The organism is uncultured Dechloromonas sp. (genome assembly GCF_945957265.1).
GTDB lineage: Bacteria > Pseudomonadota > Gammaproteobacteria > Burkholderiales > Rhodocyclaceae > Azonexus.
In genome coordinates this window covers 1-57,671 of record NZ_CAMFKO010000026.1, presented here as the reverse complement: position 1 = coordinate 57,671, position 57,671 = coordinate 1, and the positions used below count along the sequence as shown (strand labels likewise).

Annotated in this window: 50 protein-coding genes (1 of these 50 running past the window's edge); 28 read left to right on the top strand and 22 right to left on the bottom strand. The window is 64.7% G+C overall.

The window, feature by feature from the left end:
* From Q0P59_RS13835 to Q0P59_RS13800, 8 genes are all read right to left on the bottom strand, one after another.
* A protein-coding gene (locus Q0P59_RS13835) for an IlvD/Edd family dehydratase (protein ID WP_295007235.1) crosses the window boundary here: on the bottom strand, positions 1–5 show its beginning. Its footprint begins 1,723 nt before the window's first position; 5 of the gene's 1,728 nt are visible here — the first part of the coding sequence; the start codon lies at positions 3–5; the stop codon falls past the left edge of the window.
* A gap of 50 nt (positions 6–55) precedes the next feature.
* On the bottom strand, positions 56–1,606 hold the full coding sequence (locus Q0P59_RS13830) for an arylsulfatase (RefSeq protein WP_295007233.1): 1,551 nt from the start codon (positions 1,604–1,606) through the stop codon (positions 56–58).
* A gap of 45 nt (positions 1,607–1,651) precedes the next feature.
* On the bottom strand, positions 1,652–3,052 hold the full coding sequence (locus tag Q0P59_RS13825) for a 3-hydroxyacyl-CoA dehydrogenase (RefSeq protein ID WP_295007231.1): 1,401 nt from the start codon (positions 3,050–3,052) through the stop codon (positions 1,652–1,654).
* 96 nt (positions 3,053–3,148) lie between these two features.
* Positions 3,149–4,495, bottom strand: coding sequence for a DUF1329 domain-containing protein (locus Q0P59_RS13820; protein ID WP_295007229.1), 1,347 nt, complete (start codon positions 4,493–4,495; stop codon positions 3,149–3,151).
* A gap of 17 nt (positions 4,496–4,512) precedes the next feature.
* Positions 4,513–6,375, bottom strand: a complete 1,863-nt coding sequence (locus tag Q0P59_RS13815; protein WP_366090814.1) for a DUF1302 domain-containing protein — start codon at positions 6,373–6,375, stop codon at positions 4,513–4,515.
* Positions 6,376–6,451: 76 nt separating this feature from the next.
* Positions 6,452–8,842, bottom strand: a complete 2,391-nt coding sequence (locus Q0P59_RS13810) for an MMPL family transporter (protein ID WP_295007225.1) — start codon at positions 8,840–8,842, stop codon at positions 6,452–6,454.
* A gap of 16 nt (positions 8,843–8,858) precedes the next feature.
* On the bottom strand, positions 8,859–9,857 hold the full coding sequence (locus Q0P59_RS13805) for a YCF48-related protein (RefSeq protein WP_295007224.1): 999 nt from the start codon (positions 9,855–9,857) through the stop codon (positions 8,859–8,861).
* Positions 9,858–10,040: 183 nt separating this feature from the next.
* Complete coding sequence (locus Q0P59_RS13800) at positions 10,041–10,244, bottom strand: hypothetical protein (protein ID WP_295007222.1); 204 nt, start codon at positions 10,242–10,244, stop codon at positions 10,041–10,043.
* 273 nt (positions 10,245–10,517) lie between these two features.
* Between Q0P59_RS13800 and Q0P59_RS13795 the strand changes: the two genes are divergently transcribed.
* Together Q0P59_RS13795 and Q0P59_RS13790 are read left to right on the top strand one after the other, a co-directional pair.
* Positions 10,518–12,068 (top strand): arylsulfatase, encoded by a 1,551-nt coding sequence (locus Q0P59_RS13795; protein ID WP_295007220.1) that lies wholly within the window; start codon positions 10,518–10,520, stop codon positions 12,066–12,068.
* Positions 12,069–12,177: 109 nt separating this feature from the next.
* Positions 12,178–12,417, top strand: coding sequence for a hypothetical protein (locus Q0P59_RS13790; protein ID WP_295007217.1), 240 nt, complete (start codon positions 12,178–12,180; stop codon positions 12,415–12,417).
* A 61-nt stretch (positions 12,418–12,478) separates the two neighbouring features.
* Here the strand turns inward: Q0P59_RS13790 and Q0P59_RS13785 are convergent, their stop codons facing one another.
* The 10 genes from Q0P59_RS13785 to Q0P59_RS13740 form a co-directional block, all read right to left on the bottom strand.
* On the bottom strand, positions 12,479–12,733 hold the full coding sequence (locus tag Q0P59_RS13785; protein ID WP_295007215.1) for a DUF6489 family protein: 255 nt from the start codon (positions 12,731–12,733) through the stop codon (positions 12,479–12,481).
* 124 nt (positions 12,734–12,857) lie between these two features.
* Positions 12,858–13,505 carry a TetR/AcrR family transcriptional regulator gene (locus Q0P59_RS13780; protein WP_295007213.1) on the bottom strand — a complete coding sequence of 216 codons (648 nt, stop codon included), beginning with the start codon at positions 13,503–13,505 and terminating at the stop codon, positions 12,858–12,860.
* Between the two features lie 11 nt (positions 13,506–13,516).
* On the bottom strand, positions 13,517–14,020 hold the full coding sequence (locus tag Q0P59_RS13775) for a phasin family protein (protein ID WP_295007211.1): 504 nt from the start codon (positions 14,018–14,020) through the stop codon (positions 13,517–13,519).
* Positions 14,021–14,045: 25 nt separating this feature from the next.
* Positions 14,046–14,945: an alpha/beta hydrolase fold domain-containing protein gene (locus Q0P59_RS13770; protein ID WP_295007209.1), complete on the bottom strand. Its 900-nt coding sequence runs from the start codon at positions 14,943–14,945 to the stop codon at positions 14,046–14,048.
* Positions 14,946–15,072: 127 nt separating this feature from the next.
* Positions 15,073–15,594, bottom strand: a complete 522-nt coding sequence (locus Q0P59_RS13765) for a hypothetical protein (protein WP_295007207.1) — start codon at positions 15,592–15,594, stop codon at positions 15,073–15,075.
* Between the two features lie 113 nt (positions 15,595–15,707).
* Positions 15,708–17,222 carry a wax ester/triacylglycerol synthase family O-acyltransferase gene (locus tag Q0P59_RS13760; RefSeq protein WP_295007205.1) on the bottom strand — a complete coding sequence of 505 codons (1,515 nt, stop codon included), beginning with the start codon at positions 17,220–17,222 and terminating at the stop codon, positions 15,708–15,710.
* Positions 17,223–17,255: 33 nt separating this feature from the next.
* The gene (locus tag Q0P59_RS13755) at positions 17,256–18,182 is read right to left on the bottom strand and encodes an alpha/beta hydrolase (protein ID WP_295007203.1); all 927 of its coding nucleotides are present in this window, start codon (positions 18,180–18,182) and stop codon (positions 17,256–17,258) included.
* 111 nt (positions 18,183–18,293) lie between these two features.
* A complete protein-coding gene (locus Q0P59_RS13750; RefSeq protein WP_295007201.1) occupies positions 18,294–19,670 on the bottom strand; it encodes a DUF3336 domain-containing protein in 1,377 nt (458 codons plus the stop codon).
* A gap of 623 nt (positions 19,671–20,293) precedes the next feature.
* Positions 20,294–22,981, bottom strand: a complete 2,688-nt coding sequence (locus tag Q0P59_RS13745) for a LuxR C-terminal-related transcriptional regulator (RefSeq protein ID WP_295007199.1) — start codon at positions 22,979–22,981, stop codon at positions 20,294–20,296.
* A gap of 262 nt (positions 22,982–23,243) precedes the next feature.
* Positions 23,244–25,538, bottom strand: a complete 2,295-nt coding sequence (locus tag Q0P59_RS13740; RefSeq protein WP_295007197.1) for a multiheme c-type cytochrome — start codon at positions 25,536–25,538, stop codon at positions 23,244–23,246.
* Positions 25,539–25,738: 200 nt separating this feature from the next.
* Here Q0P59_RS13740 and Q0P59_RS13735 point away from each other — a divergent pair, with 200 nt between their 5' ends.
* The 14 genes from Q0P59_RS13735 to Q0P59_RS13670 all read left to right on the top strand — a co-directional run bounded on the left by Q0P59_RS13735 (position 25,739) and on the right by Q0P59_RS13670 (position 40,795).
* Positions 25,739–26,698 carry a MoxR family ATPase gene (locus Q0P59_RS13735; RefSeq protein WP_366090817.1) on the top strand — a complete coding sequence of 320 codons (960 nt, stop codon included), beginning with the start codon at positions 25,739–25,741 and terminating at the stop codon, positions 26,696–26,698.
* 2 nt (positions 26,699–26,700) lie between these two features.
* Positions 26,701–27,639: a DUF58 domain-containing protein gene (locus Q0P59_RS13730; protein ID WP_295007194.1), complete on the top strand. Its 939-nt coding sequence runs from the start codon at positions 26,701–26,703 to the stop codon at positions 27,637–27,639.
* A complete protein-coding gene (locus Q0P59_RS13725) occupies positions 27,636–28,136 on the top strand; it encodes a DUF4381 family protein (RefSeq protein ID WP_295007192.1) in 501 nt (166 codons plus the stop codon). The genes Q0P59_RS13730 and Q0P59_RS13725 overlap by 4 nt, the downstream gene beginning before the upstream one ends.
* Positions 28,133–29,173, top strand: coding sequence for a VWA domain-containing protein (locus Q0P59_RS13720; protein WP_295007190.1), 1,041 nt, complete (start codon positions 28,133–28,135; stop codon positions 29,171–29,173). Before Q0P59_RS13725 ends, Q0P59_RS13720 begins: the two co-directional genes overlap by 4 nt.
* A complete protein-coding gene (locus Q0P59_RS13715) occupies positions 29,166–30,074 on the top strand; it encodes a VWA domain-containing protein (protein ID WP_295007188.1) in 909 nt (302 codons plus the stop codon). Before Q0P59_RS13720 ends, Q0P59_RS13715 begins: the two co-directional genes overlap by 8 nt.
* Positions 30,068–30,730: a hypothetical protein gene (locus tag Q0P59_RS13710; protein ID WP_295007186.1), complete on the top strand. Its 663-nt coding sequence runs from the start codon at positions 30,068–30,070 to the stop codon at positions 30,728–30,730. Before Q0P59_RS13715 ends, Q0P59_RS13710 begins: the two co-directional genes overlap by 7 nt.
* Positions 30,727–31,812, top strand: coding sequence for a hypothetical protein (locus Q0P59_RS13705; RefSeq protein ID WP_295007184.1), 1,086 nt, complete (start codon positions 30,727–30,729; stop codon positions 31,810–31,812). Before Q0P59_RS13710 ends, Q0P59_RS13705 begins: the two co-directional genes overlap by 4 nt.
* A 23-nt stretch (positions 31,813–31,835) precedes the next feature.
* On the top strand, positions 31,836–33,476 hold the full coding sequence (gene ilvD, locus Q0P59_RS13700; RefSeq protein WP_295007182.1) for a dihydroxy-acid dehydratase: 1,641 nt from the start codon (positions 31,836–31,838) through the stop codon (positions 33,474–33,476).
* A 184-nt stretch (positions 33,477–33,660) separates the two neighbouring features.
* Positions 33,661–35,769, top strand: coding sequence for a PQQ-dependent dehydrogenase, methanol/ethanol family (locus tag Q0P59_RS13695; RefSeq protein WP_295007180.1), 2,109 nt, complete (start codon positions 33,661–33,663; stop codon positions 35,767–35,769).
* Positions 35,770–35,930: 161 nt separating this feature from the next.
* Complete coding sequence (locus tag Q0P59_RS13690; RefSeq protein ID WP_295007178.1) at positions 35,931–37,052, top strand: AraC family transcriptional regulator; 1,122 nt, start codon at positions 35,931–35,933, stop codon at positions 37,050–37,052.
* A 94-nt stretch (positions 37,053–37,146) separates the two neighbouring features.
* Positions 37,147–37,710, top strand: coding sequence for a gluconate 2-dehydrogenase subunit 3 family protein (locus Q0P59_RS13685; protein WP_295007176.1), 564 nt, complete (start codon positions 37,147–37,149; stop codon positions 37,708–37,710).
* A gap of 1 nt (position 37,711) precedes the next feature.
* Positions 37,712–39,253, top strand: coding sequence for a GMC family oxidoreductase N-terminal domain-containing protein (locus tag Q0P59_RS13680; protein ID WP_295007174.1), 1,542 nt, complete (start codon positions 37,712–37,714; stop codon positions 39,251–39,253).
* A 31-nt stretch (positions 39,254–39,284) separates the two neighbouring features.
* Positions 39,285–40,076, top strand: a complete 792-nt coding sequence (locus tag Q0P59_RS13675; RefSeq protein ID WP_295007172.1) for a fumarylacetoacetate hydrolase family protein — start codon at positions 39,285–39,287, stop codon at positions 40,074–40,076.
* 458 nt (positions 40,077–40,534) lie between these two features.
* Complete coding sequence (locus Q0P59_RS13670; protein ID WP_295007170.1) at positions 40,535–40,795, top strand: hypothetical protein; 261 nt, start codon at positions 40,535–40,537, stop codon at positions 40,793–40,795.
* Positions 40,796–40,819: 24 nt separating this feature from the next.
* Here the strand turns inward: Q0P59_RS13670 and Q0P59_RS13665 are convergent, their stop codons facing one another.
* From Q0P59_RS13665 to Q0P59_RS13655, 3 genes are all read right to left on the bottom strand, one after another.
* Entirely contained in the window at positions 40,820–41,503 is a 684-nt protein-coding gene (locus tag Q0P59_RS13665; protein ID WP_295007168.1) for a hypothetical protein, read from the bottom strand.
* Between the two features lie 92 nt (positions 41,504–41,595).
* Positions 41,596–42,732, bottom strand: coding sequence for a glycerol dehydrogenase (locus tag Q0P59_RS13660; RefSeq protein WP_295007166.1), 1,137 nt, complete (start codon positions 42,730–42,732; stop codon positions 41,596–41,598).
* A gap of 24 nt (positions 42,733–42,756) precedes the next feature.
* Positions 42,757–44,187: a coniferyl aldehyde dehydrogenase gene (locus tag Q0P59_RS13655; RefSeq protein WP_295007164.1), complete on the bottom strand. Its 1,431-nt coding sequence runs from the start codon at positions 44,185–44,187 to the stop codon at positions 42,757–42,759.
* A 343-nt stretch (positions 44,188–44,530) separates the two neighbouring features.
* Here Q0P59_RS13655 and Q0P59_RS13650 point away from each other — a divergent pair, with 343 nt between their 5' ends.
* The 9 genes from Q0P59_RS13650 to Q0P59_RS13610 all read left to right on the top strand — a co-directional run bounded on the left by Q0P59_RS13650 (position 44,531) and on the right by Q0P59_RS13610 (position 54,038).
* Positions 44,531–45,322 (top strand): acetoacetate decarboxylase family protein, encoded by a 792-nt coding sequence (locus tag Q0P59_RS13650; protein ID WP_295007162.1) that lies wholly within the window; start codon positions 44,531–44,533, stop codon positions 45,320–45,322.
* Between the two features lie 27 nt (positions 45,323–45,349).
* Positions 45,350–46,987 carry a fatty acid--CoA ligase gene (locus Q0P59_RS13645; protein ID WP_295007160.1) on the top strand — a complete coding sequence of 546 codons (1,638 nt, stop codon included), beginning with the start codon at positions 45,350–45,352 and terminating at the stop codon, positions 46,985–46,987.
* A gap of 86 nt (positions 46,988–47,073) precedes the next feature.
* Positions 47,074–48,006 (top strand): D-glycerate dehydrogenase, encoded by a 933-nt coding sequence (locus Q0P59_RS13640; protein ID WP_295007158.1) that lies wholly within the window; start codon positions 47,074–47,076, stop codon positions 48,004–48,006.
* Between the two features lie 21 nt (positions 48,007–48,027).
* The gene (locus tag Q0P59_RS13635; RefSeq protein WP_295007156.1) at positions 48,028–49,203 is read left to right on the top strand and encodes an L-lactate dehydrogenase; all 1,176 of its coding nucleotides are present in this window, start codon (positions 48,028–48,030) and stop codon (positions 49,201–49,203) included.
* 99 nt (positions 49,204–49,302) lie between these two features.
* Positions 49,303–49,590 carry a DUF1330 domain-containing protein gene (locus Q0P59_RS13630; protein ID WP_295007154.1) on the top strand — a complete coding sequence of 96 codons (288 nt, stop codon included), beginning with the start codon at positions 49,303–49,305 and terminating at the stop codon, positions 49,588–49,590.
* A gap of 52 nt (positions 49,591–49,642) precedes the next feature.
* Entirely contained in the window at positions 49,643–50,422 is a 780-nt protein-coding gene (locus tag Q0P59_RS13625) for an SDR family oxidoreductase (protein WP_295007152.1), read from the top strand.
* A gap of 117 nt (positions 50,423–50,539) precedes the next feature.
* Entirely contained in the window at positions 50,540–51,289 is a 750-nt protein-coding gene (locus Q0P59_RS13620) for an electron transfer flavoprotein subunit beta/FixA family protein (protein ID WP_295007150.1), read from the top strand.
* A gap of 2 nt (positions 51,290–51,291) precedes the next feature.
* On the top strand, positions 51,292–52,221 hold the full coding sequence (locus Q0P59_RS13615) for an FAD-binding protein (protein WP_295007148.1): 930 nt from the start codon (positions 51,292–51,294) through the stop codon (positions 52,219–52,221).
* 173 nt (positions 52,222–52,394) lie between these two features.
* Positions 52,395–54,038 (top strand): electron transfer flavoprotein-ubiquinone oxidoreductase, encoded by a 1,644-nt coding sequence (locus tag Q0P59_RS13610; RefSeq protein ID WP_295007146.1) that lies wholly within the window; start codon positions 52,395–52,397, stop codon positions 54,036–54,038.
* 584 nt (positions 54,039–54,622) lie between these two features.
* Here Q0P59_RS13610 and Q0P59_RS13605 read toward each other — a convergent pair.
* Complete coding sequence (locus tag Q0P59_RS13605; protein ID WP_295007144.1) at positions 54,623–55,219, bottom strand: hypothetical protein; 597 nt, start codon at positions 55,217–55,219, stop codon at positions 54,623–54,625.
* Positions 55,220–55,559: 340 nt separating this feature from the next.
* Here Q0P59_RS13605 and Q0P59_RS13600 point away from each other — a divergent pair, with 340 nt between their 5' ends.
* From Q0P59_RS13600 to Q0P59_RS13595, 3 genes are all read left to right on the top strand, one after another.
* Positions 55,560–55,694, top strand: coding sequence for a hypothetical protein (locus Q0P59_RS13600; RefSeq protein ID WP_295007142.1), 135 nt, complete (start codon positions 55,560–55,562; stop codon positions 55,692–55,694).
* 6 nt (positions 55,695–55,700) lie between these two features.
* Positions 55,701–56,183, top strand: a complete 483-nt coding sequence (locus Q0P59_RS19685; protein WP_366090801.1) for a DUF6710 family protein — start codon at positions 55,701–55,703, stop codon at positions 56,181–56,183.
* 190 nt (positions 56,184–56,373) lie between these two features.
* On the top strand, positions 56,374–57,671 hold a 1,298-nt coding region (locus Q0P59_RS13595; RefSeq protein WP_295007140.1), incomplete at its 3' end, for a radical SAM protein.

Here is a 57,671-nt window from a genome sequence, read left to right as displayed (position 1 = left end):
GGCATTGCTGTTCACCTTTATCTCTTGTCTGGCTGGCACCGTGCCCGCCAAGGCCTCATTGCACGGGCTTGATTAACCCGAGGTCTTTCATCGGATACTTGCGATAGGTCTCCATGTGCTTGCCGACCAGGCCAACAACACGCGGCAGACCCCACTCGAAAGTCCGGTGGCCGACGCTCTTCTGTTCCTTGGGATCGAGATACAGGTTGTACACCCAGGGCGATAGACCGGCCGAGACCAGCACGGATTCGTCGATATTCGAACCCGGGATCGGCGTCTGGAAGACCTTGAAGTGAATCTTGAACTCTTCCCAGCGCATCGCCGTCAGGTTGCGCTCGCTGTACATGAAGACCGCCTCGCGGTTGCTCTGGCCATTGTCGGCCAGCAGGAAGGAGGTCTGGTCGACGCCGTCGATATAGCGGTCGTCCGGCAGTTTGCCGCCGCCCAGGCGAATGCTGGTATTGAAGATATCCAGGAGGTCGAACAGGCCGTCGCTCTCGCGGCCGCCCTTGATCATCCCCGGCCAGTAGGCGATGCCCGGCACGCGGACGCCGCCTTCCCAGGTCGTCCCCTTGCCGCCGCGCCAGGGATGGAAACCGCCATCCGACCCCGCATCCTCGTTGGCCCCGTTGTCGGAGGTAAAGAAGACCAGGGTGTTGTCGGCAATGCCTTCATCCTTCAACTTCTTCATCAGACGCTCGACGATCGCGTCGACCTCGATGACGGCATCCTTGTAGGGATTGGCAGCCGGACTCTTGCCCTTGAAATCCTTGGCCGGGAAGTTGTCGTTATGCACGCGGGAGAAGGAATGCACCAGGTAGAACGGCTTCTTGGCCTGGGCGGCACGGTGGATGAAGTCTTCCGAATACGCGGCAAATTGCTGGTCGATCTCGGCAACCTTGTCCAGAGAATCAAGGCGCGTTACCACCCTGCTCTTCTCGCCCTTGCGCGCGGCCATCACCGCCGGATTGCTCAGCTTGCGCAGCGCCGCCATACGTTCGGCGTTATGCACGAGTTCCGGATAACGACGCTCATCCAGGCCCTGGGTGTATTCGCTGAGCACGCCGAGAATACCGAGATATTCGTCATACCCCACCTGCTGCGGATGGTCGGTCTCGGCCTCGCCGAGATGCCACTTGCCGGACAGCGCGGTCATGTAACCGCTTTCGTTGAGCAGCGCGGCGGCCGATTTTTCGTTAGCCCAGGGGCTGACCAGAACCCGTTCGCCGGTCAGCGTCGGGCGGGTCAGGCCGGTGCGGGCCGGCAGACGCCCGGTCATCATCGCTGCGCGGGTCGGCGTGCAGGTCGGCTGAGCATAGGTTGACGTCAGCTTCAGACCCTCGCGGGCGATGCGGTCGATGGCCGGGGTCGGGGCACCGATGGCCGTCCCGCCGCCGAAGGCGCCGGGGTCGCCCCAGCCCATGTCGTCGACCAGCAGGATCAAAATATTGGGCTTGCGGCCGGTTTTCGCCTCCAGCGCCTTCAGGCGTTTCGCTACGCTGGCCTCCTGGTCGGCGTGCTGGCGGGCCGGTTGCAGGGTTTCGGACACCTGCCGAGCCGCAATGAACGGGTCCTGCGCATGCGCGGCAGCACAGCAGAGACTCAAAGCCAATCCAAAAACCGCGCTCCAGCAGCGCAATAGCATTTTTGTTTACCCTTGAAATTTTGATGAAATCAGACGCTCATGTTTTTCCGCGACGTCAACAAGTCGCGCTGCCGGCCTCCAGAAACCCGAATCCATTCCGGCCCGCCCGGCAAACTGCGCCATCGTGTCAAGCACGCCATCAATGCCTACGCTGTCGGCGTAATACATCGGCCCACCCCGGAAACGCGGGAAGCCGTAGCCGGCGACATACACCGTGTCGATGTCCTGCGGAGCAAGGGCGGAGTCGCGGTCGAGAATGCGCGCACCCTCGTTGACCAGCGCTAAGACCAGCCGGTTGACGATCTCTTCGTCGCTCACCTCGCGCTGGACGGCAGCCGTCTGCAAGCGGTGTTTCCTGATCAGCGCATCGACGGCGCCGTCCGGATAGGGCGCGCTCTCGCGCCCTTCGTAGCGGTACCATCCGGCGCCCGACTTGCGGCCGAAACGGCCCAGTTCGCACAGCTGGTCGGCAATGCGCGAATAGCGCAGATGCGGCTCCTCGATGTAGTGGCGACGACGGATGGCCCAGTGCAGGTCGTTGCCGACCATATCCATCATGCGGAACGGCCCCATGGCCATGCCCCAGGCTTCCATGACCGAGTCGATGCGCACGACGGAGCAGCCTTCGTCGACCAGGAACAGGGCCTGGCGCCAGTACTGGTCGAGCAGGTGGTTGCCGATCAGGCCGCTGGCGGCATGTGAAACGACGACCAGCTTGTTGAGCACCTGGCCCAGGCGCACCACGGAATTCAGCGCATCGTCCGCCGTCTGTTGCCCGCGCACGACCTGGAGCAAGGGCATCTTGTGGGCCGGGCTGACGAAGTGCAGCCCGATCACCGCTGCCGGACGGTCGGTGAAGGCGGCGATGGCCTCGACATCGAGCGTCGAGGTACTGGTGGCCAGGATGGCCCCCGGCTTCAGCACCTGGTCGAGTTGCCTGAAAACCTCTTCCTTGGTGCCGATTTCCTCGTATACCGCCTCGATGACCAGGTCGGCATCGCGAATATCGTCGTAATCGAGTGTGGAGCTGACCAGGCCCATTCTGCGCAGGCCCTCCTCCTCGGCGATTTTTCCCTTGCGCACGCTGTTCTCGTAGCGCTCGCCGATCAGGGAAAGCGCGCCGTCGAGGGCCGATTGCTGCCGATCGAGCAGGGTGACGGGAATCCCCTGGTCGGCAAAGGCCATGGCGATGCCGGTCCCGATGATCCCGGCGCCGACGATGGCGATTTCGCACAACGCGCTGGCCGGTGCGGCCGCCAGAAGTTTCGGCAGATACGCTGCCCTCGCCTCGCAGTCCTGGGCATAGCGCAGTGCTTCCGCGGAGCCGGACGCGTCGTCCAACGCCGCCGTTAGGCAATACAACAAAGGGGCCACCTCTCCGCACACGTCATGCCGAAGCTCGTTCATCCAAAACTCCCAGCCATGCCGGCATTCCCGGCTGGCATCCTCATGTCAGGAAAAAGCATTGGACGCCCCGGCCGGATGGCCGGGGCGTCCCCTGGCTTACTGCCCTTCGCGACGCAAGGCGTCCGGCATGAAGTCGGCCATCTTGCCCTTCTGGTTGAACTGCAAGGTGCCCTTGCGGTCGTTGTCCAGCCCCATCATCAGGTAGGTGCCGTTATTGAGATCGTGATACGAGTTGTAGCGTGCCGAAGTAGTCAGGGCATCGTAGAACTGGACGACACCGTGCATCTGCACCCGCCACAGGTCGCCACGACCGTCGTAGGCATCCTCCCAGACGACGTTCCAGCTATCCTCGTCCAACAGGAAGACGCGCTTGCTGAAATTGTGGCGCTGGCCCGCCTTGAGCGTCGCCTCGACGACCCAGACGCGGTGCAGCTCGTAACGCATCAGGTCCGGATTGGCGTGGTTCTTGGTCAGGATCTCGTCGAACTTGTGGCTCTTCTCGCCGACCTTGTAGGCGTTGTAGGGAATGTACATTTCCTTCTTGCCGACGAGTTTCCAGTCGTAGCGATCCGGCGCGCCATTGTAGGCATCGTACTGATCGTGGAAGCGCAGGCCTTCGGTGCCGTCGGCGACACCGTCGTAGGCGACGTCCGGGGCCCGCTTCACACGACGCTGGCCGGTGTTGTAAACCCAGGCGGAACGGGCTTCCTTGGCCTGCTCGACCGGCTCATGAACGAGCAGAACGGTACCGGCCAGGCTGGCCGGCTCCAGGATCCGCTGCTTGAAGTTGAGCAGACGGTTCTCCTGCGGCTTGTCCATGTTCTGGTTGAAGATCCGCTGCTCTTCGGTAATGGTCAGGTAGTACTGGCCGTTGGCACGCACGGGAACGGCAACCTGCGAACGGACCAAGCCGCCGCCCATGTAACGCAGGATGTGGTTCCAGATCGCTTCCAGGCCGTTCTTGGGAATCGGGAAAGGCGTCGTCGAATTGACGCGCTTGGTCAGGCCGAAGCCATCGAGCTCGATCTGCGTCGCTTCCTTCTTCACCGTTTCGGCAATGTCGCGGGGAACGGCTGCGGTGCGGCGCGTTTCGTACACCGGCATCTTGAAGGTCGAATACTTCTGGAACATGGCCAGGGCGCCGGCCGGCAGCTGGTCCTTGTACTGCCCGACGTTGGCCGGCGTAATGGTGAACTTGGGCTTGTCGCCGGAGAACGGGTCGCAGTATTCGACGCCCGGCTTGAAGCAGGCCGGCGGGGTCGTCAGGCCGCCCGTGTATTTCGGGATGGTCCCTTCCTTGTTGCCGGCCATTTCGCCGCCCAGCGGCGTCAGGTCCTTGCCCAGCCGCGCCGCCTCTTCGCTGGTCAGCTTGGCATGGGCGGGAATCGCCACCAGGCCGGCCAGCAGGGCCACGGCAACAGGAGTTTTATGCAGTTTGATCATGGTTTTCGTCTCCAGAATCAGAATTTGTAGGAATAGGCCACGCTCAGGTTGTCGTGGTCCCTGGTCAGGTTCCACTTCCCGGTGTAAGTCGTGTAATTGGTGTAGATGGTGTGCTTCTTGTCGAGGTTGAATTCGACGCCAAGGCCGAGGGTCTTGCGGTCTTCCTGGAACTGCCCGTCGAGCGAAACGCCCTGCACGTCATGCGCGAAGAAGAGCGTCGGCTTGGCTTCCCAGCCGGAACCGAAAATACCCGAATAGGTCAGCTGGCCGCGCAGGCGATAGCCCCAGGAGAAGGGGGTGACGAAGCCGTCGTTCTTGCACCACTGGGCGGCTCCAGTATCGTTGCAGGCAGTCGTTATGTTGCCGCCGGCATCGTTCGCCAGCGGACCGCCGCGACCGAAACGTGCGCTGCCCGCCGACTTGTAGTCGGGGACGTTGTTCCACTCGAAACCGACTTCGCCCAGCACATTCAGCTGGTTCGCGCCGACATAGCTGGCCAGGCTATCGAAGGTCTTCAAGCCGTTCAGGGTGAACTGGGTCTTGTTGAAGCGCTCGTAGAAGTCGAAGGAGACAATCTGGCCGGTCTTGCCGGCGAACTGTTGCCGGAACTTGGCCTGCAGCGGACCCGCCGTACCCAGCGAGTTCTTCATGTCCTCTTCGTAATAATTGACAGGAATGCCCTGGTGGTAGCTCAACTCGGCACCGACCGACCAGCCGAACAGATTGGTGGCTGCCGAGGCACCGTAGACCTTGATGTTGTCGAGATAATCGAATTGCATCGTTGCGGTCGTCACGTTGATGAAGCCGCTACCCGCTACCGTGCCCCGCGCACTCACCGCCGGCAAGGCGGCCGACATGTTCATCGCATACAGGCCGAATTCGGTGTCGATCGCGTCGATCGGGAAGCGGGTCGCCAGACCCCACGCACCGGCCTTGTTCGGCTCCTTGCCGTCGGCCTGGGGAACCGTGATGATCCCGCCCTGCATCGTCGCCAGGTTGCCGCCAGCTGCCACTGCCTCCATCACGTTGCAACGTCCGGCCTTGGGTCCGATCGTCGAATGCGACATGTTCCAGAAGGTGCCGCAGTAATCCACGGCGCTCGGCTCCCAGCGCAACTGGTAGAAACCTTCGAGCGAAACCCCGATCGGCAAGGTGGTGCTGGCCTGCAGCGCGAGGGTCGGCAGCAGCGCTTCCTTGATTTCCGAACCGGCGCGCCGGGCGGCCGGCACGTCGATGGCGTTATGCAGGTTCAGGCCGCGGATAAACAGGCCCTCGCCCCAGTTGACGACCTGGCGGCCGACGCGCACCTGCGACGGCGCATCGCCGACATCGAAGCCTTGCGAAACGTAGGCATCGAGCAGGGCAACCCCGGCGAAACGCGACAGGACCGGTGCGCCGGCATCCGACAGCGGTTCATTCGTTGGCTGCGCCGGGTTGGATGCCGAACGGGTTCCTCCCCACGCCGCCATGTTGCCCCAGGGAACGCTGCCATCCTTCTGCGCTTGGTCGTACCAACCCTTGGCGCTGACGACGACCGCCGTCCTGTCCCGCTTCACGTTAAATTCGCTCAGGAACTTGTAAACCAGGGAGTACATGTCTCCCTTGTCGTAGTTCAGGTTGCCGATCTTCTTGCCGTTACCGGTATTCGGATAACTGCTCGGGCTGCCGTTGACCATGCCAAAAGAGGCCGCGTTGCGCGGAACCAGGTCGTTGTCCTGACCCTCCGCGCGCCACGAGGCACCGACGGAAAGGGTGTTCGTCCAGCTCCCCTGCCAACCGTTTTCTGTCTCAAACTGAACGGCAGCCGCTCCGCCAGCGAAGCACGCCATGACAGCTGCTGCGGCTGTCTTCCGGTGCCATGTCCTTTCTACCTTCCTCATTCCAACCTCCTTTGGTGGTTTATGTACGTCTATCAATTGTTGATTCCCCTGGCCGGGCTCGTCGGCCCGGCTTTTTTCAATGCTTGTGCCCGCTCGCCGCCGGGCGCACCAGCCACGCCGCCAGTGCCGGCAGCAGGAAGATGGCGCCGATCATGTTCACCAGGAACATGAAGGCCAGCAGGATGCCCATGTCCGCCTGGAACTTCAGTGCAGAGAAGGTCCAGGTGATGACCGAAATGGTCATCGTCACCGCCGTGAACACCGATGCCGTGCCGCGCTGCTTGAGGGCAATCACATAGGCGTCCTTCAGCGAATGACCGCGCCCCTGCATCTCGTGCTTCATGCGCTCGAAAAGATAGATGCCGTAGTCGACGCCGACACCGACACCCAGGGCGACAACCGGCAGCGTATTGACCTTGACCCCGATGCCGAGCGTCGCCATGACGGCATTGCACAACACGGTGACGATGCCGAGCGGGATGACGATGCACAGCGTGATGGCCAGCGAGCGGAAGGTCAGCAGGCACAGACCGGCCACCGACACGAACAGCGCCAGGTTGACCCACTTGTCGGCGGCGGCGACGGCCTCGTTGGTGGCCGCCATGACCCCGACGTTGCCCAGCGCGAGCTTGAACTTGACCTCGTCGGCCGCGTTGGCCGCCTGGAAATCCTTGACCTGGTCGACGATGCCGGCAATGGTCGTCGCCTGGTGATCCCGCGTGTAGATGGAAATCGGCATCAGCTGGCAGCCCGGCGTCATGAACTCGTTGCCGTAGCGGTTGGCCACCGTCACACCCTGCGCGATCTGCGCCTTGTCTTCCGGGATGGCGCGCCACTTGACGAAGTTCTCGCCATACTGCTGGGTGCCGACCTTGATGATACTGGGCATGCCGACGACACTCTGCACACCCGGGTTCTGGCGCATCAGGAATTCGAACTCGTCCATCTTGTCGAGCACGTTGCGGTCGGTACAGGGAGCGGTCATGCCCTTGGCCTCGACCAGCACCTGCATCAGGTCGATGCCGATGTTGAACTTGCTGGTGATGACCTCGACGTCCTGGTTGTAGCGGGAGTCCGGGCGCAACTCGGGAACGCCCTTGCCCAGGTCGCCGATCTTCAGATCCGTGGCGATCATGCCGCCGGCGACCAGCAGGACCAGACCGACGAGCAGCGCCGGAATGCTGCCGCGCCGCGTGGCCAGCGGGCCGATGCGCTCCCACAGCGCATCGCCGGCGGTTTCCTTGCCGGCCAGCTTCTGTGCCGATTTCGCCGAGATCTTCATGTAGGAGAGCAGGATCGGCAACAGCATCTTGTTGGTGACGATCATCACCGTGACGCCGAGCGTGGCGGTCAGGGCGAGCTCGCGCACCATTTCGATATCGACAAAAGCGATCACCAGGAAACCGAGGGCGTTGGCAACCAGGGCCATGGCACCGGGAACAAACAGCTTCAGCACACAGATGCGCGATGCAGTCACCCCGTCCGCTCCCTTCAGGGTTTCCAGCTTCCACGCGTTGGTCATCTGCACCGCGTGCGACACCCCGATCGAGAAGATCAGGAAGGGAACCAGGATGGACATCGGGTCGAGCGCCAGGCCGAGCAGCGGCAGCAGGCCGAGCAGCCAGATCACGGGGACCACCGCGCAGATCAGCGCCCAGGCGGTCAGCATGGTCGAACCGGAGTACCAGCGGAGAACGGCGGCGGTGATCAGGAAGGCGACGGCGAAGAACGCGATGACGCCGTTGGCGCCGCTGGCGATGTCGCCCACCGACTTGGCGAAGCCGATGATGTGCAGCGACACGGCGTCGTTCTCGTATTTGCCGCGGATTTCCTCCAGGCGCTTGGCCACCTCCTGCAGGTCGAGCCGGGCGCCGGTCTGCGGGTCCTGCTCCTGCAGGGTTGCCACCACCATGGCCGAGCTGTGGTCGTTGGCGACGATGCGCCCGACCCACGACGACTTCAGCACGTTCTCGCGAACGGCGGCCAGTTGCTGCGGCGTTCCGGCGAAATCGGAGTCGACGATGTTGCCGCCGCGGAAGCCGTCCTCGACCACCTCGTGGTAGCGGACATTCGGCGAAAACAGCGAGGTCACCGAACTGCGCTCGACGCCGCGGACGAAGAACACGTCGTCGGTCACCTTGCGCAGGGTATCCATGAACTCCTTGTTGTAGATATCGCCGTTCTTGCTCTTGATGGCGATCAGGACCTTGTTGGCCCCGCCAAAGGTGTTCTCGTTCTCCAGGAAGGTCTGCATGTACTCGTGCTTGAGCGGCAGCATCTTCGAGAAGCCCGCCTCGACCTTGAGTTGCGTGGCGAAATAGCCAAGCACGATGGTGATCAGGATGAAGAGCAGCAGCAGCGGCTGCCGCAGGCGGAAGATCCACAATGCTGCCCGGCCGATGAAGTTGGAGGAGAAGTCCTTCTCGCTCAACCCCGGTTCGTCTTCGATATGTACGTGAATGCTCATGGAAGGCTCGCTTTGCTTAATTCTTCAAGGAGTCCAGATCGAACTGGCGGATACCGGAAGCGCCGGCGACCAGCAGGGAGCCGGCTTTCGCCTCGACCGCCTGGGAGATATCGCCGCCGCCCCGGGTGGCGCCCGTCTTGAAGCTGGCGCCGTCGTCGGCACTGACGGCGACCAGGCCGTTGTTGCCGACCAGGACGATGCGGCCGTCGGCGAGCACCGTGCCGCCATTCACCGCGCTGACGGTATTGAGGGGAATGCGCGTCCAGCTGGCGCCGCCGTCGGTGGAGCGGAAAACATTGCCGCGCATGCCGTGCAGCACGACGGCACCCCGCTGGCTGACGACGGCCCCGAAGAAGGAGCCCTCGTAGGGCACCGCCAGGCGCCGCCAGGACTTCCCTTCGTCCGCCGATTCGGCGAGGGTTCCGGACTCGCCGATGAGCAGCAGCTTCTTGTCGAGGCGGACGATCTTCATGATGTGCCGGTCGAACTCGCCTTCACCATCCGCCGGCGACGATGCGCCGGCGCTTTCCTGAATCTTGATCGACTCGCGGCTCCAGGTCTTGCCGCCGTCGGTGCTTTCCAGATAAAGGCCGAAGGTGCCGTAGGCGACGAAACGCTCGCCACCCAGGCAGGTGACGCCCAGCAGCGCGTCGCTCGGCCCGGCATCGACCTTGACCGGCACCCAGTTCTTGCCGCCATCCTCGGTCCTGAACAGCGATGCGGCATGCCCGACGGCGACGCCGCTCGCCCCGTCGCCAAAAGCGATGGCGGTCAGGGTGCGGCTGGTCGAGGTCCTCTGGGCCGACCAATCCTTGCCGGACTCGGCGCTCCAGACCAAACCCCGCTCGCCGACCGCAAAAACGGTCTCGCCATGCTTGCCGATGTCCAGCGCGAGAACGCGCTCGGGATTGATGCGCACCGGCGCCGATGCGCCGGCCGTCAGCGCCTCGCTGCTCAGCCCGAAGCCGAGTGCCAGGGCCGAAACCACTGCCAGCAACTGCTTTGTTTTTTCCATTTCAGTCTCCTCGCGACACCTTGTTCGACAATCGATTGCGATTGTGGCGATCCGCTTCTTATCTGCGATCCGCGCCGTGGATTCACGTGCCCGGTTTCGTTGATGCCATGTTTGCCGCTGCAACAGCCTGGAAGAATCCCCCAACGGGGGGGGGCATCGCGCAGCCGTCGGGGGTGGCCCCGACTACATGAACATGTCCGACCAGCCCTTGCCGCCGGAACCGGTGGACCAGGCCACGCCCAGCTCTCCGGCCTGGTGCGTGAAGACCTGCGCGGTGTCGCCCTGCGCCTGCAATATCGGCGACGATGCCGTGCGGATTTCATTGCCCGAACCGAAGCCCAGGGTCAGCGCCACGACGGCGAGCTGCAATTGCCTAGCCTTTTTCATTTCAGTCTCCTCGCGACCGCCTCGAGACGATCTGCTTTTTATTCACGATCCGCGCCGCCCATCCCCACCGGATTTCCATGCGCGATTTCGTTGATGCAATAGTTACCCCCGGCAACCCCCTGAAGAATCCCCCAACAAGGGGGGGGGCGGCATTTTTTTCGGGACTACCCCTTTCAGGGGATATTTCCACCGGATGGCGACGGTATATTGGCCCAATGGACCGTTGCCCCCGACGGGTGGCGGTCTCCCGGAACCAAAACACGAGGAGACAAAATGAGATTCCGACTACTGCTCAGCCTGATCCTGTTCGCCGCCGCTGCGCTAAGCAACGGCGCGTGGGCGGCGCCAGCGAAACAACCGAACATCGTCGTCATCTTCGGCGACGACATCGGCTACATGAACATCTCGTCCTTCGGCGGCGACATCATGGGGGTCCAGACGCCCAACATCGACCGGCTGGCCAAGGAAGGCATGCGCCTGACCTCGTTCTACGGCCACCCGAGCTGCACGGCCGGACGCGCCGCCTTCATCACCGGGCAGTTGCCGGTGCGCACCGGACTGACCCTGGTCGGCCTGCCGGGTTCGCCCACCGGGCTGAAAAAGGAAGACGTGACCCTCGCCGAAGTGCTCAAGACCAAGGGCTACGCCACCGGGCAATTCGGCAAGAACCACCTCGGCGACACCGAAGCCAGCCTGCCGCATCGCCGCGGCTTCGACGAGTTCTGGGGCAACCTCTACCACCTGAACGCCCAGGAAGAACCCTACGACCCCGACCGTGCCCGCATCATGGGCAACAGCACGGCTTTCCTGCCGCGCGGCATCATTTCCGGCACCGCCGACGGCCCGACCCAGGACGAAGGGCCGCTGACGCCGAAGCGGATGGAAACCGTGGACGACGAACTCCTCGCCAAGTCGAAGGACTTCATCGCCCGCCAGGCCAAGCAGGGCAAGCCCTTCTTCCTGTGGCACAACACCACCCGCATGCACGTCTTCACCCACCTGAAGGATGGCGTCAAGGGCACTTCGCGGGCCTCGGCCAGCGACAACTACGGAGCCGGCCTGGCCGAGCACGACGGCCATGTCGGCGAAATCCTCAAGCAGCTCGACCAGCTGGGCATCGCCGACAACACCCTGGTGATCTACACGACCGACAACGGCGCCTACCAGTACATGTGGCCGGAAGGCGGCACCTCGCCGTTCCGCGGCGACAAGGGCACGACCTGGGAAGGCGGCGTGCGCGTTCCGGCGCTCGTGCGCTGGCCGGGCAAGGTCAAGCCGGGTAGCGTGTCGGCCGACATCGTGGCGATGGAAGACTGGTTCCCGACCCTGGCCAGCATCGCCGGCGAGCCGGACACTGTCGCCAAGCTCAAGAAGGGCCAGCAATACGGCGCGACGACCTTCAAGGTGCACCTCGACGGTTTCGACCAGAGCGACTTCCTGACCGGCAAGAGCCCGAAATCGGCCCGCAACCATCTGTTCTACTACGATGAGCGCGACCTGACCGCCATCCGCCTCGGCCCCTGGAAAATCAGCTTCGCCTCGAAGCGCAACGGCAAGTGGGAGGACGCCCTGCAGCCCTATGGCCGGCCGAACATCACCAACCTGCTGATGGACCCCTTCGAGCGCCAGGACGGCGACGTAAACCGGGCCTGGGTCGAAGGCAAGGGCTGGGTCTATCTACCGGCCCTGCGCCTGATGCAGGAACACCTGGAGAGCTTCAAGGAATTCCCGCCGCGCGCGGGCGCACTCCAGGGCGACATGACGCGCATGATCCGGGAAACCATGAGCCGGGTCGAAGCCGGCCGGCGCAGCGGAACGAACTGACGAGCAGCGGCCACCAGGCAAGAGGTTTGAACATGGAAAACACCTTCCCTACCCATGCCGTACCGACACCGGCATGCTGCGTGGTGGCCACGCGCACCGGGTCCAGATCGTGCCTCAGGGCGGCCTGACCTGCCTCGTTCATGGTGTCGACGCGGAATCGCACCAGATGATCCCCTCGCTGGAGCGCATGCGCTCCAGCGAGGACATCGACCCGCTGACAGTGCAGGCCGGCGTCACCCTGCAGGGAGCCGAGGATCGGCACGACCGCCCCCTTCCGCTCGACCTCGGGGCGCGCGGCATGGCAACACTGGATCCGGCAAGCCTGCTGAACCCGGGGAAGATACTTTAGACCGGCCACGCGCCCCCCGGACCGGGGGGCGCACCAGGGGGCCGCCTCGTGGCGGCGCCGCTTACTTCTCCTTGCGCGTGGCGTTGAGCACGGCCCCCGTGCCGACCTGCATGAGTTGCTGGACCAGATTCAGGCCGGCGTTACCCAGCGGCGAAATCAACTGGCCCAGTTGCGAGAGTTGTTCGATGCTCGCCCCGCCCTGGACGAGTTTGGTCAGGTTGTCGACATAGGCTTCATTGACTTTCGTCACATCAGGAAGGCCAGCCAGACGGCGTGCTTCTTCCGGGGTGCAATCGATCTCGATGGTGGTTTTCATGCTGCGCTCTCCGTTCAAGGGTTGGAACTCGGGTCAAACGGTCAGATGGTCTGACGGGGTCATGCTATGGCCTGCTGCGGGCCGCTTGAGTCCCCCGAACAGGGAGGGCGGACAAGGGCCCCGCCTAGACCACGGCGTGCGGGGCTCCCGCCGGCAGGTATTTGTTCCGCAGGAAGCGCAGATAAGCGCGCTGGTTTGGATCGAGATAAGGTGCCAGCGGGGCGAGTGCCCTGAGTGCGGTGGTCTCGAGTGCGCTGCCGGCGTTGCTTCCCTCACGGGCAAGGAGTTCGAAATTCGGCCAGCAGCAGACGATGAAGCTGAGGTGAACTGCGAGTTCGACGATCACTTCGTCATCGACCTCGATCAGTCCGGCTTCCTGCATGCCCTTGCACGCTCTGGTCATCGCATGCTCGATGGCGCCGCGAATCCGCTGCAGGCTGGCCTGTGCATCCGGTGTTTCGGCCAGCACCTGATCGAGGTCGCGCAAGGCGAAGCGATAGCGCAGGCAGACCTCAAGCAGCAGGTGCAGATACATCCAGAAGTCATCGATTCCGCCGTAATGGTCCGGGGCGGCCGATGAAATTTCGCCGACCGCACGCTCGAAGCGTGCGATCAGCGCGGAAATCAGCTTGGCGCGGGTGTTGAAGTGGTAATGCAGGTTGCCGGCGCTCATCTCAAGGTCGAGCGCGATCTGGTTGAGCGCGACGCGCCCAACCCCCTGATCGTTGAAGAGCACGCGCGCCTGCTCGAGAATCCGGTCGCGGGTTCTCATCGATGCCTTGCTCAGGAGTTCGCAGAGCCTCGCCGGGCCGGCTGCTTCGTGGCCCGGAGTTCGCGAACCTCGGTCTCGAGTGCTTCGATGCGCATGAGCAGCGCGCTTAGTTCTGCCCGGTGGGGAATTCCGAGGCGGGCCAGAGCGTCGCATACACGCCGGTCGAAAACGCCTTCGAATTGCCCGAGCTGTTCGTCGACCCGCAAGGCCAGCGTCTTGACCGAGCGCTGCGCGGCCTCGGTCGAATCGTCCACCAGGGAGCGCGAACGCTCTTCGAGCGATCGTCCGGCGCTTACCAGGTTCTCGAAGGACGGCAGGCCGGGGGCTGCCGTGGCTGTGGTGCTGCGGCCGATCGAGCCGAGCGCCCCCAGACCGGCAAGCCAGAGCTCGCGGTTCTTTTCAAGCAGCAGATTGGCGATGTTCTCGCTGGTATCGATGGCGCTACGCGCAATGCCCTTCCGGGTCCGAGCCGTCCCGGTTGCCGCCGGTTCGGTGGATATCGTCTTCTTGGTCATGATTTGTCTCGCTTGGGCCTGATGTTCAGCCGATCTCGTTCAAGATGAATTTGGCGGCGGCACGAAGCGCGGATTGGGCTTCGGGAAGTTTCCACCAGAACACGTGCCAGCCCGGGGGAACGCCCTTCCACACTTCCAGTCTTGCCGATCCGCCTTGCGCATCGAGCGCTTCGGCCATTCGCACGCCGTCATCGCGCAGCATGTCCAGATCGGAACATTGCAGCAGCACCGGGGGCAAGCCCTCGAGATTCGCTTCGAGCAGCGAATGTGCCGGATCCCGCTGCGCCAAGGGGCCGAATACCATATCGAGTGCGCCCTCAATCACGTTCCGGGACGTGATCGGGTCCGCCTCGTGATTGCGGTCGAGCGATTCCGCGCGCATCAGCGGATCGAAGAATGGGCAGAGCATGACCAGCGCCGCCGGTTGCGGTTTGCCCTGGTCGCGCAGCCGGATCGCCAGCCGCATGGCAAGCCACGCGCCCGCCTGGTCGCCTGCCAGGATGACGGATCCTGGATCGCCGGCGTGATCCAGGACATATTCGAAGGCGGCGTCTACGCTGGCCTCGATTTCGCTGAGGGCGTGTTCCGGGGCAAGCGGATAGTCGAGCGCCCATACCGTGCCGACGCGCTCCATGGCGAGTCCACAGGTGGTACCGCGGTGGGTTTGCACCGAGCCCGACATCAATGCGCCACCGTGCAGGTAGAGGATGGAGGCGGTGCCGCACGGCTGCCGGTGCGCGATCCGTTCGCCGCGAAATCCGGCCTCATCGATCGCTTCGACGTCCAGTTCGCGCGGCGGCGGCGGCATGTAGCGATCGAGATAGCCATCGATGGCTTCCCGCGATGAGGCCAGGGAAGCCTCCTTCAAGCGCGACTTCACGCCGACACGCAGGTAGGTCTTGAGCAGGGAGTTTTGCCAACTCATGGATTCAGTCACTCCGTTCCAAGACATCCGGACGACATGAACTTCTTCCGGGGGTGATTCTGAAATGCAAAAAACACGATCGAAGGAAACACCGGTTCCCGCGATCGTGTTCGATCGGGCGAAAGGCTTACTCTGCCTTGGCGGCAGCAGCCGTGGCCTTGCGGGTCGACGGCTTGACCGACGTTTCAGCGCGTGCTGCGGATTCGATCACTTCGACAGGACACGGCGCCACTTCGACCACGCGCGCCACTTCACCCGCCACCCGGGCGATTTGATCGGTGAGCTTTTCGAGCACGTTGAAACCCGGTGCAATGAAACGATCGAGGTCCACATTGCCGATCGACAGCTTGCCGGTCAGCTTCGTCGCCTGCTCTTCGGCGAAATCGGCTGCCCAGCCGACGGTACGGCGTGCCTGGTCGCCGTAGATCCTGATCAGGGACTCGGCCTGGACTTCGATGGTCTCGCCGGCCCGGTTGGCGAGCGACTGAATTTGCGACTCCTGCTCGCGGCTGACCGCCTTGACGACGCCGACCGGGAAGCTCCCGAGGCGGCCAAGGCCGCCGCACTGGGCGTCGATCAGGGCGAGCGCGGCGCGGCGCTGGTTGGCAATGATGCTCTGGGTGCTGGCGACGATGGCGTCTATGCTCATATTGATTCCTTTGTGTGCGAGTGGGTGATGTTCATGTTGCAGGACGAAGTTTCGCCGCGGTTGCGTAGTCGGCGAAACCTAATCAGGTCGGGTACTTAGGGTGTTCGCCCTAATCAACTCGCGATAACCTTCTTGGCGCCGCCCTTCGTCGTGCGCGTCGCCGCCGCCCGCTTGCGTGCGGGGGCCTTCGCGGCCGCCTCGATGGGCGCGTCGGCGCTGGCTTTGCCGTCGGTTTCGACGGACTTGGCGGCCGCATTTTTGCCGGCCAAGGCCAGCAACTCGTCGAATGCCTCCTGGCAGCAGGCGACCAGCCTTTCGGGGTCGGGCACGATATCGTGGCTGGAGATGATGCCGAGTTCGAGCACAGGGCCCACACCCAGCACAGTGAAACTGACGCCGACACCTGTGCCGATGATGTTCATGGGATGGAACGACTCAAGGCGCACCCCGCCCAGATACATCTGATCCCGTGTTCCCGGGACGTTGGACACCGTGAACGTGGCAGCCGGCATAGCCAGTTGGGTCGCGTTCAAACCTTGGGCGATCAAGAAGAGCGTTGTCGAATAACTCGCCGCAGCGGCTTTGGAGAGCTTGCGGATTTCGCGCTTGGCGCTGTCCATGTTGGCGATGATTTGGGGCAGTCGCTCCGCCATCGTCGCGTCGCTCTGGCCGAGCGGGCACAAGATCACGGAAATCTTGGTGCCGGCCTCCTTGTCGTCCGGGTCGCGCAGTGAAACGGGGATCAATCCGACGAGAGGACGGGACGGGGTTTCGCCGAGTGCCTTGAGGTAGCGCCGGGAGCCGCCATCGACAACGGCCAGGAGCGCATCGTTCAGCGTGCCGCCCATCGACTTGGCGATGGCCTGCATCGGTTTGATCGGCAGGCCCATGCGCCCCAGCGTGCGTCCGTAGCGGATGGGGCCGTTGAAGCGCGTCTTCGGTGCCGTGAACGGAAGGCTTGAGAGATCCAGCCCCCCCGAAAGTGCACCGAACAGCTTGCCGGAGAGCACCGTATTAAGCATTTCACCGAGGGACAGTATCTGACGCGTGAAATCCGTGACAGTGTTGGACAACTGGCCGACCAGATCGGTGGGAGCGCTATGTCGGGAGTCCGGGAATTCGACCGCGAACAGCGGTTTCTTGAATTCTTCCGCCGGGTCCGCGCTGAGGGAAGCCAGGATTCGCGCCAATCCCGAGGCGCCATCGATGATCGCATGATGGATCTTGACGTAGATCGCGAAGCCGCCGCTTTCAAGGCCATCGATGACGATGACCTCGAACAATGGCTTGCTGCGGTCGCACCCGATCGCATGCTGTTCCGCGGCGAACTCATCCAGTTGGCGCGGCGTGCCGGGCGCCGGAAGGCTGGCGCGCCGGATGTGTTGCGCCATATCCATCTTGGCGACCGTCTGCCAGGATGGCCGGCCGAACAAACCGAATTCGGGAATGACATTGAAGGGGTATACCGGTGTTTGCGCGCGCAGGTAATCGGTCAGGTCTTCGAGGTTCCACCCGACTTTGGCGGACGGCTTTTCGAAAACCATCAGGCCGCCAACGTGTTGCGTAATGTCCTTGGACTCGCCGAGCAGAAACATCAGGTCGAGATAAGGGATATCCATCTTTTTCATGAGACAGCTCCTCAGTTCAATGAAGTTTTGTTGTCATCGTGTCAGGTTTCGATCGACGAATTGGCGCAGCTGCGTCCGCGCCTGTCTGGTTTCAGTAAAAGCATCGACCAGTTGGAAGACATGCGGCAGGTCGCGCCACATGGCTAATTCTGCGCTACCGCCCGCGGCGCGGACGCGTTCGGCCATGCGTACCGAGTCGTCGCGGAGCATTTCCGAGCTGCTGCACTGGAAAAGCAAGGGCGGCAGGCCAGTGAGGTCGGCAAACAGCGGCGAGGCATCCGGCCGGGTTACATCGGCCGGCGCGCTCAGGTAGACGCCCCGCACGAAGCCGATCGCCGCCTTGGTGAACATCGCGTCAGTGCGCTCGTTCTCATTGACCGAGGCGCCACTGAAGGTCAGATCGGTGACCGGCGAAAACGCGAATGCGCATCGCGGCAGCGCCAATCCTTCATCCCGGGCCCGAATCAGGGTCGCCAGGGTCAGGTTTCCCCCCGCTGAATCCCCGCCGACAACCAGGTGCTCGCTGTTGCCGCCAAGCCCGGCGAGGACCTGCCGATAGGCCGCCAGGCAATCGTCGCCCGGCGTCGGGTAGGGGTGTTCCGGCGCGAGGCGATAGTTCGGCAGAAATACCCGGGCTTGCAGCAGGTTGGCGAGGGCCTGGGAAAAGCGCCGGTAGCTTCCGACCGGATAGGTCACGAACGCGCCACCGTGCAGGTAAAGCACGACCGCTTTGCAGTCATCGCGGCCATCCGGCGCGAACCACTCGCCCTCCAGGCCCGGCCCGAAGGCCTCGGGCTTGCCGGGTCTGACGTTCTTATCCAAGAGATGGCTGACCGCCTCGGTTCGGCGACGCAGTTCCGCAGCGGTCAGATCCTTTCTTCTCCAGAGCCTTTTCATCGTCAGGCGAAAGGCCCCGTCGAAGACGCGGCGGATGCCCCAGGAATAGACGTTTTTCAGCATATTTCGTCGCACGGGAAGGTTCTCGGAGGTGTGTATTGAATCATCACCATGTCATGCCTCCCATCCCCCGCGTGGGGGAGGACTGGCGGTCGCCCGGAAGCCGTTTCGCACTCATGATGCGGACATCATTTCGACCAATGTATGGTCGTAGGCACCCCTGATCCGATCGAGGGTCCGGCTGATCAGGGTGCAGTTGTCGATCAATTCCAGGTGGGGCAAACACTGTGCTTCACCGTGGGCCACCAGTTCCAGCGTGGTGGATAGCGCTATCGGCGACAGGGCTTCACGCAAGGAGACGATGCTGCGCGCCGGAACGATGTTGATATCCGCCGTATATTCCTGCGCGGCAACGGAATGAAACATCATGCCGATCGAATCGACGACCGGCAAACTCCGGGTCAGGACGGAGGTCAGCGGCCGGAACAGGGCGAGGTTGGCGCGGAAGACGCCGGTCGCCCAAGCCACCAGCTCGCGCGGAAACAGGCCGGACTCCCCGGAATGTTTGAGTATCCAAAGCACGACGGGATTGGTCTGGCTGGTGATGAAGTGATTGACACCGTACAGCCGGGCCAGTCGGCGCGACGGCAGATCGAGCGCAACCGAGCCGTCGATCCATCGCTGCCCCGCAACGTAGGGGCGACGGCGGCCGTCATAGGTTTTGGCGAACAGCTCGACCGAAGGGTGGACGACAGGCACGGCCGTGGACGCCATCACCGCATCCCGAATCAGGACGTGTGGGGCGGTAATGGCATTCAGCAAGCGCGACGAGCCGGTCACATTGGCCGGCGTTACCGAAATATTGAGGGCCAGCCCGGAATGTTCGTAGGCTTCGGCAAAAGTCAGGTCGGGAATCCACCCCTCGACCAGGTCCCTCACCGCCTCTTGGTCGATCAATTTCGTCGGCAGGAGATTTTTTTTCCCGGAGAAGACAGAGCTGGAAGACGCCTCGCTGAAAAACCGTCCGAGGCCGGGGCCGGTCAGGAGTTCCTTGCGTTCGGCTTCGCTTTTTGTCGCCACCAGCGAGGCGACCAGCGCCCCCCCGCTCGAACCGGAAATCACCTTCGGCAGCTGCCCATGCTCGACAAGCACCTTGACGACCCCGAGATGAAACGGGGTCAGCGAGCCGGCCCCGCTCAACATCAGCGCGGATCGTCCATAGCAGTGGCTGGCCCGACGAAACAGGTCGATTCGCTCCTCCAGATCCCGGCCGGAGCACGGTGAATCGGCCAAGTCCTCGAACGCCGCCGCCATTTCTTCGAGATAGCTGCGAATCAGGCGTCGCGTTTTCGGCGACGTTGCCTTGAACGACACCGGGTCGCCGATCCCACCCAGATTGCCATGCACGCCTTCGTTGATGACATAGATGAGCTCGCGGACGTCCTCGTGGCGGCGCGCCGTGCGAACGGCCTCGAGGCGACCGTGGATCAGGTCCAGGTCGATGGCATTTCGTTTGCCGCGTGCGGCTATTGCATTCGTTGCGCCGTTCATTGAACGCTCACCCGCCTGGCAGACTCGGGACGCCGGGCTAGGACGATGCTCCGGTGGTTCATGCAGGTCTCCTTCCGGCGCGTCCGCGATGGCGCGGCCCGGTGTGATGTTGATGCGTAGTCGAGGGGTGCCAGACCGATCGGACCGGCTGCACAGCCAACGGTGCCAACAGCGCCGGCGGAGTCCGTCGTCGGCTCATGATCGGCGCCCCGCGAGCCGGCATCACTCCCCCTTTCGGGGGAGCGCCGAACCCGCCCGGGCTGTGCGGCCCCGCCACTACGCCACCACTGACGCGCCCCCTGAATTGGGGATTGGAGTGCCGCCCGGTGTGCTCAAATCAGCATCGAAACAAATTGGACGAACCCTGGCATGGCAACCGATATCACCGGATGCGCGTCATCCAGGAGCGCCTCGAGAGCTTCAGGGAATTCCCGCCGCGCCCGGGCACATCCAGGGCGACGTCACACACACGATCGTGGAAACCATGAGCCGGGGCTAAGCCAGCCGGCGCAGCGGAACGAACTGACGAAGCACTGGCGGGCGATACCGGCGCCCGCCAAAGCAGAACAAAGAAACAGCCCCCGTTTTTTTGCAAACGGGGGCTGTTTTCGGCCGACAGTCGGTCAGGCGCTGCTCAGCAAGGACTGGGCGCGAGCCGCGGCCTGCGCCCGGTTATCGACCTTGAGCTTGGCATAGACATGCTTGAGGTGCGACTTGACCGTTTCCGGCGCGATGCCCAGCGCCCGGGCGATTTCCTTGTTGGAATTGCCGTCGGCCAGCAGCTTCAGGATATGGTGCTCGCGCGGGCTGAGCATTTCCCCGGCCGGGCTGGCGCTTTCCTTCAGCTCGACCTCGACGCGGACCAGGGCGCGTTGCAGCTTGCTGAGCAGCGGCAACATCTCGGCCGGCAAGTGCCCGTTGACCAGGGCCAGCAGGGGCGCCGCCGACATCGGCTGATCGATGATCGGCCGCACCGCGCCCGACTGCGCCGCCAGCCGACAGGCTTCGGCGAACACCCGGCGGGCGCCGTCCTCATCGCCCTGGCGCAGATGGGCGAGCGCCAGGGTCGTATTCAGGCGCACCAGTTCGACCATGTTGCCCCGGGAGGCGAGGATCGCCAGCTGCGGTTCGAGTGCCTCGATGGCCGCCCTGTCGCGCCCCTCCCCCATGCGGACCCAGGCCTTCGCCAGGGCCACGTGGCAGACAATCGCCCCTTTGCCGTAGCCGGGCCGCACCGCCGTCAAGGCGGCCAGCGCCTCCAGGCGCTCCATGCACCCTGCGGCCTCGGCGATGCGACCGTCCTCGACGGACAGGCGGACGCGCTCAACCAGCATGGCCACCTCGGCCCGATGCCAATGCCGCGCCGCGAACAGCCGTTCCGCCTCGCTCAGGATACCCCGCATCCGCTGGATGTCGCCGGTGGTCCGGGCCTGGGTGATGGCGACCCGATAGGCGCCGATCACGCAATCCACCGACCCGACCAGGGTGATCGCATCCCAATGCGCCGAGTAAGCCTTGAACGCCTCGTCGAGGCGGTTCTGCTCGTAGCGGACAAGGGACAGCCTGCCCACGATCAGCGCCGACATCATGCTCACCCCGTCGTGGGCCGATGTTCCCGCCTGCATGGCCTCGAGCAGATAGTCGGCCGCCCGGTCGAGATGCCCGTTCGCGAATTCCGCCGCAGCCAGGATGGTCATGTAGTAAGCCGAGGCGATCAGGTAGCGGCCGGGTTCGTTCGGTTCGCGACGCAGCGGCGGCATGGCGTAAAGGCTCTGCCAGCGGCATGCGTCCAGATGCCCGGCGGCGACGATGGTGGTCAGGACATTCCGCACCCAGCCATCGAGCTGCCCGCCGAGCAGGCATTCCGCCGCCAGCTGGCCGGCCGTCTCGCTGTCGTCGGAAAAAGCGATCATCATCGCGCGCAAGGCCCGGCATTCGACACGTATGGCCTCCGCCTCCTCGCCCTTTTCCGACTCGATGTCGGCCTCGACGCCGGCGAGCAGCTTGCCTGCCTCCTCGATGGCCATGCCCAGGCCCAGGCCCCAGGCCAGGGCCAGCCGCAAGCGGCAGGGGCTTTGCAGGACGTAGGCGTGCAGCTGGCGTTCCCAGGCCATCAGGGTAAACACGTCGCCGCATTCGACCAGGGGCATCGCGCACTGGTTGATCCAGGTCAGCGCCTGGGCGGAATCCCCGGCGGCCAGCGCATGCTTGACCGCGTCCGCCCACAGTTCGCGCGTCGCGTACCAGTTCGCCGCCCGGTTGTGCAGGGTGACGATCTCGGCGCCGAGCAGCCCATGCAGGCGCCGCTGCAGATATTCGCGAAACAGCGGATGAAAGGCGAACCACAAACCGTCCTGGTCGAGCACGCCGAGGAAGAGCTGCTGCCGCTCGATGCGGTCGAGCATGGCCTGCCCGTCGAAGCGTTCGGTCAACGCTTCGGCCAGGGTGCCGGAAATGCGCTCGACCACCGAAATGCGCAGCATGAACTCCGTCAGTTCGGCCGGCAGATGGTCGAGAAGCTCGGCAAAAAGCCCGGAAATCGGCTTCGACAACCCGGAGAGCCGGCGCAGGTAGGTCGAGGTGTCGCGCTGTTCGCGCAGCGACAGCATGACCACGCGCAGGGCCGCGACCCAGCCTTCGGTGACCGAACTTAGCGCCCACAAGTCGTCGGCCGGCAAGTCCGCATAGCCTGCCTTGCGGACCAGCTGCGCGGTTTCCTCGACGTCGAAGCGCAGGGCCGAACTGTCGATGTCGAGCACCTCGCCCCGGGCGCGCAGGGCAGCCAGCTGCAAGGGCGGCTCACCGCGGCCGAGAACGACCAGGTGGAAATTCTCCGGCGCGTGCCGGAGCAGCAGCGATACCTGCTGGTGGATGCGCTCGCTGGTGATCAGGTGATAGTCGTCGAGAAAGAGGAATATCTCGTCCGACAGGGCGGCGATATCGTTCACCAGCGTTGCCGACAGATAGTCCACCGAGCGCAGCAGCGGGTTGGACAGATCCTGGCTGACGTTCCAGATGCTCGGGCAGGCCTTGTGCAAGGCGGCGCCGACATAGAGCGGGAAACGTTCGGGATCGTCGTCTTCCGGATCGATCGACAGCCAGGCGACGCGGGCGCCGCTGGCCGCGAGTTCGTCGGTCCAGCCCAGTGCCAGCGTCGTCTTGCCGCTGCCGGGCGGCGCCTTGACGAGCGTCAGTAGCCGCCCCCTGCCTTCGACGAGCAGGGGATGCAGGCGCGGGCGTGCGATCACCCCGCGCACCCGGCGCGGCGGCTGAAGCTTGGTGACGAGGAAGGGAACGTTCGTATTCAGCACGGACGACTCCTTTCGTTACGGCCAAACCGGGCTCTTCTGCCGGCGCGAAGCCAGCCTTTCAGTTCCATCGAGCTGCGCAAAGTTTCTTGTCTCCACGTAATAGCGGTTCTGTCGCGCTTCGGCGACCGATACCGATGAAAGGCTCTGCGGCCTTCTTACTAAAGTAACCAATACTCCAATGCCTTACCGGTCAGGTCAAGGCCCGGCTCCCGCCGGTTCCGGCCGGCGGAAGGCGCCGCGCAAGGCTTCCGCGCGCGCCGGCTCAATCCCGCACGGATGGTGCCAAGCCTTTTTCCGCCGCCTTGCGTTCGCCGGCCTCGGCGAAATAGCGGGCAGCCAGTTCGTTCAGCTGCGCGTTGCGTGGATGCCTGGCGAGCGCCAGACGCAAGGGCTTGAGCGCCGCCTTGACGCCGGAAATATCGTGCTCCGCGACGATATGGACATAGACCATGCGCACCGCCTCCGGCCTGAGCGCCGCGGCCTGCCGGAGCTGCGCCAGGGCTTCGCCGGGCATGCCCTGGCGGATCAGCGACAGCCCCAGCGCATGCCGGATTTCCGCCGAACCCGGGTTGCGCGCCACGGCCTGCCGCAGCAATTCCGTCGTCTGGCTCCCCAGCCCCCGCTGTTCGAGCAATTGCGCGAGATTGACCCAGGCCGGCGCGAATCCCGGGTCGATCTCCAGCGCCCGCCGATACGCCTGGTCCGCCTCGCCTCCCTGGCCCCGCGCAGCATGCAGGTCGCCCAGGCGGACCATGGCTTCCGGGCGGTCGGCGTTGAACTGCTCGGCGGCAATCAATTCCTTCACGGCGGCGGCGAAGGCCGGGCGCGCCGTTTCCGGCAGCGCCGCCTCGGCCTCCCCGGCCAGGTGGCGAGCCGCCTCGATGCGAACGAGGCGCCGCGGGTCGCCGAGGCGGGGCGCCAGGTAATAGGCCCGCTCCCGCGCCGGGAAGCTGGCCATGGCGCCGACCGCTGCCCAGCGCAGGGTGTCGTCGGCGGCGTCGAGCTGCCCGGTCACGGCCCGCCGGTTCGCCGGGTCGCCGGCGGCATCGCCGCCGAGCAGCAAGCCCAGGCGGTGCATGGCGCTGGCCCGCACCCAGGCGGGACGGCCGGCGTCCGCGATGATCCCGTGCAGTGCCGGCGTGGCGCTCACCTCCTCGCCTTCGGCCATCCGGAAAACCTCGGCAAAATCCTGCGCGCCGCCCCTGGGTTCCGGATACCAGCGCCGGATGGCGTCGGCCGCCCAGGCCGCGCCCTTCGCCTGGTGGCAGCTGTCGCAGGCGTTGGGAACGCCCAGGCTCAGGCTGCGATCCGGGCGCGGAATGCGGAAGCTGTGGTCGCGCCGCGGGTCGACCCCCATGTAGGTTCGCGCCGGCATGTGGCAGGCGACGCACTGCGCGCCGGCCCCGGCCGGATGGTGGTGATGTTCGGCGCTGTCGAAGCGCGTCGCGGCATGGCATTGCGTGCATAGCGCGTTGCCCGCCGCCCGGACTTTGCCGGAATGCGGCTCGTGGCAATCCGAACAGGTCACCCCCGCCGCGTTCATCCGGCTTTGCAGGAAGGAGCCGTAGGTGAACACCTCATCCTGCTGCTGGCCGTCGGAGAAATAAAGGCCGGACTCGAGCAGGGCCGGCTGGTAGGCGTCGAGCAGCGGCTGGCCGGCGGCGTGCGCGTCGGAAAACTGCCCCCGCCGGGCGTGGCAGCGGGCGCAGACGTCGATTTCGCGCTGCGTGCCGCGGCCCACGCTTCTGTGTGGCGCAATGCCATCGCGCTGCCAGGTCACGCCTTGCCGTTCGTCGAGACGCGCCAGCAGCCCGTTCGCGCCCCCTGCACGCTCGGCCGGCGCTTGCGCCGCCCACGCCAGGTGGGCCGAACCGGGGCCGTGGCAGGCCTCGCAACCGACGCTGATCTCGGACCAGGTCGTCGCGAAACGCCCGGATGCGGCGTCGAAGTTCTTGCGCAGATTGGTGGAATGGCAGTCCGCGCACTGGTAGTTCCAGTTCTGGTCGATGCCGGCCCAGTGCCGGGGCTCGCCGGGCAGCGCGCCGTCTTCCGGGAAGAGATGGAACCAGCGCTGGCCGCCTTCCCGACGCGAGCGGCTGTCCCAGGCCACCCCGAGCGCCTGGCGACGGCCGTCCGGAAAGCTGACCAGATACTGCTGCAGCGGATAGACGCCGAAGGTATGGCTGACCTCGAATTCGCGCAGCTTGCCGTCCTGGCCGGCCGTGCTCGCGAAAAGTTTCCCGTCGCGCTCGACATAGCGCGTTTCGCCGCCGCGATGCCGGAATGCCTTGCCATCCACTTTGGCCAGCACCGCCCCGCCCTCCACCGGCTGCATCGCCAGCGCGTGCTGGGAGCCCTGCCAGGCCTTCGCCGCCTCGGCGTGGCAGCGCGCGCAGGCGGCGCTCCCGACATAGGTTGGCAGCGAGCCGGCCGGGGCATCGGCCGCCGTCGGCGACGGGGCTGCCTCCTGCCGGGCAGCCAGGAACAGGGCCAGCCCGCCCCCGAGCAGCATCAGGAGCACGGCCGCTGCGGCAAGGAATCGGGGGGATGTTCTCATGGTGGGCAAGGGCATCGGCTAATCGACTCGGCAATTCGACTTTTGGCAATAATAGCCGCGTCAGGATAACCGCGATGTATCCCCGCCGTCCCTCCCCCATTACGGGGAGAAAACACCTTGCCGCCGCCGTGTAAATTCATTTTGTACAGTCTCGCCCGCAGCAAACCGATGCCGGAGAACCCATGGCAACCGATCTTCCCATTTCCGCCCACGACGCCCTGAGCCGGCTGCAACACGCCGTCGAGAGCCGGATACTCGGCCAGGACCGTCTCGTCCGCCGCCTGCTGATCGGACTGCTCGCCGACGGCCACCTGCTCGTCGAAGGCTTTCCCGGCCTGGCCAAGACGCGGGCGATCAAGACCCTGGGCGCGGCCCTCGACGCCCGCTTTTCGCGCATCCAGTTCACTCCCGACCTGCTGCCGGCCGACATCACGGGGTCCGACATGTTCTACCAGCAGGCCGGCGGCGGCGAATTCCGTTTCGACCCCGGCCCGGTCTTCGCCAACCTGGTGCTCGCCGACGAAATCAACCGGGCGCCCGCCAAGGTCCAGGCCGCGCTGCTCGAAGCCATGGAGGAGCGCCAGGTGACGGTGGCCGGGCAGACCCACCCGCTGCCCGAGGTCTTCCTGGTCATGGCGACGCAGAACCCCATCGAGCACGAAGGCACCTACCCGCTCCCGGAGGCGCAACTCGACCGCTTCCTGATGCACATCCGGGTCGGCTACCCGGCCCCCGGGGATGAGATGGCCATGCTCAGGCTCCTGCGCGCCGGCAACGGCGACGCGCCGGTGGCGCCCGCCGCCTCCGCCGCCGACATTCTCGCGGCGCGCCGCGGCGTCAGCGCCGTGCACGCCAGCGAATCCCTCGACCGCTACATCGTCGACCTGGTGCAGGCGACGCGGCAGCCGGCAGCGCTCGGCGGCGACATCGCCCGCTGGCTGGAAGTCGGGGCCAGCCCGCGCGGCTCGGTGGCGCTCGACCGCTGCGCGCGCGCCCACGCCTGGCTGGCGGGGCGCGATTTCGCGACCCCCGACGACGTTCGGGCGATCGCCCACGATGCCCTGCGCCACCGCCTGGTGCTCGGCTACGAAGCCAGCGCCGAAGGCATAGCCGCCGACCGGGTCATCGACCTCCTGATCGAACGCGTCCGGCCGGTCTGACCATGAAAACCACGCCGCCCCCCGGCAGCCCCTGCGTCCATACGTCGCTGGCGGAGCTCGTGGCCATGCAATGGCTGCGCGGCACGCCGGGGCTGACCGGGCGCCAGCCGCCGTCGAGCCTGCTCGCCGGCCGCCACGCCTCGCGCCTGCGCGGGCGCGGCCTGATCTTCGAGGATCTGCGCGAATACCGCCCCGGCGACGACATCCGCCGCATCGACTGGCGGGCCACCGCCCGCACCGGCCGGACGCACACGCGTGTCTATGCCGAGGAGCGCGAACGCCCGGTGCTGCTGGTGGTGGACCAGCGCCTCGGCATGTTCTTCGGCAGCGAAGCGCAGATGAAATCCGTCACCGCCGCCGAAACGGCCGCCGCCATCGCCTGGCAGGTGCTGGCCGGGGGCGACCGCATCGGCGCCACGGTCTTCGGCGACCGGCTGATCAGCGACATCAGGCCGCAACGCAGCCGCAAGGCCGTCATGCAAGTATTGAAAGCGCTGGCGGAAAGCAATGCCGCGCTCGGCGTCGACCGCGACATCGAACCGGCGCCGCAGCAGCTCGACCGCGTGCTGGCGCAAGTCGCCGCCCGGGCGACCCACGACTGGCTGATCGTGCTGATCAGCGATTTCCAGGGCATCGGCCCGCAGACGCGCGAACACGTCGCCCGGCTCGCCCGCCACAACGACGTGGTCGCTGTCCTGGTCTGGGACCGCAGTGCCCTGGCGATCCCCGCCATCCCCCATGCCATCCTCGGCGACGGCCGCCGGCAGGCCGACTTCGACCTCGCCCGCCCCGCCACCCGCAATGCCTTGCACGGACTGCTCGACCGGCGCAGCCGTTTTCTCGAACGCCTGCGCAGCGAACTGGCGGTGCCATGCCTGAGCATCGACACCGGCGGCGACGTGGCGGGGCAGCTCGCCCGCGCCCTGGGGCAAGCCGCATGAACGCGCCGCTGAGTGCCGCCGAGCAGGCCCGCCTGGCCGCGCTGGCCGACATCGTCGAACCGGCGGCCATTGGCTGGTGGCCCCCGGCACCCGGCTGGCTGCTCGTCGCCCTCCTTGCCCTGCTGCTGGCGGTGCGCGGCATGCAGCAGTTCCGGCGGCACTGGCAGCGCAACCGCTATCGCCGGCTGGCCCTGCGCCGCCTGCGCCCGCTGGAGTCGGCCGGCGCCGCGCTGCCCGCGCAGCAACTGCTCAGCGAAGCGCTGCTCGTCCTGCGCGACTGCGCGCTCGCCATGCCCGCCGCGGCGAGCCGGCCGGCCGACCGGGCCGCCTGGAGCGCCTTCCTTCAGGCCCGCCTGCCGGCACGCTACCCCTTCCTTCCCGAAGCCCTGCTCCACGACGCCGCCTACTGGCCGCCCGCCCGCGTCGCCCGGGAAGATGCCCTGGCCGTGCTGCGCTTCGTGCGCAGTTGGGTCGAACATCACGCCCCGCCGGCATGATGGACAGCCTCTGGCACCCCTGGGTCTGGCCGGTCGGCAAGGCGGCGCTGTCGCTGAGCTGGCCGGCCGTCTTGCTGCTCGCCCCGTTGCCGTGGGTGCTGTGGCGATTCAGGCGGCCCCACCGATCCCGCTTCGAGGCCCTGCACGCCCCGTTTTTCGCAGCCCTGGCCGAGGAAACGGGCACCCCGACGCATACCGACGGCACGGTACTGCCCCTGTCGGTGCCGGGCGCACTTATCCTCCTGCTGTGCTGGGTCGCGCTGCTGCTGGCGGCCACCCGCCCGGTATGGATCGAGGAACCGCTGACCCGGAGCATCCCCCGGCGCGACCTGCTGCTCGTCCTCGACATCTCGCAGTCGATGGCGACCCGCGACGTGGCGGCCCCCGGCGGCCGACCGGTCGAACGCATCGAAGCCGCCAGGGGCGCCATCGACGAATTCATCCGGAGCCGCGAAGGCGACCGCCTGGGCCTCGCCGTCTTCGGCAACGGCGCCTACCTGCTGGCGCCGTTTACCGAAGACCACGCGCTCGTCCGCGAATTGCTGGCCGAGGTGCGCCCCGGCCTGGCCGGGCCGCGCACCCAGGTTGGCGACGCCATCGGCCTCGGCATCAAGCTGTTCGAAGCCAGCACAGCCCCCAGCCGCGTCATGGTGCTACTCACCGACGGCACCGACACCGGCAGCCGCGTGCCGCCCGAAACGGCGGCGCGGGTCGCCCGCGAACGCGGCGTGGTGGTGCATACGGTCGCCCTCGGCAAGCCGGACAACCCCGTGGACAAGGTCGATACCGCCACCCTGCAGGCCATCGCCCGGATCACCGGCGGCCGTTCCGCCCTCGCCGGCCGCAGCGAGGAACTGAAAGCCGTCTATCGGCAGCTCGACGCGCTGGAACAGAAAAACCACGAAACCCTGACCCATCGCCCGCAACGCGAGCTGTTCCACTGGCCGCTCGGCGCCATGACGCTGTTGCTCTTCGTCTGGCAATTCGGTGCTGCGCTATGGGCGAGTTGGCACACCCGGGCGAAATGGCATGCCTGACTGGAGCGCCATCCTGATCCCCCTCCACTTCCTGCGCCCGGCCTGGCTGGCCGGCATGCCGGCGGCGGCCTTGCTGCTGCTCTGGCATGCCCGCCGGCAACGGGCGGCCGGCGCGTGGCGCGGGCGCATCGCCCCGCACCTGCTGGCGCACCTGATCATCCGCCCGCCTCGCCGCCTCGCGCCAGGGCCGGCGACCTGGCTGTTCGCCCTGCTCGCCCTGAGCTGCCTGGCCCTGTCCGGCCCGAGCTGGGAACGCACGCCGTCGCCCTTCGCCGACGACAGCGCCGCGCTGGTCATCGTTCTCGACCTGTCCCCCAGCATGCTACGTGACGACCTCGCGCCTTCCCGCCTGCTCCGGGCGCGCCTCAAGCTGCGCGACCTCCTCGCCCTGCGCTCCGACCAGAAAACCGCGCTCGTCGCCCTCGGCCCGACGGCGCACCGCGTCCTGCCCTTCACCCGGGACGCCGGCGCCATCCGGACCTATCTCGACGTCCTCGCTCCCCGCCTGATGCCGCCGGCGCCGGCCGGCCAGCCCGGCCAGGGCTTCCCGGCCGCCCTGGCGCTGGCCGAGGCCATGCTCGCCCGCGAAGGCGGCGCCGGCAGCGTGCTGCTCGTCACCGACAACCCGCCGGCGGAACTGGCGGCCCGGTCCGCGCCGGTGGTGTGGAGCATCGCCAGGGAAGCGCCTCCCCGCCTCGCCTGGGCGGACAGCACCATCCGCTGTACGGCGGACGATACCGACGTGACGGCCGTCAACCGCGCCCTCGCCCGGCAACTGGCCGCGGCCCGCCTGGCCGACACGGCCGCCAGCGACTGGCGCGACGACGGCATCCTGCTGCTGCCAGCGCTGCTCCTGCTCGCGCTGGCCGGCGCCCGGCGCGGCTGGAGCTTGCGATGGTAAGGCTCGAACAACTGGCCGCGCTGCTTACCATCGTCTTTGTCGCCATCGCCGCCGCTCACGAGGCGGGTCACGACCTGCCCGACTGGTTCGCCGATCCGGCCTACTGGTGGCAGACGCCGGACCAGGCCGGCGCGGCGCTCCATGCGGCCGGCCACTACCGGGCCGCCGGCGGGGAGTTCCGCGACGCGGCCTGGCGGGGTACGGCCTGCTACCGGGCCGCGGACTACGCCTGCGCCGGGCAGGCCTTCGCCGAAGCCGAAATGGACCCGGCCGAGCGCCATTTCAACCTCGGCAACGTCGCCGCGCGGGCCGGCCGATTCGACCACGCGCTGGCCGAGTACGATGCCGCGCTGGCGGCCCGTCCCGATTGGCCGAGCGCCACGCGCAACCGCGGCATCGTGCTGGCGCTGATCGCCGAGCGCAGCAAACGGCCCGCGCCGGAGGCGTTCGACGGGCGGGGCGAGCCCAATCTCGATCCGGATCAAGCCGAGATCGACCACCGGGGCGCACGCGGCAAGCGCGGCCGTATGGCGATCGACAAGCTCGACCCGGATTCCCTCGCCCAGCTGTGGCTGCGGCAGATCAACAGCGACGCCGGCGAGTTCCTGCGTCTGCGCTTCGGCGACGAAGCGGCGCGGCAAGGCGGAAAGCCATGAAGCGCTGCCTTCCCTTCGCCCTGCTGTGGATTCTGATCCTTGGCGCCGGCTCGACCTACGCCGCACCGGGCGCCCTCGTCCGTGCCAGCCTGTCGAAGCCCGCTCCCTGGGTCGGCGAAACGGTCATCCTCGAACTCACGATCCTGGTCCCCGGCTGGTTCGCCGGGCCGGTGGCGCTGCCCGCCGCGCCCGAGGTGGCCGGCGCCCAGATGCGGCTGTCGGAAAACGCCGGCGCCAACCTCAACGAAACCATCGCCGGCGTCGTCTATGCGGGCATCCGGCGGCACTACGCCATCACCCCGCAAAAACCCGGTCGCCTCGACATTCCGCCCCTGACGGTGGACCTGGCCTTTGCCGATGGCGAACGGCAGGCCAAGGCGACGCTGTACTCGCCGGCCCTGACGCTCCAGGCGGCGATCCCTGCCGGCATGGCGGACCTCGGCTATTTCATCGCCGCCCCCCGCTACCGCCTGCGGCAAAGCCTGGATCGCCCGCTCGGCGATCTGCGCGTCGGCGATGCGCTGGTCAGGACCATTACCCAGAGCGCCGAGCGGATGCCGGCGGTGCACTTGCCCGTCCTCCTCCAGGCGCCGGTGGACGGCATCGCCGCCTATGCCGACGCCCCACTCTTCGCCGACCGGCCCGGCGAGCGCGAAGTAGCCGATCTTGCCGTGCAGACGCAGCGCTTCACCTACGTGCTCCAGCGTCCGGGCACATACACCTTGCCGGCCGTCGAGATCCGCTGGTTCAACACCGCCAGCGGCAAACCGGAAACCGCCAGCCTGCCTGCCCTGACCGTGCGCGTTGCCGCCGCCCCCGAGGTCCGGGCCGACGCACGCGATGCAGCGGCAGGCGCGGCGCCACCGGCCGCGACGCGCGGCAGCCTTGCGACGGCGACCATCCACTGGAGCTGGTTGGCCGGTTTGTCCACGGCACTTGCCTGGCTGGCTTTGCGCACCAGAAGGTTGCGCAATTCGCAGCTGCCCCAAAGCAGATTCCCTTTTTACCGCGGACAACGCGCCGCCCCCGACCCGACTGGCAACCGCCGGCACACGCCGGCAGCAAACGCCAATTTTCATTGACTGCTTATTTCCGGAGCCTCCCCATGAGCAAACGCAGCGACATCATTTCCAACAGCGCCAGCCCTATCCTCAACATGTTCCGCACCGGCCTGCTGCACGGCGCGGGCTACGACACCGGCAAGCTCAAGACGCGGCCGCTGATCGCCATCGCCAATTCGCACACCGAGCTGACCACCGGCCATGCCCATCTCGACAAGCTGGCGCAGAAAGTCCATGACGGCATCCTCGCCGCCGGCGGAGAATGCGCCGAATTCAACGTGCCCGCACCCTGCGACGGGGTCGCCATGGCACACGACGGGATGCGCTTCGTGCTGGCCCAGCGCGACCTGATCGCCGACATGCTGGAAACCCATATCCGCTCGCAACCCTACGACGGCATCGTCTTCATCGCCGGCTGCGACAAGATCAACCCGGCCATGATGATGGCCATGGCCCGCCTCGACCTGCCGGCCATCTATCTCGCCGCCGGCCCCGGGCAGATGGATGTGCGCCACGCGCCCAACCCGAAGAACTCCATCGACCACGGCGACTACCACGACGATCCCTACCATCTGTCCAAGACCACCACCTGCGCCACCTGCGGCGCTTGCGAGATCATGGGCACGGCCAACACCTTCCAGTGCCTGGCCGAAGCGCTCGGCATCTGCCTGCCCGGTTCCAGCAACATTCCCGGCTGGCACGCCGACAAATTGCATGCCGCGCGCCGCACCGGCGAACGCATCGTCGCCATGGTCGGCGAGCAACTGAATGCGCGCCAGATGTTCACCCCGGCGGCGTTCAGGAATGCCGTGGTGACGGCCATGGCCATCGGCGGCTCGACCAACACCGCGCTGCACCTGCCGGCCATCGCCCACGCGGCACAAGTTCCGCTGGGCACCGCCGATTTCGATGCCGCCTGCGACATCCCGACCCTGCTTGCGGTCAGCCCCAACGGCCCGCTGGGCATGCAGGAGATCTGGCAAGCGGGCGGCATGCCCGCCGTGCTCAAGCAACTGGCGAGCAAGCTCGACACCCGCTGCATGACCGTCACCGGCAAGCCCCTGCAGGCGACCATCGAGGCTGCCGTCGTCGGCAACCCGGCCGTCATTCCGCCGCTCGACAAACCTTTCCGGCCGCTGCCCGGGATCACCATCCTGCGCGGCAACCTGGCGCCGGATACCGCCGTGATCAAGCAGTCCGGCGTCGCCGCAAACATGTTGCACTGCCAGGGCCCGGCGATCTGTTTCAACAGCGAGGAAGAGGCCATCAAGGCCATCGGCGAGGGCAGGATCGCCCAAAACAACGTCGTCGTGCTGCGCTACCTGGGCCCCAAGGGGGCGCCCGGCATGCCCGAGATGCTCGGCGCCACGCTGGCGCTGAAGATGGCCGGCCTCAAGAGCGCGGCGCTGATCACCGATGGCCGCTTCTCGGGTGCCACCTCCGGCCCCTGCGTCGGCCACATCTGCCCCGAGGCCAGCGCAGGCGGCCCGATCGCCCTGATCGCGGATGGCGACCTGATCGAGATCGACATCCCGAACAAACGGCTGACCCTGCATGTCGACGAGGCCACGCTGGCCGCCCGGCGCGCGCAGTGGACGCCCCATGAGCGCCCGGCGCCGCACGGCTTCATGCAGCGCTACCGCAAGCATGTACTACCGGCGTCGCAAGGCGCGGTGCTGGACTGAACGGCCAGCGACCGACGCCTGTCCGCACCGAGGAAGCCCCCTGCTTTTTAACCAGGGGAAGCTTCACCCCGAACGGGGGATAGAAATTCCCCCGCCAAGATGCTCAAATTTACAGTGCCCAAGAATCGACTGACGTCGTACGCAATATCGAGAATTCGCGCCCGAATATCCCGAAGGAGACAACATGAAAACACCGTTCAATCTGGCCACCGTGACGCTGAGCCTGCTTCTGGCCAGCGGCACTTGCCTCGCCGCCAAGGTCGACGCCAGGCGCCTTGCCGCGGTCGAGACCAACGCGGCCGACGCCGGCAACTGGCTCAGCCACGGCCGGACCTACGGCGAACAGCGCTACTCGCCGCTCGACAAGATCAACGACCATAACGTCGACAAGCTCGGCCTGGCCTGGCAGTTCAAGTACGACCTCGACCGCGTCGTCGAGGCCACGCCGCTGGTGGTCGACGGGGTGCTGTACACCACCGGCGCCTACAGCATGGTCTACGCCCTCGACGCCACCAACGGCAAGCTGCTGTGGAAATACGACCCCAAGGTCTGGCGCGGCATCCAGGGCACCGGCTGCTGCGACGCGGCCAACCGCGGCGTCGCCTACTGGAACGGCAAGGTCTATGTCGGCGTCTATGACGGCCGCCTCGAAGCCCTCGATGCCAAAACGGGCAAGAAGGCCTGGTCGGTCGATACCGTCATCGACCACGACCGCAACTACACCATCAGCGGCGCCCCGCGCGTCGTCAAGGGCAAGGTGATCATTGGCAACGGCGGCGCCGAATTCGGCGTGCGCGGCTACGTCACCGCCTACGATGCAGAAACCGGCAAGCAGGCCTGGCGCTTCTTCACCGTCCCCGGCGACCCGGCCAAGGGCGACGAAAGCGACACCATCGCGATGATCCGCAAGACCTGGTTCGGCGACCAGTACTGGGTGCAGGGCGGCGGCGGCACCGCCTGGAACGCCTTCTCCTACGACCCCGAACTCGACCTGCTCTACATCGGCGTCGGCAACGGCTCCTACTGGAACTACCGCATGCGCTCCGAAGGCAAGGGCGACAACCTGTTCCTTTCCTCCATCGTCGCCGTCAAGCCGGATACCGGCAAGTACGTCTGGCACTACCAGACCACGCCGGGCGACGCCTGGGACTACACCGCGACGCAGGACATCATCGTCGCCACCCTGCCTATCGACGGCAAGCCGCGCAAGGTGGTCATGCAGGCGCCGAAGAACGGCTTTTTCTACGTGCTGGACGCCGCCACCGGGCAGTTCATCTCGGCCGAAAAGTTTGGCAGCATCGTCACCTGGGCCAAGGGCATCGACAAAGCCACCGGCCGCCCCATCTTCGACCCCGAGGCCGCCGACTACTGGACCAAGAACGAACCGAAGCTGGTATTCCCCGGCTCGCAGGGCGCCCACAACTGGCACCCGATGAGTTTCAGCCCGAAGACCGGCCTGGTCTACATCCCGCAGCACGTTTCTGCCGAACACTTCAACCCCAACATCGAGCGCCGCGCCCCGAGCAAGGGCACGCCCAACCTCGGCGTTCAGATCCCGATCGTGCCGGAGGACAAGGCCGGCCTCGACGAACTCGCCAAGCTGTTCACCGGCAAGCTGCAGGCCTGGGACCCGGTGCAGCAAAAGGAAATCTGGTCCGTTCCCTACCCGATGATGTCGAACGGCGGAACCCTGGCCACGGCCGGCAACCTGGTCTTCCAGGGCACCACCCACGGGCAGGTGCGCGCCTACGCCGCCGACACCGGCAAGCAGCTGTGGGCGACCGATGTTTCCAGCGGCGTCGTCGCCGGGCCGATCAGCTACTCGGTCAAGGGCGAACAGTACGTGGCCTTCAACGTCGGCTGGGGCGGCGCCTTCCCGATCACCTTCGGCGCCGTCGCCGAGCGCGCGCGCGTGGTGCCCGATTCGCGCCTCTACGTCTTCAAGCTCGACGGCAAGACCCCGATGCCGCCGGTGCGCCGCCGCGACATGACCCCGCCCAAGCCGCCGGAGATGACCGCCGGCAACGATGCGGTCCAGGCCGGCTCCAAGCTCTTCGGCAGCCACTGCGCTGCCTGTCACGGCCTCAGCGCGATCAGCGCCAACATCATTCCCGACCTGCGCTACCTGAACCAGGACAAGCACGTCCAGTTCCAGGACATCGTCCGGGGATCGCACTCGCACCTCGGCATGCCCCCCTTCGGCGGCAAGCTGTCGCTGGAAGACGTGGAAAACATCCGCGCCTACCTGGTCAAGCGGGCGCACGACCTGAAGGCCGAGCTGCTCGGGCAGTAATCTCCGGGCATCCCCGACTCGCGGTGCCGGCCCGGGCAGGCACCGCCCCCCCATTTTGGGGATAAAGCCACCTGCATGCCGGCGTTAGATTCGGGCATGGCGATCGCGCAAGCGTCAGCCGAAACCAATCATAACGACATGACACGCAAAGGAGGTTGGAGATGCCTCGCTTTCAAACGGCAAACAGGATCAGGAGCGGCGCCCTGATGGGGCTTCACCCCTTGTGCCGGCGCCTGCACATCAACCCCCTGGCGCTGCTGCGCCAGGAGCGCTTGCCAAGCGCCGTGCTGCGCTCCCCGGACCTGATGATTTCCTACGACAGCTTCGCCCACCTGCTGAACCGTGGCGCGGACACCGCCGGCTATCCCCTGTTCGGCCTGACCCTGGCTTCCTACCAGGGCCTGCAGACCTTCGGGCCGCTCAGCCTGATTGCCGGCGGCTACGACACCGTCCAGCACAGCCTCGAAGCGATCCAGAGGCATTTCCACTTCCACGCCCAGGGCGTCACCAGCGATTTGCGCGTCGAAGGCAGGGAAGCCCGCATCGCCATCGACTTCGACCTGGATACGGACATCCCGCTGGAGCAGCTCGCCGAACTGAGCATCCTGCTCGGCTACAACGCGCTCCGCGAAATGGCCCCGGCCGGCATGGCGGGCGCCTGCCTGCACCTGGCCCACAAGGCGCTGGCCCCGCTCGACGAATACCGGAAGCACACCGGCGCGCCTATCCTCTTCGAGCAGGAAAAAAACGCCATCGTCTTTCCGAGCACCGTGCTCCGGCAGCGCCCCGAGCCCCCCTCGGCGGAAATCCGGCAATCGATGGAGTCCTTCCTGCAGGCGCAGGCGACGCATCAGGAAAAACCGCTTTTGCACACCGTCTCGGCCTTGATCCATGAACTGATCCCGGCCGGCGAGGCGACGCTGGCCGCCATCGCGTCGCTGATGAAGATGCGGGAGCGTACCCTGCAACGGGAGTTGAGCGCCGAGGGAAGCGATTTCAGGACGCTGCTCGACGCCGCGCGTTTCCAGATCGCCCGCAACGCCCTCGAGCGCGGCGAGTCGATTACCGACCTGGCCCTCAATCTCGGCTATTCCGAACTGAGCGCCTTTTCCCGTGCCTTCAAGCGCTGGGCTGGCGTCAGCCCGCAGCACTGGCACCCCGCCGAAGGCTTGCCGTGCCGGCAGCGCCATGCGTCGCACCGCTCGCCGACACGCCATCGCCCTGTCGCAAACTATCAATCGAGAGACGCAAATCATCAAGAACACGGACGCCTTCCCTCCTAGCATGCCCCGATCGAGGTGTTAAGCGCCACACCCGTCAAAGAGCCCTTGCCAGCGCATCGTTTGCTGCACCACCAATAGAAAACAAGGCCGAACCATGAGACAAGACCATTCACTGCCGGCGGCCACCCGCCGCCTGTTCATCCAAAGGAGCGTACTGGCTTTGGCCGCGGCTTTTTCGCCTGCCCTCCTGCAGGCCGCGGCGAATACTCCCGCCAGCAAATCGACCCCGCCGCCGAAGACGCTCCACGCCCTCTCGGCCGACGACTATCGCCTGCTGTCGGTGGTCAGCGACGCGATCATTCCCACCGACGAAACGCCGGGCGCCAGCTCCATCGACCTGGCGGCCCGGATCGACCGCTACACCGCCCCCGACGACAAGGAACTGATCCAGGGCATCAGCGGCGCCCTGTTGTTCATCGAACACAAGGCGCCGGAGCTGATCGGTGAAAAGAAAGCATTTTCCCGGCTGGATTCGGCCAGCAAGGAAAAGACGCTGCTCGCCATGAATGGCGCGTCGCCGCTGACCAACACGGTATTCACCGCCATCCGCGGCCTGTGTCTTTTCTACTTCTACACCCACGAAGCCGGCTGGAAACAGATCGGCTACGACGGCCCCTTGATCCAGCAAGCCAATCCTTCCCTGAAAGCGGATGCCTGACATGATTACCCAAGGTCACGAAATCACCGCCGCACTGAAGCTCAAAACCCACTCCGTCGTCATCGGATCGGGGGCCGGCGGCGGCGTCGCCGCGTACCACCTGGCGGCCGCCGGCGTGGACACCGTCGTCATCGAGGAAGGCGGCTACTTCCAGGCCAAGGACTTCAACCAGCGTGAAGAGGACATGATGCCCGCCCTCTACCGCTCGGCCGGCCGGCAAACGACCACCGACGGCATGATCTATGTCTGGCAGGGCTCCGCCTTCGGCGGCTCGACGCTGATCAACACCGCCGACGCGACGCCGATCGAACCCGAAGTGCTGCACCACTGGCAGCAACATTTCGGCCTCGGCACGCTAACCGAAGAGAGCCTGGCCGCTTCCTACTCACGGGTTTACAAGGATTTGAACGTCCATCGCCTGGAGGAACACCTCCTCAACCGCAACAACAGCGTGTTGCTGCAGACAGCCCGGCGGCTCGGTTACAAGACAGGGGTGTTCGATTCCAACCGCAAGGGCTGCGTCGGTAGCGGCTACTGCTACTCCGGGTGCGCCTACGACGCCAAGCAGGGCACCAACCTGACCTACCTGCCCCGTGCCTCCGAACTCGGCGCGCAGATTTATACCGACATGCGCGTCGACCGCATCGAACGGCTGTCCACCGGTCGGTACCGCATTCACGCCAGCGTCGTCGAACGGGGCAGCCGCGCCTATCGCCTGCCGGTCGAAATCGACGCCGTCCGCATCGTCCTGGCCGCCGGCACCGTCCATACCCCGGCCATTCTCAAGCGCTCGGGATTCGACAAGGGGCTGCCGCAACTGGGGCGCAACATCTCGCTGCAACCGCAGATCGGCCTCGCCGCCCATTTCGACGCGAGCGACAAGATGACTTCCTGGCGCGGCGCCCCGCAGTCCTGCTATGTCAGCGAATTCGACGACAACCGCGCCAGCCACGGCCTCGGCGGCTTCCGCATGGAGGGCGTGGGCGGCCTGCCCGGAATACTCGCCGGCTTTGGCAAAACAATCGGCAAGGAACACAAGCGGCTGATGAGCGAATACCCCCATACCCAGTTCACGGCCCTGCTGGTTCCCGACCAGCCGACCGGGACCATGGACTGGGAATGGGGAGCGGACGGCAAGGTCAAGCCGAAGATCCAATACACGCCGAAAGCGGAATGGGTCCAGCGCTTCCGCAAGGCGATGAAAACGGCTGCCGAGCTCATGTTCGAAGCGGGCGCCCGCCGCGTCACCTTCAACAGTACCGTCTACCCGTCGATCACCAACCGCGACCAGTTCGCCAAGATCGACGAGTTCCCGGTGGCACCGGGAATGGTGGCGCTGACCTCCGCCCACGTCCAGGGCAGTTGCCGCATCGGCCTCAATGCCGATGTCGGCGTCGTCGACCAGAACCTCAAGCTGCACAACCTGGACAACATTTACGTCGTCGACGGCTCGGTCATGCCGACCACCGCCGCGACGCACACGATGATCCCCATCATGGTCATGGCCGACCGGGCGATGCATGCCCTGCTGCACCAGGCCTGAACGAAAACCCAACCTTTACCTGGAGACTCTCATGCTCAATCAAGAAACACGCGCCGCCATTGCCCAACAGATCTTCACCGGCTTCCAGGAGACGAAACAGCTCCCCCTGCTCAGCAAAGCCCACCCCGAAATCGACATGGAGGATGCCTACCGCATCCAGGAGCTGGTCGTCGACCATTTCAAGGCCGATGGCCGCAAGGTCAAGGGCTACAAGATCGGCCTCACCTCCAAGGTCATGCAGGAGATGGTCGGTAGCAGCGAACCCGACTACAGCGCCATGCTGGACCACATGTTCATCGCCGAGGAGGCCCATGTCCGCCGCCAGGATTATTGCGACCCGCTGGTCGAAATCGAGATCGCCTTCGTCATGAAGGAGCGCCTGCAAGGGCCGGGCGTGAATGCGGCCGACGTGATCCGGGCCACCGATTTCGTCCTGCCGGCGATCGAAGTGGTCGATTTCCGCGTCGCCCGCGCCCCAGGCATGAACGTGCGCGATACCGTCGCCGACCTGGCGGCAGTGGGCGGTGTCGTGCTCGGCGGCAATCCGGTGCGCCTCGACGATATCGACATCCGCAATATCGGCGGCCAGCTGCTCATCAACGGCGAGCTGCGCGAATCCGGCAAGTCCTCCGCCGTGCTCGGCAACCCGGTCACCGCCATCGCCTGGCTGGCCAACAAGCTGTCGGAATTCGGCGTCGCCTTCGAACCGGGCGACGTCGTCATCTCGGGTTCCTTCGTGCGCGCCCTGCCCGTCCAGGCCGGCGACCAGGTGACCGCCCGCTTCGACAACGGCTTCGGCGACGTCAACCTGTATATCGATTAAGAAACCCGCCATCCCCGACTATCGTTCCCCCCGCGTCAGCCTGGCGCTCAAGGCCTATGCCTTGCTTGCGACCAGCGCCGACAAGGGTGGCGTGCAGGATCGCGAGATACTCGACTGATCGGCTCCCGGGAAGACGCGTCGCCGTATCCTGTCCGCCACCTCCCGTTTTTTACCAGTTTGGGTTTCGAGCGTTTCTACGGCTTCATGGGTGGCGAAACCAACGACCACTTCGTCGAACGGGTGTTCAATCCCGAACGCCCGTCGCTCACCCGCGGCGGGACCAAATTCACTTACGCAGCCAACGCGAACCGCCTGCTGGAAGGCTCGCCCCCCAGATCTATCAACGCGACCATCGCATCGACGCCTATGCCGAGACCGCTGCGGACAAACCGGCCGACGGCGTTCTGCTGGAGATTGGCGGCCGTGCCGCGGGGCTCGCGCTCTATGCGGAGAACGGAATGCTGGTGTACGGCTACAACTTCTTCGGCAAGCAGTACTACACCGTCAAGCCGGACACTTGGCATTGCTCATCGCCAGACCGGGATGCGCAGCAGCATGTCGCGGCGCTCCTCCAGGCTGGGGTTGGGGGCGTTCAGCTAGGCCTGGCACTGGCGCTGAAACACCTCTTCCAGTTGCGCTATCGCGGCTTGGTCATTGGAAATGGGCGTGTGACCGGAATCATTGCTTTTTGGGAGATCGAACAAGCCCCCCCCCGATGAGGGGATGAGGCTTCAGCATCCATATCAGCGCCACTCCCCCAGCACGGCACGGAAACGGGTTTTCCCGACATTGCTCAGCTGGCGCCGGATCGGCCCGTCATGCCAGACGAAGGCGCCGGGCGCGAAGCCGGTCACCTGGGTGGAGCGGCCGTCGCCGACGGCCAGCGTGGCGTCGCTGAGCGATACCAGCAAGCCCGAAAAATTGTAGTCGACCAGCCCGGTACTCTCGCCCGGCGGCAAGTCGATCCGGTAGAAACGGATCGACTCCCCGTGGAACGGGTCGTCGAGCGCGGTGTGAAACGGGGCAGCCAGCAGCCTGTCGGCAAGCACCGGGGGCGATTTTCGGTGCTCGGCGCCGATCATCTGCATCAACCCCGTTCCGTCGTTACGTACCCGATGGATCAGCGGTTCGCGGCCGTGCGGGCGGCAGCCGCACATCCCCGCCGAAAGCGCGTGCGTCACGCCGTCCTGCTGCGCGAAGGCCTGGTCGTAGACGCGGCAGTCATGGATCGCCACATACATCGTGTTGACGCTGTGGCGGTGATACAGCGAACTCGCTCCCGGCGGAAAACGTACGTCGTAGACCCGCACATGGGCGTTTTCGAAACGGTGGTAATGGCCCGGCTCGTCATGGACCTCGACAAAGCCCTCGGCAGGCTCGACGGAGAGACCGGGCTGGCGGCCCGTCTCCAGGTAGCAGTCGATCATTCCTTGTTTCCTCCAGCGCCAATCGGCTTGCTTGCTGCGACACGCCCCGACGGGAACCCGAGGTTCGGCATCGGGGCGGCCATTCAAGCGTTTCAGGAATGCAGGGCGCGGTACGGGATGTCGCCGAGCACGGCGATAATCGCCTGCCCCAGCACGTCGGCTTCGAGCAAGGCGCGGCGTACCGCATCCGCCGTCACGGCAAACGGCATGTTGCCGATGAACGGGAAGTCGATCGTCGCCGCCACCACGGTATCCAGGGCTGCCGCATCGGCTTCGGCAATGCCGAGCTGCGCCAGCGTCACCGGCAAGCCGACCTGCGCGAACAAGCTGCAGACCCGCCCCGCCTCGTCCCGCTCCGCTTCCAGCATGAGTTGGGTGAGCAGACCGAAGGCCACCATTTCGCCGTGCAGGTAGTTGCGATCGACTTCCTCCAGCAGCGTGAAGGCCTGCGCCACGGCGTGGGCCGCCGCGACGCCGCCGCTCTCGGCCCCGAGGCCGCTGAGGAGGGTATTGGCGTCCACAACCTGTTCGAGGGCGGCATTCACCCGCTTGGCCTCGACTGCGGCGACGGCCTCGACGCCATGCTCGAACAAGGTCCGGGCGCAGGCTTCGGCCAGCGCGAGCCCTGCCAGCCCGGGTCGGGCGCCGAGGAGGGTGATGCCCGCGGGGTTCTGCTGGCAGGCACGCGCCTCGTACCAGGTCGACATCGCATCGCCGATCCCGGCGACGAGAAAGCGGGTCGGTGCCTGGGCGATGATGTCGGTATCGACCAACACCAGGGCCGGGCCCTGATCGAACACCTCGAAGGACTCGGTGGCCCCTTCCGGTGTGTAGAGCACCGACAGCGCCGTACAGGGCGCATCGTTGGAGGCCAGCGTCGGCATCACCACCACCGGCACGGCCAGGCGGTGGGCGATCGACTTGCCGGCATCCAGCGTCTTGCCCCCGCCCAGTGCGATCAGCACGTCGATGGGCGCTTGCGCCTTTACCCAGGCGACCTGTTTCTCGATTTCCTGGCGCGAGCATTCGCCGCCAAAGGTGGCGATGACGATGGCGATGCCGGCGGTGTGCAGGCTGTCCACCAGCCGGCGCGCCTCGTTGCGCTGGCTGCGGGACGAGCAGAGGATGGCCACCCGCCGGGCGCCGAGCTTGCCGATATGGCCGGCGGCGTGGTCGATGAGACCGGCCGCCTGAACGTAGCGGCCGGGAGATCCGAAAATCCGCGTCATGTCATTTTCTCCGGTGAGTTGGGCTCAGAGACGGAACTTGATCATCAGGCCGATCAGTTTCTCGAAGCGCGGGCCGTAGGGCGGCGCCAGCATCAGGATGCCGGAACGCCTGGCCTGCTTGAAAACGGGGCGCAGCTTGGAAAACTCCAGGAAGCCTTCCTTGCCGTGGTAATGCCCCATGCCGCTGTTGCCGATGCCACCGAAAGGCATGTCGTGCTGCGCCACGTGCAGCAGCGTGTCGTTGACCGAAACGCCGCCCGAGATGGTCTGGTAGATCACCTTGTCCTGGACGGCCTGGCTGTTGGTGAACAGGTAGAGCGCGAGCGGCCGTTCGTTGGCGTTGATGTAGCCGATCACCTCGTCGAGGCTGTCGTAGGGCTTGATCGGCAGCAGCGGGCCGAAAATCTCGTCCTGCATGATCGCCATGTCGTCCTGCACGTCGAGGACGATGTGCGGCGGCACCTTGCGGGTGAACTTGTTGGCCGCCCCGCCCGGCGCCAGGTTAACGGTCCGCGCGCCCTTGGCGCTGGCATCTTCCAGGGTGTGGCAGACGCGTTCGAAAGCCTTGCCGTCGATGATCGACGTGAAATCCTTCGAATCGGCCGAGCCGTAGCGCTCCGCCACGATAGCCTTGGCATGGGCGACGAAGGCGTCCACCTTGGCGCGGGGCAGGAACAGGTAGTCCGGCGCCGTGCAGGTTTGCCCGGCATTGATCAGCTTGCCGTACATGATGCGCTCGGCCGCCGTACGCAGGTCGAAATCGTCGGCGACGATGGTCGGCGACTTGCCGCCGAGTTCGAGGGTCACCGGCGTCAGGTACTGGGCGGCGGTTTCCATCACCACCTTGCCGGTGCCCGGGGAGCCGGTGAACACCAGATGGTCCCAGGGGCGGCGGGTAAAGTCCCCGGCCGAGACGCCGGGAATGACGGCCAGTACCTCGTCGTCGAATTCCTGCGTCACCAGCTGGTCGAGCAGCACGCACAGGTGCTGCGAGTTGGCGGCCATCTTGATGATCACCCGGTTGCCCGCGGCCAGCGCCTGGATGGCCGGCCCCAGGGCGAGTTGCAGCGGATAGTTCCACGGCGAGACGACGCCGATCACCCCTTTCGGCTGCGGAATGACCGTGTTTTTGGCGCCGAAGAAAGCCAGGCCGACGTGGCGCTTCTCCGGCTTCATCCACTTTTTCAGCTGTTTCTTCGTGTCGCCGATGCTGGCGAGCAGAATGGAGATTTCGAGCAGCCGCGTCTCCTGCGCGGAGCGATTGCCGTAATCCTTGTTCACCGCCTGGCAAATCGCCGCCTGGTTGTCGTCCAGGATCTTTTCGAGTTTTTCGAGGCGGGCGATCCGCTCGCCATAGGCGGGATAGGGATCGCGCCGCGAGGCGCTGCGCTGCCGGTCGAACACGCTGTCGATACGGCTCGTTTCGGTTGCTGCTTTGAGTGCTGAATTTGTCATGAAAACCTCGGCTCTGTTCTTGGGTCCGCGACGGACGCCTCATGTTGTCGGGGGGGAGTACACCAAGCGCTACCGTAGCTCCTGCCCGGTCGGCAAGGCTTGACAAAAGGCGGCCGCGGCTTGACATAACGCGCCACGCCCACTGCCTCCGGCGGGGGACGCCAAGATCGATTCCAGGCTCCCCCCGAACGGGGGATAAGAGTTTTGCGCACCCGGTGTTGCAATCGACATCGATCACGGTCGACAGGCTGTCTCGATGAAATCCGGTGAGCGCTACGGCAAACCGGCAAGCATCCGGGCAACCCGGGCCGTCCCTACCCAAGAAGACTAGGAGACAAACAAGATGAATGGCTGGAGCTTACCGTTTTCCCCCAAGGGCCTGGCTTCGACGCTGACGCCGCCGCCCTGGCACTATTCGGGCGAAGTCATCGCGGTCGAATTCGAGATGAGCCGCGAACAGATCGCCGCGCTGCTGCCGGACGATCTGGAAGTCGGCGACAGCACGCAGTGCCTGGCCATCTTCGCCGACTGGAGTTCGGCGGCCGACAGCGATCCGCGCCTGCTTGCCGACCCGCGGCGCGGCCAGTACAAGGAAGCGTTCATCGTCGTCCCGACCCGGGCCGATGGCGGGCCGGCGGGCCGTGTTCCCTACATCTGGGTGGACAACGAAGTCGCCCATTCCCGTGGCCAGATCCAGGGTTTCCCGAAGAAACTCGGCGAAATCCACATGACCAAGGCGGTGGCACTGGGCCGCGGCGGCCCGAAACGGGAAGTCGGCAACACCTTCGTCGGCACCCTGTCCGCCATGGGACGCCTGCTGATGCGCGCCAGCGTGACGCTGACCGAGGCGATCAGCCCGGCCCAGTTGCCGCCGCTGCTGGCCCTGCCGCAGGTTCACACCCGCTACCTGCCGAGCATCGATCCGGAACTCGCACCGGCCCACGCCCATTCGATGAACATCCTGACCGATGTCGCCGCCGGCCAGGCGCTGGCGGGGACTGCAACGCTCGAATTCCTGCCGTCGGAACACGAAGAACTGGGCGACCTCGGCATCACCCGCGTCGGCAAGGGTTACCTGGCCAGCATCGCGATGACCCTGACCGGCGCCAAGACGATGCCGGCCAAGCCGTTCTGACATACGCACCGAGAGGCAGGTACCGACATGAACACCAAAATCCTCAAGCCCAGCGACTCGGCCTACGCCTACCCGCTGCTCATCAAACGTCTGCTGACCTCGGTGCAGCGCGTGGAAACCCGCAACCAGATCGTTTCGGGAACGCACCGCTTCAGCTACCGGCAGTTCAACGAACGGGTCTGCCGCCTGGCCAACGTCCTGCGCGCGCAGGGCATCGGCCCCGGCGACACCGTCGCGGTCATGGACTGGGACAGCCACCGCTACCTGGAATGCTTCTTTGCCATTCCGATGATCGGGGCCGTCCTGCATACCGTCAATATCCGCCTCTCGCCGCAGCAGATCCTGTACACCATGAACCACGCCCAGGACGACCTGGTGCTGGTGCATGACGATTTCCTGCCCATCGTCGACGGCATCAAGGGTGAGCTCGCAACCGTCAAGGGCTACATCCAACTGAGCGATGCCGAAACGCCGCCCGCCGCTTCCTTCGCGACGGCCGGCGACTACGAGGCGCTGCTCGCGCAGGCCGACCCGCACTACGACTTCCCGGACTTCGACGAGAATTCGGTGGCCACCGCCTTCTACACCACCGGTACGACCGGCAACCCCAAGGGGGTCTATTTCAGCCACCGGCAACTGGTGCTGCACACGCTGAACATAACCAACACCCTATTGTCCCGCAACGCCGACGCCCCGCTGCTCGACCACGGCGGGATCTACATGCCGATCACCCCGATGTTCCACGTCCATGCCTGGGGCATCCCCTATGCGGCGACGATGATGGGCATCCAGCAGATCTACCCCGGCCGTTACGAGCCCAACAAGCTGGCCCGCCTGATCCGCGAGGAAGGGGTCACCTTCTCCCACTGCGTGCCGACCATCCTGCAGATGGTTCTGCAGTCGGCCGAAGCGGCGAACACCGACTTCAGGAAGTGGAAAGTGATCATCGGCGGCAGCGCGCTGACGCCCGGCCAGGCCGAGCAGGCGATGGCGCTGGGCGTCGACGTCTTCAGCGCCTACGGCATGTCGGAAACCTGCCCGCTGCTGGCGATCACCCGCATCACCCGGGAGCAGCGCGAGCTGCCCTTCGCCGAACAGGTCGCCTGGCGCGTCAAGGCCGGCATCCCCAGCGACCTGGTGGACATCGAGATCTGGGATGCGAACGGCGCCCCCCTGCCGCACGACGGCAGAATCTCCGGCGAAGTGGTCGTCCGCGCCCCCTGGCTGACCCAGAGCTATCTTTTCGAACCGGAGAAGGGCGAGGAACTGTGGGCCAAGGGCTGGCTGCACACCGGCGACGTCGCCAGCATCCACCCGGACGGCTGCATCGAGATCAAGGACCGGATCAAGGACGTCATCAAGACCGGCGGCGAATGGATCTCGTCGCTGGAGCTGGAACGCATGATCAGCACCCACCCCGGCGTCCAGGCCGTCACGGTGATCGGCATCCCCGACGAGCACTGGGGCGAGCGCCCCTGCGCGCTGGTCATTCCGCGTAATGCCGAGTGCAGCCCGGCGAGCATCGTCGACCACCTGCAGCAATATGTCGCCGGCGGCGCCATCAACAAGTGGGCGATTCCCAAGGAAGTCAGGATCGTCACCGAGATTCCGACCACCAGCGTCGGCAAGATCGACAAGAAGCGGATTCGTGCTCAATTGGCATGACCGGGACAAATGCGCCGCGCGGCTTGCCCCCGCGCGACGCATCGGTCCCCACGGACAAGATGCACCATAAATAGAGAACAGCAATCATGAGCAAACCGATCATCCTGGTCATCCGCCAACTCCCCGCTCCCATGATGGCGGCCTTGCAGCAATTCGGCGACGTGCGCCTGCTCGACCCCGCCACCATCGGGATTCCGGAAGGCAACATATTGGTCTCCACCGCGGTCGACCCCGTGTCGGCCGAGTTGATCGACCGCCTGCCGGCTTCCCTCGGGCTGATCGCCAACATCGGCGTCGGCTACGACAACATCGACCGGGCGGCCGCCACCCGGCGCGGCATCGCCGTCAGCAACACCCCGGTCGTCACCGAGGATACCGCCGACCTCGTCTTCGCACTGCTGCTGGCTACCTGCCGCCGGCTCAGCGTCAGCGAGCGCCATCTGCGCGCTGGCAACTGGGCAGCCGGCGCCGGGCAACTGGGCCAGCGCGTACACGGCAAGCGCCTGGGCATCGTCGGCCTGGGCGCCATCGGCCAGGCCGTCGCCCGGCGGGCGCGCGGTTTCAACATGTCCATCCTCTACCATGGCCCGAAACCCTCCCCCGAGGCCGCCGCCGCACTGGATGCCCATTTCTGCCCGACCCTGGAGGAACTGCTGCGCGAAGCCGACATCGTCTCGCTCAACTGCACCCTCAACGAGCAGACCCGCCACCTGATGAACGCGGCAACCCTGGCCATGCTCAAACCGGGCGCCGTGCTGATCAACGTCGGACGCGGCCCGCTGGTCGATGAGAATGCGCTGGTCGACGCGCTGCGCAGCGGCCATCTGGGCGGTGCCGGCCTGGACGTATTCGAATTCGAGCCGCAGGTGACGCCGGCGCTGCTGGAATTCGACAACGTCACCCTGCTGCCGCATATCGGCAGCGCAACCGGCGAATGCCGCATGGACATGGCGCGTCGCGTCTGCGCCAATATCGGCCACTTCCTGCAGCAGGGCGCACCGCTCGACCGCTGCAACTAATCTCCCGACAAAGTCCTAGCGATGAGCATCTTCAACGTAAACCCGGTGACAGTCGAGGACTACCGGCTTCGTGCCCGGCGCTTCCTGCCGCGCTTCCTGTTCGACTACATCGACGGCGGCGCCAACCGCGAAAGCACGCTGCGCTACAACGTCAGCGACTTCGAGCATTACCGGCTGATCCAGCGCGTCATGAAGAATGTCGAGCATGTCGACTGCAGCACGGTGCTCGCCGGCCACCAGGCCGCGATGCCGGTGGCGCTGGCCCCGGTCGGCATGGCCGGCATGTTCGCCCGGCGCGGCGAAACCCAGGGCGCCCGCGCCGCCCAGCGCATCGGCATCCCCTTCACCACGTCAACCCTGGGCATCTGCCCGGTGGAAGAGATCCAGGCTGCCATCGGCCAGCCCTTCTGGTTCCAGCTCTACATGCTGCGCGACCGTGGCATCGTCGAGACCCTGCTCGCCCGCGCCCGGGCCGCCGGCTGCGACACGCTGGTATTCACCGTCGACCTGGCCGTGCTGGGATTGCGCCTGCGCGATTTCCGCAACGGCATGGTCGGCACCAACCTGCCGAGCAAGCTGTCGAAAATGGCCCAGCTGCTCTCCAGCCCGCGCTGGGTCCTGGATGTCGGCATCAAGGGCAAGCCCCACAGCATCGGCAACCTCAGCGACGTCGTTCCCGACCCGGACGATCTCAATGCCTACAAGGCCTTCATCGACTCGCAGGTCGACTCGACCGTGACCTGGCAGGACATCGCCTGGCTGCGCTCGATCTGGCCGGGCAAGCTGATCATCAAGGGCATCATGGAAGTCGACGACGCGCAGGCTGCGCTCGACGTCGGTGCCGACGGCGTGGTCGTTTCCAACCACGGCGCCCGCCAGCTGGATGCCGTCGCCTCCAGCATCAGCAAGCTGCCGGCGATTGCCGACGCCGTGGGCGGGCAGATGGAGGTCTACCTCGACGGCGGCGTGCGCAACGGGCTGGATGTCCTCAAGGCCGTCGCCCTCGGCGCCCGCGGCGTACTCATCGGCCGCCCCTGGATCTGGGCCATGGCCGGCGGCGGCGAAGCCGGGCTGGACAGCCTGCTCGGCCTGTTCCACAAGGAGATCCGGGCCGGCATGGCGCTGCTCGGTGTCAACCGCATCGAAGAGGTCAACCGGGATGTCATCGAGTTGGCCGCCGGCAAAACCGGCACGTAACTCACGCGGCAGCGTCACCCGCGGGAGAGCCAAGCAAACCGGCCATCCGGCGCGCTTTTTTTAGGTTGCAAAGTTTTTCACACAAGAGAGGTAAAGCAAATGAGTGCGTACGCTATTTTTGATGTCGAAATATACGATCTCCAGCGCTATCAGGAGTTCATGACCAAGGTAAAGCCTGTCATCGAGTCCTGCGGCGGCAAATACCTGGCTCGCGGCGGCGCCCACAAGGTCTTCGAAGGTGACTGGACCCCGCGCCGGATCGTGCTGTTCGAATTCCCCTCCATGGAGGCGCTCGAGGCGTTTTACTTCAGCGACGTATACCAGGGGCTGAAAGCCATTCGCGACGAGTGCAGCTCGGGTCGCGTCGTCGCAGTCGAGGGCATCTGACGCTTTCCATAACCGGGACGCCAGTCACACGCTTACAAAGGATAAATCCACCATGAATCTGAACCTGAAAGGCCGCAAGGCCATCGTCTGCGGCGCTTCCAAAGGCCTCGGGCGCGCCTGCGCCCTGGCCCTTGCCGAAGAAGGCGTCGACCTGGTCATCAACGCCCGTAACGCCGCCGATCTGGAGGCAACCACCGAAGAGATCCGCAGCCAGACCGGCGTCGCGGTACAAGCGGTCGCCGCCGACATCACCACCGAAGCAGGCCGCGCCCTGGTGCTCGCCGCCTGCCCTGCCCCCGACATCCTGGTCACCAACGCCGGCGGCCCGCCTCCGGGCGACTTCCGCAACTGGGATCAAGAGGCATGGTATGCGGCCCTGGATGCCAACATGCTGACGCCGATCTTTCTCATGAAGGCGGTGGTGGACGGCATGCTGGAACGCCGTTTCGGCCGCATCGTCAATATCACCTCGTCGGCCGTCAAGGCGCCGATCTCCATTCTCGGCCTCTCCAACGGCGCGCGTAGCGGCCTGACCGGTTTCGTCGCCGGACTGGCGCGCGAGACCGTGGCCCACAACGTCACCATCAACAATCTGCTGCCCGGCTCCTTCGAGACCGATCGCCTGAAGTCCACCGTCGCATCGTATGCCCAGAAACTGGGTGTCGACGCTGCCCAGGTCCGCCAGCAGCAAATGCAGGCCACGCCGGCCAAACGCTTTGGCGACCCGAGCGAATTCGGCGCCATGTGCGCCTTTCTCTGCGGCAGCCAGGCCGGCTTCATCACCGGCCAGAATCTGCTGCTGGACGGCGGCGCCTATCCGGGCACCTTTTAACGCGACGAGACCGGCACGACAGACATGGATGCGATTCGATCGCACCTGATCGGGGCGCATCCGGATGATCGAGGTGACTTGAAGCACCTCACACAGTAGAACGAGAAATAGACAAACATGAAGATTCTGGTCCCCGTAAAACGGGTTATCGACTACAACGTCAAGGTCCGCGTGAAGGCGGACGGCACGGGCGTTGATCTGGCCAACGTCAAGATGAGCATGAACCCCTTCGACGAAATTGCCGTCGAAGAAGCCGTGCGCCTGAAGGAAGCCGGCATCGCCACCGAAGTCATCGCCGTCTCCTGCGGCGTCGCCGCCTGCCAGGAAACCCTGCGCACCGCCATGGCCATCGGCGCCGACCGCGGCATCCTCGTCGAAACCGACGTCGAGCTGCAACCGCTGGCCGTCGCCAAGCTCCTCAAAGCCCTGTGCGACAAGGAACAACCGCAACTCGTCATCTGCGGCAAGCAAGCCATCGACGACGACGCCAACCAGACCGGCCAGATGCTCGCCGCCCTGCAGAACTGGCCGCAAGCCACCTTCGCCTCCAAGGTCGTTTTGGCTGATGGCAAAGCCACCGTCACCCGCGAAATCGACGGCGGCCTGGAGACCCTGCAGATCACCCTGCCGGCCGTGGTGTCCACCGACCTGCGCCTCAACGAGCCGCGCTACGCCACCCTGCCCAACATCATGAAAGCCAAGAAGAAGCCGCTCGACACCGTCAAGCCGGCCGACCTCGGCATCGACGTCACCCCGCGCCTGACCACCCTCAAGGTCGCCGAACCCGCCAAGCGCAGCGCCGGCGTCAAGGTCGCCGATGTCGCCGAACTGGTGAACAAGCTCAAGAACGAAGCCAAGGTGATCTGATCATGACCATTCTCGTCATTGCCGAACACGACAACGCCGCCCTCAAGGCCGCCACCCTCAACACCGTCGCCGCCGCCCAGAAGATCGGTGGCGACATCCACGTCCTCGTCGCCGGATCCGGCTGCGCAGCCGCCGCGCAACAAGCCGCCCAGCTGCAAGGCGTCGCCACCGTCAAGGTCGCCGATGCCGCGCACTACGCCGCCCAGACCGCCGAGAACCTGACCGCCCTGGTCATTGCCAACGCCGCCGGCTACAGCCACATCCTCGCCCCGGCCACCACCTTCGGCAAGAACCTCGCCCCGCGCGTCGCCGCCTTGCTCGATGTCGCCCAGATCTCCGAAATCTCCGGCGTCGATAGCCCGGACACCTTCGTCCGCCCGATCTACGCCGGCAATGCCCTGGCCACGGTCAAGAGCGCCGACGCGGTCAAGGTCATCACCGTGCGCAGCACCGCCTTCGACGCCGTCGGCACCGGCGGCAACGCCGCCATCGAGTCCATCGCCGCGGCGGCCGACACCGCGCAGACCCAACTCCAGAACCGCGAACTGACCAAGTCCGAGCGTCCCGAACTCGGGGCCGCCAAGATCATCGTCTCCGGCGGTCGCGGCCTGGGCAGCGGCGAGAACTACCACAAGCTGCTCGAACCGCTCGCCGACAAGCTCGGCGCCGCGCTCGGCGCCTCCCGCGCCGCCGTCGATGCCGGCTTCGTGCCCAACGACTACCAGGTCGGCCAGACCGGCAAGATCGTCGCCCCGCAGCTTTACATCGCGGTCGGCATCTCCGGCGCCATCCAGCACCTGGCCGGCATGAAGGACTCCAAGGTCATCGTCGCCATCAACAAGGACCCCGATGCGCCGATCTTCCAGATCGCGGATTACGGGTTGGTCGGGGATTTGTTCGAGGTGGTGCCGCAGCTGACTGCCGTTGTCTGATTTTCCTTGCGTCCAGCCTGCTTTTTTGCGCTGGTTGATAGGCCCGGCAGAAATGCCGGCCTTTTTTTCCGCATTGTTTCTCCTGTGCGCCGGTAGCCGATCTCTCATACCGACGCCTTCCGGTCCGGCAGAAATGCCGGACCATTTTTTTCCACTTTTTATGATGAAGAGCTATGGAACGCGAATCCATGGAGTTCGATGTCGTCATCGTTGGCGGCGGCCCTGCCGGTTTGGCATCGGCTATCCGGCTGAAGCAACTGGCGGCAGAAAATGAAACCGAAATCTCCGTTTGCCTGATCGAGAAAGGTGCCGAAATCGGCGCCCACATTCTCTCCGGCGCGGTGATGGACCCGAGAGCGATCGCTGAACTTTTCCCGAACTGGCAGGAAGAGGGAGCGCCACTCAACGCGCCGGTCTCCGAAGACCGGGTCTATGTTTTTTCGGAAAACGGGGCAAGCCGGATTCCGAATGTGCTGATTCCCGCCTGCCTTCACAACGAAGGCAATTACGTCATCTCGCTCGGCAACGTCTGCCGCTGGCTGGGGAGTCGTGCGGAGGAACTCGGCGTCGAGATCTACCCCGGCTTTGCCGGCGCCGAGGTGCTGTTCGACGAGCAAGGGGCGGTCAAGGGCGTCGCCACCGGCGACATGGGCCGCCTGCACGATGGCAGCGCAGGCCCCGGCTTCCAACCGGGGATCGAACTGCACGGCAAATACACTTTCTTCGCCGAAGGCTGTCGCGGCCATCTCGGCAAACAGGTCATCGAAAAATTCGCGCTCAATGCCAATGCCGACTTTCAGACCTACGGCATCGGCCTCAAGGAGCTGTGGGAAATCCCGCCCGAGAAACACCAGCTCGGCCTGGTCGTGCATAGCGGCGGCTGGCCGATGCAGCCCGACACCTATGGCGGCGGCTTCCTTTATCACCTCGAAAACAACCAGGTCGCCGTCGGCTTCGTGGTCGGCCTCGGCTACAGCAATCCCCATCTCTCCCCTTACGAAGAGTTCCAGCGCTACAAGACGCATCCGGAAATCCGCAAGTTCCTCGAAGGCGGCAAGCGCATCGCCTATGGCGCCCGCGCGCTGACCGCCGGCGGCCTGCAATCGCTGCCCAAGCTGACTTTCCCGGGCGGCGTGCTGGTCGGCGACGATGCCGGCTTCCTCAACGCGGCACGCATCAAGGGCTCGCACTGTGCGATCAAGTCCGGCGCGCTGGCGGCGGAGGCCTGCTTTGGTGCCTTGAAGCAGGAGCGTCAGCGCGACGAATTGAGCGAATATCCCGAAGCATTCAAGAACAGCTGGCTGTACGACGAACTCTACCAGGCGCGTAATTTCAAGCCGTGGATGGCCAAGGGCTTCAAGCTCGGTTCGCTGATGTTCGGTATCGATCAACTGCTGCTGAGAGGCCGGGCGCCGTGGACCCTGAAACACGGCATTCCCGACCACGCCAAGCTGAAGCCGGCCAGCGAGTGCCCGAAGATCGATTACCCGAAGCCGGACGGCGTGCTCACCTTCGACCGGCTGTCCTCGGTCTTCCTGTCGAGCACCAACCATGAGGAAGACCAGCCCTGCCACCTGCAGCTGAAGGATGCCGGCGTGCCGATCAGCGTCAACCTGGCCAAATACGACGCTCCGGAGCAGCGCTTCTGCCCGGCTGGCGTCTATGAAATCCTCGGCCAGGACGAAGGCCGGCCGCGCCTGCAGATCAACGCGCAAAACTGCGTCCACTGCAAGACCTGCGACATCAAGGACCCGACCCAGAACATCAACTGGGTCGTCCCGCAGGGCGGCGAAGGACCGACCTATCCCAACATGTAAGGAATATCTGTTCCGGCAGGGGGCTGACCGTCCTGTAGCCCCTTCCCGAGTCCGGCCCGGCACGGCAGATGGCTGCCAGCGGGGTCGTTGACGCGAAAGCATCCGGATCGCGCGCACAAATGAAAAAGCCACTTCAATCGAAGTGGCTCATTTCATTTTGGTTTGGCGCGCCAGAGAGGATGAATCTGGGCACTGGGAGGAAGTAATATCTGTTGGCTGATAGTTGATAAGGCCCAAAAATGGACTGGGCTGGTCAGCCCCCGTCTGCCTAAACAGTCGTTGGCTCAGTTTAGATTTGGGGCGACAAAAAGCCCAACAACAGACATTGCTAGCGATAAACTGCATGGGTTTATGACGTACCTCGAAACCACCACGGAAACCAAGCGGTTAGAACACGGATAAAAATACTGGGCTGGCTTCTATGCCACATTACTGTTAGGTCCTGGGTCGGGACAGTAGCCGCCCCGTTGCGGTCCTTCGGTTTGCGGCGGCCAGCTGAGAAAACGTCGCCAATGACTTGGATTCAATAAAAAAACGGCGGATTAACCCGCCGTTAAGTGAATAGTCAGCAAACAGCCAAACAATCAGCTGTCCTTGGTGAGGTATTCAACCAGGTCATCCCAGTCCTTCTGCTCTTCCTCGTCGCAGTCGAACTCGCCCTTGTGCTCTTCACACAACCCCTGCGAATCCAAGTCCTCCACGCGGTACAAAACGCTGCTGCCACAGCAGCGGCAGTGTCCGAACTGATCAGAATCGTGAGCAGCTGATGGATGAACCCACGCTTCCGGTTCATCACCCGGCTGCACATCGCCGAGGGGAATGTTGTCAGAGCTGCGCCTGCCAGTCATACAACACGGGGGAGTGAGGCCGTCTTGTATGGTAAGAGCCAAAAAATCCACCATCTCCTGTGCCGTCGTCAGCTCCGTATCACGCATGCGCGCGATTGCATCGCTAATTAACTCTTTGTGAGGCTCCTCTTGCCCGAGCCATTGGTCATCGAGACAGTGATCTGCATTTGGCGCAAGTAGAGCGGCTCGGCTGTTATAGCCAAGATGTGCTGCGACGATAGCGTGAGCATGGGACGAACCAATGCGGATACCGCGCTTTTTCGCTTCTGCGCGTAGATGTGCCGCTGCGGCGGCAGTATAGTCAATATCGGAATCGTGGTTATTAATTGACATTGTCATTGCTCCATAAATACGAGACAGAGCCAAGCGCTTAATCACTGCCTCATAGGGCGAATGACAAGTATAGGGTGTTGCAAAAACCTGAGTCTGGTCGCGATGCGCACTGCGCTAATGCCAGGCCGGAATATGTTTTGAGGTCGCTTGGAGCCAAGGCAACACGGGCCGACGCAGATCTTAGCGCCGATCATGTAGTTTGCCAAGCGTGCTGGGAATACGTGTCCGCAACCTGCGCTGCAGCGGTCAGTAATCTTAGCCAGCGCCACCAGCAGCAATGCTGCGAGTGGTACGGTTAGGCCATCGGACAAAGAAAAATATTCAAAAGGAACTCGTAACCATGGACAAAAAACTGAAAGCACTTGCACGCCTGATGGATGAATTAGACATCGGGCAACCAGAAGACATCAAACAAGGGGCACGCATCCCTGTACAAAAATTTCCGAGTGAAAAACTCACCATCAAAGACAAATAGCGTTCGTTGCTGTGGAACATCGACACAGCTGAATCTCATGGCTCGAAGGCGTTGGCAGGACTGACTCAAGCACTGGCTCGGATAGTTCAGGCTGAAATTCTTCAGGGATTACTATTTGACGCTCGTGAGCACCGGGCTCCGGCGAACTGCCCCGAAACGCTGCTGTGGGACACGACGATTCCTCTTCGGGCCGATGGAAGCACGATGAAGGATTTGCTTTCTCACGAATCGGGCGAAATATCTCTCGATCTGGCGCACTCGGCAATAATTCCTCAACCATGGGAGCGCTGGAGATTAGCCCGCGCACTGCAAAACCTCGGCCCAACCGGCAAGCATGGCAATTGGCGTCAGACCCACAATACGCACGCAGTCGTTTGGCAACCATGGCCAATAGCATGGATCGACAATGGAAACCATTCGGCCATGGCCGCAATTTTGACGCATGGCGGCACTTGCATACCAGCATCGGCGCTAGTATGCTGGCATTAAACTACCCCATGTAATGAGTGAAATTTAGAGCACTTAAAAAGTCACTCAGTGGGAAGTAGTCTAGGTCAAAAGGTTCGCTGTCCAACTGATGGGGGTGCCTGTGCCAAATTCTTCGCGAACCGCCAACGTAAACCCTATCAATTTCATTGGGCGAAGACAGCCATCTCCGAAAGGTGCAGGGTCCAGTTTCATGCCGCTATCGCTTAATGACCAAGCGGTAGTAATACGGGCGGATAGATCAAGAGCATTGTTCGTTCCCGCGCTATGCCGCCTATACGATTTGGATGACTGCGAAATACCCGAGTTTCCGGGTGCCAACACCCACGCGGAAATTTCTTTGGAGGAGCTTCCAACTCTTCGCGATGAAATTTGGAGGGAGATCCATGAGCGTATTGGCAACAACAAACTGCACAGGCATCACTCACCAGGGATTGCCCTGATCATTACACAAAACTGTAATCTCTCCTGTTCATATTGCCTTGCGAAACAGGGCACCTTTGGACTTGAGTTGTCTACCGCTAACGTCGATTTGGTTAAAGGTCAGATTGCTAAACTATTTGACAATTACCCTGACATCGACTTTATCAAATTCTTCGGAGGCGAGCCTACTCTCCGAATGGATCTGATCGAGAGCATTTGTAAATTCGTCTCGACAGAGCTTGGTCGAGACGTTCATTTCGCTGTGACCACGAACGGAACACTTCAAGCCAAGGAGCACCTCGAAGTGTGGCGGCGGTACAGAGTAAGTGTCTCGGTGAGCATTGATGGCCCAGCCGAAATCCATGACGCCGAGCGTGTCGACAAGAAAGGACGTGGAAGCCATGAGAAGGCGTCGATATATGCAAATACTCTACGCGATTCGGGCTTTCCATTTGCCGTAGTGGGTGTCTTTGATGACCGCCATATTCGGGCCAGCATTTCATATTTGGAAACAATCCAGTATCTCAATCAAATTTCTCCGCTTACAAAAGTTCAGTTCTTGGAAACACTCGGCTCTGCATCAGAGCACGACGTATTGGCGTCAAATGGGAACTTTGTTCAGTGCGTGACACAGCAAATCGAGAAGGCCGTAGCTGCTATTATTAATTTAGCATCGAGAAGTTGGGTATCACCAGACAGGGAATGGTTATACGACAACAACATTATGCGATTTGTGTACGGCGTGATGAGCGAAAAGGCAATTCCATATGAACACGCCTGCACGGCAGCAAACCTCACAACGATCTTTCCAGGGGGCGAGGTAATGCCTTGCTACACTTTCTCGGAGGATCCATCGTTGCATCTCGGGCGAGTAACCTCTAGCACCTCAGAGATTGAGGCTCGCAGGGATGCCTTTCGACGTTCTCATGCGTGGGAGAAGCTGTCCGGAGCAGGTGTGCGTGCGCCGTGGTATAGGGGAATCGTCGGTGACATATGTGTTGCCGATATGCGCAATAGTGCACTTGAAGGCATCATGAAACAGAGTCGCTTTTACGCGCTATTCCAAGA

Bases quoted from the DNA above. Each gene is read 5' to 3' on its own strand.
- ilvD (WP_295007182.1), top strand. From the start codon at position 31,836: ATGAGCAAACGCAGCGACATCATTTCCAACAGCGCCAGCCCTATCCTC.
- Q0P59_RS13605 (WP_295007144.1), bottom strand. From the start codon at position 55,219: ATGTCAATTAATAACCACGATTCCGATATTGACTATACTGCCGCCGCA.
- Q0P59_RS13710 (WP_295007186.1), top strand. From the start codon at position 30,068: ATGGTAAGGCTCGAACAACTGGCCGCGCTGCTTACCATCGTCTTTGTC.
- Q0P59_RS13685 (WP_295007176.1), top strand. From the start codon at position 37,147: ATGAGACAAGACCATTCACTGCCGGCGGCCACCCGCCGCCTGTTCATC.
- Q0P59_RS13665 (WP_295007168.1), bottom strand. From the start codon at position 41,503: ATGATCGACTGCTACCTGGAGACGGGCCGCCAGCCCGGTCTCTCCGTC.
- Q0P59_RS13635 (WP_295007156.1), top strand. From the start codon at position 48,028: ATGAGCATCTTCAACGTAAACCCGGTGACAGTCGAGGACTACCGGCTT.
- Q0P59_RS13650 (WP_295007162.1), top strand. From the start codon at position 44,531: ATGAATGGCTGGAGCTTACCGTTTTCCCCCAAGGGCCTGGCTTCGACG.
- Q0P59_RS13630 (WP_295007154.1), top strand. From the start codon at position 49,303: ATGAGTGCGTACGCTATTTTTGATGTCGAAATATACGATCTCCAGCGC.
- Q0P59_RS13765 (WP_295007207.1), bottom strand. From the start codon at position 15,594: ATGAGCATAGACGCCATCGTCGCCAGCACCCAGAGCATCATTGCCAAC.
- Q0P59_RS13795 (WP_295007220.1), top strand. From the start codon at position 10,518: ATGAGATTCCGACTACTGCTCAGCCTGATCCTGTTCGCCGCCGCTGCG.
- Q0P59_RS13780 (WP_295007213.1), bottom strand. From the start codon at position 13,505: ATGAGAACCCGCGACCGGATTCTCGAGCAGGCGCGCGTGCTCTTCAAC.
- Q0P59_RS13750 (WP_295007201.1), bottom strand. From the start codon at position 19,670: ATGAACGGCGCAACGAATGCAATAGCCGCACGCGGCAAACGAAATGCC.
- Q0P59_RS13680 (WP_295007174.1), top strand. From the start codon at position 37,712: ATGATTACCCAAGGTCACGAAATCACCGCCGCACTGAAGCTCAAAACC.
- Q0P59_RS13815 (WP_366090814.1), bottom strand. From the start codon at position 6,375: ATGAGGAAGGTAGAAAGGACATGGCACCGGAAGACAGCCGCAGCAGCT.
- Q0P59_RS13640 (WP_295007158.1), top strand. From the start codon at position 47,074: ATGAGCAAACCGATCATCCTGGTCATCCGCCAACTCCCCGCTCCCATG.
- Q0P59_RS13715 (WP_295007188.1), top strand. From the start codon at position 29,166: ATGCCTGACTGGAGCGCCATCCTGATCCCCCTCCACTTCCTGCGCCCG.
- Q0P59_RS13820 (WP_295007229.1), bottom strand. From the start codon at position 4,495: ATGATCAAACTGCATAAAACTCCTGTTGCCGTGGCCCTGCTGGCCGGC.
- Q0P59_RS13810 (WP_295007225.1), bottom strand. From the start codon at position 8,842: ATGAGCATTCACGTACATATCGAAGACGAACCGGGGTTGAGCGAGAAG.
- Q0P59_RS13615 (WP_295007148.1), top strand. From the start codon at position 51,292: ATGACCATTCTCGTCATTGCCGAACACGACAACGCCGCCCTCAAGGCC.
- Q0P59_RS13730 (WP_295007194.1), top strand. From the start codon at position 26,701: ATGAAAACCACGCCGCCCCCCGGCAGCCCCTGCGTCCATACGTCGCTG.
- Q0P59_RS13720 (WP_295007190.1), top strand. From the start codon at position 28,133: ATGATGGACAGCCTCTGGCACCCCTGGGTCTGGCCGGTCGGCAAGGCG.
- Q0P59_RS13755 (WP_295007203.1), bottom strand. From the start codon at position 18,182: ATGCTGAAAAACGTCTATTCCTGGGGCATCCGCCGCGTCTTCGACGGG.
- Q0P59_RS13705 (WP_295007184.1), top strand. From the start codon at position 30,727: ATGAAGCGCTGCCTTCCCTTCGCCCTGCTGTGGATTCTGATCCTTGGC.
- Q0P59_RS13825 (WP_295007231.1), bottom strand. From the start codon at position 3,052: ATGAACGAGCTTCGGCATGACGTGTGCGGAGAGGTGGCCCCTTTGTTG.
- Q0P59_RS13690 (WP_295007178.1), top strand. From the start codon at position 35,931: ATGCCTCGCTTTCAAACGGCAAACAGGATCAGGAGCGGCGCCCTGATG.
- Q0P59_RS13760 (WP_295007205.1), bottom strand. From the start codon at position 17,222: ATGAAAAAGATGGATATCCCTTATCTCGACCTGATGTTTCTGCTCGGC.
- Q0P59_RS13670 (WP_295007170.1), top strand. From the start codon at position 40,535: ATGCTGGTGTACGGCTACAACTTCTTCGGCAAGCAGTACTACACCGTC.
- Q0P59_RS13675 (WP_295007172.1), top strand. From the start codon at position 39,285: ATGCTCAATCAAGAAACACGCGCCGCCATTGCCCAACAGATCTTCACC.
- Q0P59_RS13800 (WP_295007222.1), bottom strand. From the start codon at position 10,244: ATGAAAAAGGCTAGGCAATTGCAGCTCGCCGTCGTGGCGCTGACCCTG.
- Q0P59_RS13625 (WP_295007152.1), top strand. From the start codon at position 49,643: ATGAATCTGAACCTGAAAGGCCGCAAGGCCATCGTCTGCGGCGCTTCC.
- Q0P59_RS13610 (WP_295007146.1), top strand. From the start codon at position 52,395: ATGGAACGCGAATCCATGGAGTTCGATGTCGTCATCGTTGGCGGCGGC.
- Q0P59_RS13740 (WP_295007197.1), bottom strand. From the start codon at position 25,538: ATGAGAACATCCCCCCGATTCCTTGCCGCAGCGGCCGTGCTCCTGATG.
- Q0P59_RS13770 (WP_295007209.1), bottom strand. From the start codon at position 14,945: ATGAGTTGGCAAAACTCCCTGCTCAAGACCTACCTGCGTGTCGGCGTG.
- Q0P59_RS13645 (WP_295007160.1), top strand. From the start codon at position 45,350: ATGAACACCAAAATCCTCAAGCCCAGCGACTCGGCCTACGCCTACCCG.
- Q0P59_RS13785 (WP_295007215.1), bottom strand. From the start codon at position 12,733: ATGAAAACCACCATCGAGATCGATTGCACCCCGGAAGAAGCACGCCGT.
- Q0P59_RS13620 (WP_295007150.1), top strand. From the start codon at position 50,540: ATGAAGATTCTGGTCCCCGTAAAACGGGTTATCGACTACAACGTCAAG.
- Q0P59_RS13805 (WP_295007224.1), bottom strand. From the start codon at position 9,857: ATGGAAAAAACAAAGCAGTTGCTGGCAGTGGTTTCGGCCCTGGCACTC.
- Q0P59_RS13725 (WP_295007192.1), top strand. From the start codon at position 27,636: ATGAACGCGCCGCTGAGTGCCGCCGAGCAGGCCCGCCTGGCCGCGCTG.
- Q0P59_RS13600 (WP_295007142.1), top strand. From the start codon at position 55,560: ATGGACAAAAAACTGAAAGCACTTGCACGCCTGATGGATGAATTAGAC.
- Q0P59_RS13695 (WP_295007180.1), top strand. From the start codon at position 33,661: ATGAAAACACCGTTCAATCTGGCCACCGTGACGCTGAGCCTGCTTCTG.
- Q0P59_RS13660 (WP_295007166.1), bottom strand. From the start codon at position 42,732: ATGACGCGGATTTTCGGATCTCCCGGCCGCTACGTTCAGGCGGCCGGT.
- Q0P59_RS13775 (WP_295007211.1), bottom strand. From the start codon at position 14,020: ATGACCAAGAAGACGATATCCACCGAACCGGCGGCAACCGGGACGGCT.
- Q0P59_RS13655 (WP_295007164.1), bottom strand. From the start codon at position 44,187: ATGACAAATTCAGCACTCAAAGCAGCAACCGAAACGAGCCGTATCGAC.